Annotated in this window: 63 protein-coding genes and 2 riboswitches (1 of these 65 running past the window's edge); of the genes, 62 read left to right on the forward strand and 1 reads right to left on the reverse strand. The window is 33.9% G+C overall.

The features are described 5' to 3' along the window. Positions 1-69: 69 nt before the first annotated feature. From AC1VAQ_RS06050 to AC1VAQ_RS06305, 52 genes are all read left to right on the forward strand, one after another. Entirely contained in the window at positions 70-234 is a 165-nt protein-coding gene (locus AC1VAQ_RS06050) for a hypothetical protein (protein WP_479903625.1), read from the forward strand. A 235-nt stretch (positions 235-469) separates the two neighbouring features. Beyond that, positions 470-694 (forward strand): hypothetical protein, encoded by a 225-nt coding sequence (locus tag AC1VAQ_RS06055; RefSeq protein ID WP_479903626.1) that lies wholly within the window; start codon positions 470-472, stop codon positions 692-694. A gap of 24 nt (positions 695-718) precedes the next feature. Then, positions 719-1,249: a sce7726 family protein gene (locus tag AC1VAQ_RS06060; protein WP_479903627.1), complete on the forward strand. Its 531-nt coding sequence runs from the start codon at positions 719-721 to the stop codon at positions 1,247-1,249. 31 nt (positions 1,250-1,280) lie between these two features. Beyond that, positions 1,281-1,577, forward strand: a complete 297-nt coding sequence (locus AC1VAQ_RS06065; RefSeq protein WP_479903628.1) for a DUF551 domain-containing protein — start codon at positions 1,281-1,283, stop codon at positions 1,575-1,577. Positions 1,578-1,650: 73 nt separating this feature from the next. After that, on the forward strand, positions 1,651-2,511 hold the full coding sequence (locus AC1VAQ_RS06070; protein WP_479903629.1) for a hypothetical protein: 861 nt from the start codon (positions 1,651-1,653) through the stop codon (positions 2,509-2,511). A 62-nt stretch (positions 2,512-2,573) separates the two neighbouring features. Continuing rightward, positions 2,574-2,798 carry a hypothetical protein gene (locus AC1VAQ_RS06075; RefSeq protein ID WP_479903630.1) on the forward strand — a complete coding sequence of 75 codons (225 nt, stop codon included), beginning with the start codon at positions 2,574-2,576 and terminating at the stop codon, positions 2,796-2,798. Next, positions 2,795-3,001: a hypothetical protein gene (locus AC1VAQ_RS06080; protein WP_479903631.1), complete on the forward strand. Its 207-nt coding sequence runs from the start codon at positions 2,795-2,797 to the stop codon at positions 2,999-3,001. Before AC1VAQ_RS06075 ends, AC1VAQ_RS06080 begins: the two co-directional genes overlap by 4 nt. Positions 3,002-3,037: 36 nt before the next feature. Then, positions 3,038-3,217 carry a hypothetical protein gene (locus AC1VAQ_RS06085; protein WP_479903632.1) on the forward strand — a complete coding sequence of 60 codons (180 nt, stop codon included), beginning with the start codon at positions 3,038-3,040 and terminating at the stop codon, positions 3,215-3,217. 27 nt (positions 3,218-3,244) lie between these two features. Further along, positions 3,245-3,481, forward strand: coding sequence for a hypothetical protein (locus AC1VAQ_RS06090; RefSeq protein WP_302600327.1), 237 nt, complete (start codon positions 3,245-3,247; stop codon positions 3,479-3,481). A 25-nt stretch (positions 3,482-3,506) separates the two neighbouring features. Further along, the gene (locus tag AC1VAQ_RS06095) at positions 3,507-3,674 is read left to right on the forward strand and encodes a hypothetical protein (protein ID WP_302600309.1); all 168 of its coding nucleotides are present in this window, start codon (positions 3,507-3,509) and stop codon (positions 3,672-3,674) included. 24 nt (positions 3,675-3,698) lie between these two features. Next, the gene (locus AC1VAQ_RS06100; protein WP_302599670.1) at positions 3,699-4,130 is read left to right on the forward strand and encodes an HD domain-containing protein; all 432 of its coding nucleotides are present in this window, start codon (positions 3,699-3,701) and stop codon (positions 4,128-4,130) included. A 53-nt stretch (positions 4,131-4,183) separates the two neighbouring features. Further along, entirely contained in the window at positions 4,184-4,459 is a 276-nt protein-coding gene (locus AC1VAQ_RS06105; protein ID WP_302600308.1) for a hypothetical protein, read from the forward strand. A 27-nt stretch (positions 4,460-4,486) separates the two neighbouring features. After that, the gene (locus tag AC1VAQ_RS06110; RefSeq protein WP_302600307.1) at positions 4,487-4,918 is read left to right on the forward strand and encodes a YopX family protein; all 432 of its coding nucleotides are present in this window, start codon (positions 4,487-4,489) and stop codon (positions 4,916-4,918) included. 18 nt (positions 4,919-4,936) lie between these two features. Then, complete coding sequence (locus tag AC1VAQ_RS06115) at positions 4,937-5,092, forward strand: hypothetical protein (RefSeq protein WP_302600306.1); 156 nt, start codon at positions 4,937-4,939, stop codon at positions 5,090-5,092. 30 nt (positions 5,093-5,122) lie between these two features. Next, a complete protein-coding gene (locus AC1VAQ_RS06120; protein ID WP_302600305.1) occupies positions 5,123-5,569 on the forward strand; it encodes a hypothetical protein in 447 nt (148 codons plus the stop codon). A 333-nt stretch (positions 5,570-5,902) separates the two neighbouring features. Then, positions 5,903-6,658 (forward strand): DNA adenine methylase, encoded by a 756-nt coding sequence (locus AC1VAQ_RS06125; protein WP_302600304.1) that lies wholly within the window; start codon positions 5,903-5,905, stop codon positions 6,656-6,658. A gap of 47 nt (positions 6,659-6,705) precedes the next feature. Continuing rightward, positions 6,706-7,281 carry a site-specific integrase gene (locus AC1VAQ_RS06130; protein WP_330697641.1) on the forward strand — a complete coding sequence of 192 codons (576 nt, stop codon included), beginning with the start codon at positions 6,706-6,708 and terminating at the stop codon, positions 7,279-7,281. A 493-nt stretch (positions 7,282-7,774) separates the two neighbouring features. Then, positions 7,775-8,320, forward strand: a complete 546-nt coding sequence (locus AC1VAQ_RS06135; protein WP_479903633.1) for a hypothetical protein — start codon at positions 7,775-7,777, stop codon at positions 8,318-8,320. Next, positions 8,313-10,112, forward strand: coding sequence for a phage terminase large subunit family protein (locus AC1VAQ_RS06140; RefSeq protein ID WP_479903634.1), 1,800 nt, complete (start codon positions 8,313-8,315; stop codon positions 10,110-10,112). Before AC1VAQ_RS06135 ends, AC1VAQ_RS06140 begins: the two co-directional genes overlap by 8 nt. Continuing rightward, a complete protein-coding gene (locus AC1VAQ_RS06145) occupies positions 10,113-10,358 on the forward strand; it encodes a DUF6148 family protein (protein WP_302599720.1) in 246 nt (81 codons plus the stop codon). It begins immediately after the preceding gene. A 2-nt stretch (positions 10,359-10,360) separates the two neighbouring features. Then, the gene (locus tag AC1VAQ_RS06150; RefSeq protein WP_302599721.1) at positions 10,361-10,780 is read left to right on the forward strand and encodes a hypothetical protein; all 420 of its coding nucleotides are present in this window, start codon (positions 10,361-10,363) and stop codon (positions 10,778-10,780) included. A 55-nt stretch (positions 10,781-10,835) separates the two neighbouring features. After that, entirely contained in the window at positions 10,836-12,392 is a 1,557-nt protein-coding gene (locus AC1VAQ_RS06155) for a phage portal protein (RefSeq protein WP_302599722.1), read from the forward strand. After that, the gene (locus AC1VAQ_RS06160) at positions 12,379-13,458 is read left to right on the forward strand and encodes a head maturation protease, ClpP-related (RefSeq protein WP_479903635.1); all 1,080 of its coding nucleotides are present in this window, start codon (positions 12,379-12,381) and stop codon (positions 13,456-13,458) included. The genes AC1VAQ_RS06155 and AC1VAQ_RS06160 overlap by 14 nt, the downstream gene beginning before the upstream one ends. Further along, positions 13,437-13,775: a hypothetical protein gene (locus AC1VAQ_RS06165; RefSeq protein ID WP_479903636.1), complete on the forward strand. Its 339-nt coding sequence runs from the start codon at positions 13,437-13,439 to the stop codon at positions 13,773-13,775. The genes AC1VAQ_RS06160 and AC1VAQ_RS06165 overlap by 22 nt, the downstream gene beginning before the upstream one ends. Positions 13,776-13,786: 11 nt before the next feature. Continuing rightward, the gene (locus AC1VAQ_RS06170; protein WP_302599725.1) at positions 13,787-14,869 is read left to right on the forward strand and encodes a major capsid protein; all 1,083 of its coding nucleotides are present in this window, start codon (positions 13,787-13,789) and stop codon (positions 14,867-14,869) included. Next, entirely contained in the window at positions 14,863-15,474 is a 612-nt protein-coding gene (locus AC1VAQ_RS06175; RefSeq protein ID WP_302599726.1) for a phage head closure protein, read from the forward strand. The genes AC1VAQ_RS06170 and AC1VAQ_RS06175 overlap by 7 nt, the downstream gene beginning before the upstream one ends. 2 nt (positions 15,475-15,476) lie before the next feature. Beyond that, a complete protein-coding gene (locus AC1VAQ_RS06180) occupies positions 15,477-15,854 on the forward strand; it encodes an HK97-gp10 family putative phage morphogenesis protein (RefSeq protein ID WP_302599727.1) in 378 nt (125 codons plus the stop codon). Beyond that, complete coding sequence (locus tag AC1VAQ_RS06185) at positions 15,851-16,213, forward strand: hypothetical protein (RefSeq protein WP_302599729.1); 363 nt, start codon at positions 15,851-15,853, stop codon at positions 16,211-16,213. The genes AC1VAQ_RS06180 and AC1VAQ_RS06185 overlap by 4 nt, the downstream gene beginning before the upstream one ends. Further along, positions 16,203-16,799 carry a major tail protein gene (locus AC1VAQ_RS06190; protein ID WP_302599731.1) on the forward strand — a complete coding sequence of 199 codons (597 nt, stop codon included), beginning with the start codon at positions 16,203-16,205 and terminating at the stop codon, positions 16,797-16,799. Before AC1VAQ_RS06185 ends, AC1VAQ_RS06190 begins: the two co-directional genes overlap by 11 nt. 3 nt (positions 16,800-16,802) lie before the next feature. Continuing rightward, complete coding sequence (gene gpG / locus AC1VAQ_RS06195; protein ID WP_479903637.1) at positions 16,803-17,267, forward strand: phage tail assembly chaperone G; 465 nt, start codon at positions 16,803-16,805, stop codon at positions 17,265-17,267. A 43-nt stretch (positions 17,268-17,310) separates the two neighbouring features. Continuing rightward, positions 17,311-17,460 (forward strand): hypothetical protein, encoded by a 150-nt coding sequence (locus AC1VAQ_RS06200; protein WP_302599733.1) that lies wholly within the window; start codon positions 17,311-17,313, stop codon positions 17,458-17,460. A gap of 76 nt (positions 17,461-17,536) precedes the next feature. Continuing rightward, entirely contained in the window at positions 17,537-20,602 is a 3,066-nt protein-coding gene (locus AC1VAQ_RS06205; protein ID WP_479903638.1) for a phage tail tape measure protein, read from the forward strand. A gap of 14 nt (positions 20,603-20,616) precedes the next feature. Further along, positions 20,617-22,602 carry a hypothetical protein gene (locus AC1VAQ_RS06210; protein ID WP_302599735.1) on the forward strand — a complete coding sequence of 662 codons (1,986 nt, stop codon included), beginning with the start codon at positions 20,617-20,619 and terminating at the stop codon, positions 22,600-22,602. After that, the gene (locus AC1VAQ_RS06215) at positions 22,559-23,629 is read left to right on the forward strand and encodes a hypothetical protein (RefSeq protein ID WP_479903639.1); all 1,071 of its coding nucleotides are present in this window, start codon (positions 22,559-22,561) and stop codon (positions 23,627-23,629) included. Before AC1VAQ_RS06210 ends, AC1VAQ_RS06215 begins: the two co-directional genes overlap by 44 nt. Positions 23,630-23,634: 5 nt before the next feature. Beyond that, positions 23,635-23,853: a hypothetical protein gene (locus AC1VAQ_RS06220; protein ID WP_479903640.1), complete on the forward strand. Its 219-nt coding sequence runs from the start codon at positions 23,635-23,637 to the stop codon at positions 23,851-23,853. Next, on the forward strand, positions 23,850-24,419 hold the full coding sequence (locus AC1VAQ_RS06225; protein ID WP_479903641.1) for a hypothetical protein: 570 nt from the start codon (positions 23,850-23,852) through the stop codon (positions 24,417-24,419). Before AC1VAQ_RS06220 ends, AC1VAQ_RS06225 begins: the two co-directional genes overlap by 4 nt. Before the next feature lie 6 nt (positions 24,420-24,425). Continuing rightward, entirely contained in the window at positions 24,426-24,743 is a 318-nt protein-coding gene (locus AC1VAQ_RS06230) for a hypothetical protein (protein ID WP_479903642.1), read from the forward strand. A 26-nt stretch (positions 24,744-24,769) separates the two neighbouring features. Then, positions 24,770-24,937, forward strand: a complete 168-nt coding sequence (locus AC1VAQ_RS06235) for a CD1375 family protein (RefSeq protein WP_479903643.1) — start codon at positions 24,770-24,772, stop codon at positions 24,935-24,937. Positions 24,938-25,180: 243 nt separating this feature from the next. Beyond that, positions 25,181-25,510, forward strand: a complete 330-nt coding sequence (locus tag AC1VAQ_RS06240) for a hypothetical protein (protein ID WP_479903644.1) — start codon at positions 25,181-25,183, stop codon at positions 25,508-25,510. Positions 25,511-25,513: 3 nt separating this feature from the next. Beyond that, positions 25,514-26,770, forward strand: a complete 1,257-nt coding sequence (locus AC1VAQ_RS06245; RefSeq protein ID WP_479903645.1) for an N-acetylmuramoyl-L-alanine amidase — start codon at positions 25,514-25,516, stop codon at positions 26,768-26,770. Positions 26,771-26,823: 53 nt separating this feature from the next. Then, entirely contained in the window at positions 26,824-27,429 is a 606-nt protein-coding gene (locus tag AC1VAQ_RS06250; protein ID WP_479903646.1) for an antA/AntB antirepressor family protein, read from the forward strand. Positions 27,430-27,612: 183 nt separating this feature from the next. Beyond that, on the forward strand, positions 27,613-28,146 hold the full coding sequence (locus tag AC1VAQ_RS06255; RefSeq protein ID WP_479903647.1) for a hypothetical protein: 534 nt from the start codon (positions 27,613-27,615) through the stop codon (positions 28,144-28,146). Beyond that, entirely contained in the window at positions 28,143-28,835 is a 693-nt protein-coding gene (locus AC1VAQ_RS06260) for a hypothetical protein (RefSeq protein ID WP_479903648.1), read from the forward strand. Before AC1VAQ_RS06255 ends, AC1VAQ_RS06260 begins: the two co-directional genes overlap by 4 nt. Before the next feature lie 9 nt (positions 28,836-28,844). Beyond that, on the forward strand, positions 28,845-29,879 hold the full coding sequence (locus tag AC1VAQ_RS06265) for a hypothetical protein (RefSeq protein ID WP_479903649.1): 1,035 nt from the start codon (positions 28,845-28,847) through the stop codon (positions 29,877-29,879). 919 nt (positions 29,880-30,798) lie between these two features. Continuing rightward, positions 30,799-31,380: a copper amine oxidase N-terminal domain-containing protein gene (locus tag AC1VAQ_RS06270; protein WP_302598576.1), complete on the forward strand. Its 582-nt coding sequence runs from the start codon at positions 30,799-30,801 to the stop codon at positions 31,378-31,380. Between the two features lie 1,060 nt (positions 31,381-32,440). Beyond that, positions 32,441-36,295 carry a pectinesterase family protein gene (locus AC1VAQ_RS06275; RefSeq protein WP_303243807.1) on the forward strand — a complete coding sequence of 1,285 codons (3,855 nt, stop codon included), beginning with the start codon at positions 32,441-32,443 and terminating at the stop codon, positions 36,293-36,295. A 167-nt stretch (positions 36,296-36,462) separates the two neighbouring features. Continuing rightward, positions 36,463-36,564: riboswitch (purine riboswitch) on the forward strand. A 57-nt stretch (positions 36,565-36,621) separates the two neighbouring features. Next, the gene (locus AC1VAQ_RS06280) at positions 36,622-37,983 is read left to right on the forward strand and encodes a uracil-xanthine permease family protein (protein WP_302597491.1); all 1,362 of its coding nucleotides are present in this window, start codon (positions 36,622-36,624) and stop codon (positions 37,981-37,983) included. 89 nt (positions 37,984-38,072) lie between these two features. Continuing rightward, positions 38,073-38,861, forward strand: a complete 789-nt coding sequence (locus tag AC1VAQ_RS06285) for an FAD binding domain-containing protein (RefSeq protein WP_302597490.1) — start codon at positions 38,073-38,075, stop codon at positions 38,859-38,861. 63 nt (positions 38,862-38,924) lie between these two features. Further along, positions 38,925-39,377, forward strand: coding sequence for a (2Fe-2S)-binding protein (locus AC1VAQ_RS06290; RefSeq protein ID WP_302597489.1), 453 nt, complete (start codon positions 38,925-38,927; stop codon positions 39,375-39,377). A 15-nt stretch (positions 39,378-39,392) separates the two neighbouring features. Then, on the forward strand, positions 39,393-41,672 hold the full coding sequence (locus AC1VAQ_RS06295) for a xanthine dehydrogenase family protein molybdopterin-binding subunit (RefSeq protein ID WP_303243811.1): 2,280 nt from the start codon (positions 39,393-39,395) through the stop codon (positions 41,670-41,672). After that, a complete protein-coding gene (locus tag AC1VAQ_RS06300) occupies positions 41,669-42,292 on the forward strand; it encodes a nucleotidyltransferase family protein (RefSeq protein WP_302596598.1) in 624 nt (207 codons plus the stop codon). The genes AC1VAQ_RS06295 and AC1VAQ_RS06300 overlap by 4 nt, the downstream gene beginning before the upstream one ends. A 182-nt stretch (positions 42,293-42,474) precedes the next feature. Next, positions 42,475-42,801 carry a NifB/NifX family molybdenum-iron cluster-binding protein gene (locus tag AC1VAQ_RS06305; protein ID WP_302596597.1) on the forward strand — a complete coding sequence of 109 codons (327 nt, stop codon included), beginning with the start codon at positions 42,475-42,477 and terminating at the stop codon, positions 42,799-42,801. A gap of 202 nt (positions 42,802-43,003) precedes the next feature. Here the strand turns inward: AC1VAQ_RS06305 and AC1VAQ_RS06310 are convergent, their stop codons facing one another. Then, complete coding sequence (locus AC1VAQ_RS06310) at positions 43,004-43,174, reverse strand: hypothetical protein (protein ID WP_479903650.1); 171 nt, start codon at positions 43,172-43,174, stop codon at positions 43,004-43,006. Positions 43,175-43,456: 282 nt separating this feature from the next. Between AC1VAQ_RS06310 and hypB the strand changes: the two genes are divergently transcribed. The 10 genes from hypB to AC1VAQ_RS06360 all read left to right on the forward strand — a co-directional run. After that, positions 43,457-44,125 (forward strand): hydrogenase nickel incorporation protein HypB, encoded by a 669-nt coding sequence (gene hypB, locus AC1VAQ_RS06315; protein ID WP_302596595.1) that lies wholly within the window; start codon positions 43,457-43,459, stop codon positions 44,123-44,125. A gap of 31 nt (positions 44,126-44,156) precedes the next feature. Then, the gene (locus AC1VAQ_RS06320; RefSeq protein WP_479903651.1) at positions 44,157-46,841 is read left to right on the forward strand and encodes an FAD-dependent oxidoreductase; all 2,685 of its coding nucleotides are present in this window, start codon (positions 44,157-44,159) and stop codon (positions 46,839-46,841) included. A gap of 19 nt (positions 46,842-46,860) precedes the next feature. After that, positions 46,861-47,202, forward strand: coding sequence for a hydrogenase maturation nickel metallochaperone HypA/HybF (locus AC1VAQ_RS06325; RefSeq protein WP_302596593.1), 342 nt, complete (start codon positions 46,861-46,863; stop codon positions 47,200-47,202). A 559-nt stretch (positions 47,203-47,761) separates the two neighbouring features. Then, positions 47,762-48,379: a PilZ domain-containing protein gene (locus AC1VAQ_RS06330; RefSeq protein ID WP_479903652.1), complete on the forward strand. Its 618-nt coding sequence runs from the start codon at positions 47,762-47,764 to the stop codon at positions 48,377-48,379. A gap of 90 nt (positions 48,380-48,469) precedes the next feature. Continuing rightward, positions 48,470-48,646, forward strand: a riboswitch (Lysine riboswitch). Between the two features lie 126 nt (positions 48,647-48,772). Next, the gene (locus AC1VAQ_RS06335; protein ID WP_302596590.1) at positions 48,773-50,323 is read left to right on the forward strand and encodes a Na+/H+ antiporter NhaC family protein; all 1,551 of its coding nucleotides are present in this window, start codon (positions 48,773-48,775) and stop codon (positions 50,321-50,323) included. 192 nt (positions 50,324-50,515) lie between these two features. Next, positions 50,516-51,862 (forward strand): amino acid permease, encoded by a 1,347-nt coding sequence (locus AC1VAQ_RS06340; RefSeq protein WP_302596589.1) that lies wholly within the window; start codon positions 50,516-50,518, stop codon positions 51,860-51,862. A gap of 110 nt (positions 51,863-51,972) precedes the next feature. Continuing rightward, positions 51,973-53,271, forward strand: coding sequence for an NCS2 family permease (locus tag AC1VAQ_RS06345; protein ID WP_330697499.1), 1,299 nt, complete (start codon positions 51,973-51,975; stop codon positions 53,269-53,271). Between the two features lie 594 nt (positions 53,272-53,865). Continuing rightward, positions 53,866-54,966 carry a DUF3109 family protein gene (locus AC1VAQ_RS06350; RefSeq protein WP_302596588.1) on the forward strand — a complete coding sequence of 367 codons (1,101 nt, stop codon included), beginning with the start codon at positions 53,866-53,868 and terminating at the stop codon, positions 54,964-54,966. Between the two features lie 467 nt (positions 54,967-55,433). After that, positions 55,434-57,434, forward strand: a complete 2,001-nt coding sequence (locus AC1VAQ_RS06355; protein WP_479903653.1) for an ABC transporter substrate-binding protein — start codon at positions 55,434-55,436, stop codon at positions 57,432-57,434. 106 nt (positions 57,435-57,540) lie between these two features. Beyond that, positions 57,541-57,671, forward strand: partial view of an ABC transporter permease gene (locus tag AC1VAQ_RS06360; protein WP_302596586.1) — the start only. 838 nt of this gene lie beyond the right edge of the window; the window shows 131 of its 969 coding nt (coding positions 1-131); the start codon lies at positions 57,541-57,543; its stop codon lies off the right edge, out of view.

A 57,671-nucleotide genomic window follows, 5' to 3' on the forward strand; every position in this document is an offset into this window, starting at 1 on the left:
CATTAAAGATTAAAAATGTTAGCCAGGTATTAAACAAATAAAAGTGTTTTTTGAAGGTGGTGTAAAAAAGTGAATATAGATAATCAGCAATTAGCAGAAATTATTGGAGGATTATACTACGGAGTTTACGAAGGAGAAGACAACATTGAAAGCTTCATAGAGTGGTTGGAAAATGGATGCCAAGAAGATGAAGAAGAGGAAGAATGTGAAATAGAAGGACAATTAAACTTATAAAATGACTTTTTGAAAATCTGGTCAAGCATAAGCTTCAGAAAGGAGAAAATATGCTAAGGAAACTATTAGATGAACTATTTAGTTTAAGTACAGAAGATATGTATAGTGTGTTGAATGAAGTGGAGGACAGCATTGCTAATGAGTACACAAGATAATATTGAAATGTGTAAGTATTACTTGCTTAAGCCTATTAGAAAAAAGTACAGATATGTACTAAAGAAGATGGAGGTAAGTCATGGAAGAAAGAGAAGAAGATAAAAGATGCTGGAAGTGTGAAAACCTAGATAAAGAATTTGGATGCAATTGTGATTTAACAGGAGATAATGTAATTCTTGATCTATCAGTAGAAGATACTTTTAATTGTGAAGGATTTTCAGAGATTGATGCGTACAATGAGTATATTTCAGAACTTGATAATAAGAAACGTGAAGCAATAGAATCAGGAGAAAGATTAGAATAAAATTTGCTTTTGAGAAGGTGAAGTATGCTAGATAAAGATATCAGAGCACTACTGTTACCAGAGTTAGAATTACACTTTAATAAGGTTATACAGGAAAAACAGATATATGACCATGGTACAGTTGTAGCTGATGTAGTTGGAATATGCGAAGACTACATGGTTGGATTTGAAATAAAATCAGATCATGATACATTCATGAGACTTACAAATCAGATTGAAAAGTACAGTAAAGCTTTTGATTATAACTACTTAGTTACTACAGACAAGCACATGAATGAGGGAATGGAATTTATACCTAATGAATGGGGCCTTATATGGATACACGATAATAGAATAATCGAATATAGGAGAGCTGTAAAAACTCCTAACGATTACTTTACAGTGTATAACATGTTTTGGTCGCAAGAGATTAAGGAAAAATTAAAGAAGGATGATATAAAAGGACGTAGCAAGTGTATGTTTAGACTATTTGATTTAGTTAAAGAAACATATAAGCAAGATGAAATAGAGGTATATCTTAGGACATGCTTGCTAAGTAGAAAAGGATGGAAGTAGTACAAATTAATATTTGAAAAGGAGAATAGAAATGGGAACATGGATTGATGTAAATGAAAAGTTACCAGGTGTTGAGAAAGAGGTTTTGATCATAACAGAAAGAGGAACAATTACAACAGCAATGTATGAAGACGGAACTATTGCAGAAGATGATAGTGAATGGTCATGGAATGATATTGAGTATACATATGCCGAAGAAACTGATACTTATTATATTCCTGAAGGATGGTGGGAGTACAGGCATTTTAATCCTGATGATATTTACAACAATGTTGTAGATGAAAAAGTAATAGCTTGGATGCCATTACCTGAAGAATATAAGAGATAAAATTGACTTTTTATCAACTAAAGAATAGGAGGAAAAGAGTGGGCCCTTAAATCTATAGATCTCCTATACACATATGAAAATATTAAGCTGCGGTGCTGGAATGCAAAGCACAGCATTAGCATTGATGTCATGTGCTAACAAGTTAATAACAGAAGGTAAATCAGTAGGATTCGATTTTACATATGAAGAGCAAGTACCTATATATGATGCAATTTTGTTTTGTGATTTAGGTCTTGAACCTAAATGGGTAGTAGATCAAGTAAATTTTATCAAAGAAGCTTGTGAATGGGCTGGAATACCTTTTTATATAATCGAGAGCAAATTATATGATGACTATCTTAATAACTTTGGAAATTCAAGAGTTGTTTCTATACCTTTTTGGTCTGTAGACGAGAACGGTAAAAAAGGAAAGATGATGAGAAATTGTACATTGGACTACAAGATAAATATAATGATTAAGTTTACAAGAATGAAATTGCTTGGATACAAAAAAGGACAAAGAACTAAACAAGAGGATATGAAAGCACACGAGATGCATCTTGGGTTTTCGATAGAGGAGAAGCACAGGTGCAAAGATAATCCGCACAAGATGTTTGTTAATAAGTTTCCTCTATGTGATATGAACCTAGAGAGAAAGGACAATTACGCATATATAAAAGATATATGGGGTTTAGAAACAAAGGCAAGTGCTTGTTGTTTTTGTCCGTTTCACAGGAATTATTTCTTCCAACACATTAAAGAACATCACAAAGAGGAGTATGATAAGACGGTTGAATTTGACGAGATGTTAGAAAGAGAGCAGCCTAATACAAAGATTAGGAGCAAGCTTTATATATCAAGGAGCAGGAAAAGAATAGCTGATCTTACACCGGAAGATTGTAATGATAAGGAGTGTTTTAAATATAATAATGAACTTGTATGGAATGGGTTTTAAGTTAATCAAAATGAATTTTGAACTGTTTCCATTTTGGAAGCAGTTCATGAAGGAGGTGGATGATGGAAGAAGATGATGTATTAGAGAAATGCTCAAAGCTTCTAAAGGCTTACAGGAAACTGGTTAAAAATAAGCCTAACATTGCTACACCTGAAGTTATGGAAAAGGTCACAGAAGCGTCTGAGACTTACATAGATATTTTAAAAGGCAAAGAGTTTGCTAAGCAAATGATAGGCAATGTTGTTTACCATATCATTGAACTTGAGACAGAAAGGACTTCAACATGAGAAAGCAATCAGGTAACCACAGCAGCAAGTATGCACTTAATCCGGAGCAGTTAGAAAAGGACCTGCAGGAGAAAGAGGATGACAGAAATGCTTTTAAGGATTTAGTAAGACATTTAGTGTTGCTGGATTCTAGCAAGATGGATTTAAGGTTTAAAGATTTGATGGATGTTGCTAGAGATTTGAAGAAAGAGTTTAATCTATAGTTACAAATAAGAATTTGTTTAAGTGGAGGTGAGTGCATGGAAAGAATAGGTGATACAGGAGGCATGGTTAAGCATGAGCAGTACGCATACTGTCCAAACGTACCTAACAGGGTTGTTATAAGAAGATATCACAATGATGAAACAGAAGAATATGATTTTGTAGATTTATCATTAAATGATTTGCATAATCTGATTAACATGATTGAATCTAAATAAAATCCAAATTTGGGAGTGTGTGAGAAGATGGGATATAAGAGAGAATATTGCTGTAGTAATTGTGGGTTGATATGGTTTCAAGATTATCAACCAGGAGGTACTATAGAATGTCCAGAGTGTAATAAGAATAATAGAACAGATGGAGGCATTTATGCTTGCGACACAATGGGATATGCTTATGCAGCTAAAGCAATTGAAATGGACTTGAAAGAAAGTAATAAGGAAATCCATTACGCTAAGGATCATCCTTATTACGACAAATAAAATCAGAGATTTAATAGGAGGTAACATGAACGAATATAAGAAATTAAAAAAGGCTTTAAGAAAGTATATTGATTTAAATGAGGAATTACTTCTAAAAGCACATGAAACAGGAAATTTTGAAGAATATGAAAAAAGAGAAAGAAGATTAAAAGCAGGTCTTAAATGCAGCGTAATTTTAGGAGAAGCAAAATAAAATATAAGTTTGGAGGAGAAAGTCATGAATAAGGAAGAGCAGTTAACAAATGCCATTATATTTGCAACTAATAAGCATAGTGGGCAACATGATAAAGCTGGTATGCCATATATTCTACATCCTTTAGCCGTTATGAATATGGTAAATACAATAGATGAAAAGATTGTAGCAGTGCTCCATGACGTAATTGAGGATACAGATGCTACAAAAGAGGATCTTCTATTAATTGGAATTGATAGAGATTTAATTAATGATGTTTTGATATTAAGTCATGACGGAGTGAATTATCAGAAGTACATTGAAAACATTAAGGCATATGAAAGTCAAGTTGCTATTAATGTAAAGATTGCAGATTTAACACATAACAGTGACTTAAATAGATTGAAGGATATTACACCAAAAGATAAGGCAAGATTAGAGAAATACAAAAAAGCTATTGAGTTTTTAAGACAATAAAATCTGATATTGAACTATCCGGTTGTTCCGGATGGTTCAGAAAGGTGGAAATCATGACACTTGAAGAATTAGAAAGAGCGAACAGTATTAAAGCTGAAATAGATACATTAAAGGCTGAAATAAGTGAACTTACATCAATAAAGAATAAGATAAGCATAAAGAAATTAATTGGGATTCCAGATAACAAAAGCTATAAGAATTTATATTGTTATGACAATATAGATAGCATAAAGAGCATGGTTGTTTTGTGGCCTGATGAAATAGTAGCTGTTATTGAATGTAAGTTTAAAAAGGTACGTAAGTTACAAGAGGAACTTGAATTGATTTAAATAAAATGATGTTTTGGAGGGATTCTAATGGAAGACATTAAATTTAGAGCATGGGATAGAGATATGCATGAAATGGTAAAAGTTGATGCAATCATATTTAAGTCAAATTGCCAGGATGTTAATGAAGAATATATATTAGATGAACATAATGATATTCGTTACTTAAAAGATATTGATATTATGCAGTATACAGGACTTAAAGATAAGAATGGTGTAGAAATATATGAAGGTGACATTGTACATGCAAAGATTACACATTACGATAACTGCAGTAGAAAAAAGATATGGAAAGTAGAAGAAATATATGGAGAAGTATGTTTTGAAGACCAAACATATAGTATAAAGTATGCTGATGAAGAAGGTGAAACATGGTTAAAACCTTTTATGTGGTTTATGGATGAGTGTGAGATAGAAGTATTTGGAAATATATATCATAACCCAGATTTAGTAAAAAATTAAGTTAGAAAGGATAAACTTATGTTAGCAAATGAACTAATTAAAAAATTACAAGAGCTAGTGGATGCTCATGGCAATGTACCTGTTTATTTTAGTAATGGGTATGTTGAAGAAGAAATAGAAATTGTAGAATATCGTACATATGAGATTTTAGAAGATGATATAAGGTTAGGTTAGATGGAGAGATTATAAAAAGGGAGGGTAAAGATGATTTTAGAAAAGAAATTTTATAAGAAAGTTGAACATTATTTATATAAGCATTATGAGGTGGCAGAGCAGCTGGAATTACAACAAGAGGACATTATACATGGTGTAAAGATGTTACATCTTGGTGAAGAAACTGGTGGAAGTATGAGTACTGGTAATGAAAGTAAAGTTGAAAGAGCAGCATTAAGCCTAATCGAATTAGCAGAAACAGAAGAAAGCAAATGGGTAAAAACTGTTGAAGATGTGGTAAGTGAGTTTGTAGATACAGAGTATGAAAGATTAATTGATCTAACATACAACAAACAAATACGTGTGGCTAAGATATTAAGATTGCTCAATATGGAAAAAAGTACATACTATGATAAAAGAAATGATGTTATTATACAGGTTGCATTAAGAGCAGCAGCAAATGGAATTATGTATAATAGGGTGAAAAAAGTAGGATAAAAAAAGTTGTGGAAAATAAGTCGTGGAAAATAAGTCGTGGAAAATAAGTCGTGGAAAAATAGTCGTGGAAAATAAGTAGGGGAATTTTTTAGGAAAAAGTGTGTTATTATTGTATTATACCAAAATAAGAAAAGGTAATTGTTATCTATCAAGAGAGATAGAGAAGTACACAGTGATTACATTACAGTAAAAGGCGATAGTTCAAATTAAAGAGCTATTGCCTTTTTATATGGGTAAAATTTTGGTAAGAGGTGTACAATTTTGTATCAGTGACTAAAGCAGGTGTGTACGTAATGATTTAACCCTAAAACTTGTTTAAGGAGCGAAATACAAATGTTAAAACCACCTATCCCAAGAATGGGAGGAAAATCAAAATTAAGAAAGACTATTATAGAAAGAATACCAGAGCATCAGTGTTATGTAGAACCGTTTTTTGGAGCAGGTTGGGTATTCTTTGGAAAAGAACCAAGTAAAGCAGAAGCGATTAATGATATAGATCAAGAGCTTATCAATATGTTCAAGATGATTAAATATCATGCACCTGAAATTGAAAGGCAGCTAGAATATGAGTTTTCAGGAAGAGATATATTTGAAGAGTATAAGCACTGTACTGTGGAGTACCTAACAGAGATTCAACGTGCAGTGCGTTTTTTATACTTAATTTCACAAAGCTTTGCGAGTAAAGGTTCAACATATGGCTATGGAACCAATAAAGGTCCAGCACCACATATTTTCTATAAGGGTGTATTAAAGGATGTAAAAGAAAGACTTAGAAATACTTATGTTGAAAATAAAAGCTTTGAGGATATTATCAAAAGATATGATAGGCCACATAGCTTTTTCTTTTGTGATCCACCATATTTTGAAACTACAGGTTATGGTAATGAGTTTGGCCAAAAGGAGCATTTATTATTAAGAGATACCTTAGCAAATATTCAAGGTAAGTTTATGGTTACAATAAATGACCATGAGCAAGTTAGAGAATGGTATAAAGATTTTCATATAGAAGAAGTAAATGTTCCTTATTCTGTATCGAGAGAAAAGAAAGCTAGAAAAGAATATGGTGAGTTAATTATTACGAATTATTAAGGGTAGTAGCAATCAAGCTATTACCTTTTGTTATTTAGAAGAAAGGGATGAGTGGTATAAATACAGTAGAGCCGATTAGGGACAAGACAATCATATTAAATATGGCAGATTATTTGAAAGAAAGAAATGAAAGAGATTATATCTTATTTTTGTTTGGCATATATAGTGGCTTACGTATTTCGGATATTCTTCCAATGCAAGTCAGAGATGTACGAGGGAAGGATTATATATATCTGAGAGAAATGAAAACAGATAAAGAAAAACGATTCCCTATAAACGATGAACTGAAGTCAGCACTCAAACCATATATAAAAAATAAACATGATTATGATTACTTGTTCCCACGAGTTAAAGGAACTGGTAAGACACCATATATTTCAAGACAAACAGTATGGAAAATACTAAATGAAGCAGCAGCTTATTTTGGATATACAGATAAAATAGGATGTCATACATTAAGAAAAACTTTTGGATATTGGTTGTACAAAGCAACATATGATGTAGTAGCTATACAAGAAATATTAAATCATAGTGACCCATCTATAACAAAAAGATACATAGGAGTAAATCAGGATTCAAAAGATGCATTAATGAAGGGATTGTCGTTCAAAAAGAGATATTAACATATTGAGAGTGTGTTAAGTAAAGTAGAGAAAAACATGAGTTTCTTCATTTAAGGGAATAAAAAAATATTTGGTTAACAGATTAGTAAGATAAGTCAACTAAAATAAAAGTGGATTAGAAGTGAAGAAAAGTTTTGATAATCAATATTTTAAGGGTAGGGGAGGGTGTACTAATGGTATGAAAGTAATAAAAAGGCATTTGTGCAATTTGTACATAGGAACCCAAAAAAGATGTCATTTCCGCTTTTTCATGTATACACGAGATACAATTTGAAGTCAAAGCTTGAAATGATTAATTAAAAAACTCCAACAAGTGAGTAAAGGAGTGAACGAGTGAAAAAAGTAAAAACGTTGAGTATCAATGGCTTAAGGTACTGTGACAGAGGGGAAGGCCTGCGGGTGCGTACAACCCCACCATTTTTCTAGGTATAGGGTTTTTTAGGGTTCTACTTCCTTCCGAAAAACAATCAAAAAACGGAAATGAGGTGAAATGATGTCTGGAAAGATTATGGATGGTGAAAAGCTAATTGTAAGTACAAAAGTTGTTGCAGATATGTTTGATGTAACGACACGAAGAGTTGGACAATTATGTGAGGAAGGTATTCTTACAAAAATAAAACAAGGTAGTTTTGAATTAGTGCCAACAGTTCGAGATTATATTCGATTCTTAAAGGCAAGAAATGATACTGTTAGTGAAACAACATCTGTGGCAGAAGAGTTTAATAAGGAGCATACATTGCTTGAAAAGGCAAAGCGAGAAAAAGCAGAGCTAGAAGTAGCACTTATGAAAGGTCAATGCCATGCATCAGAGGATGTAGAAAGAGAGATGACAAAAATGTTATCAGCGTTTAGGTCCAGAGTGCTTTCAATTCCTAGCAAAGTAGCACCTAAGGCAAGTGTTACAGATGATATAACAGCTATTGAAGCTATGTTGAGAGATGAAATTTATAACGCACTAAAAGAACTTAGCGAATATGATCCTAAGGTATTTAAGCATGAAACATATATAGATTTAAAGGGAGTGGTTGCTGATGGATAATCAACAAGCACTTTTTTCATTATTTGCTAAAATAGCAAAAGTAGTTGAACCACCCAAGAAGCTTACAGTAAGTGAATGGGCCGATGAATATAGACAACTATCTAAGGAAGCATCTGCCGAACCTGGTAAGTGGGTGACAGATAGAGCACCTTATCAACGTGAAATAATGGATGCCATTAGTGATCCACTGGTTGATACAGTTGTTGTAATGACAAGTGCCCAGATAGGAAAGACGGAATTGCTTTTGAATATAATTGGTTACTATGTACATTACGACCCGTCACCCATATTATTATTGCAACCTACACTTGAAATGGCAGAAGCTTTTTCAAAAGATAGACTAGCACCAATGATTCGAGACACATCTGTATTAAGTGAAAGAATTGGAGATGCAAAAGCTAGAAATAGTGGTAATACATTATTACATAAAACATTTCCAGGTGGTCACATTACAATGGCTGGTGCAAATTCACCATCTTCACTTGCAAGTAGACCTATACGAGCAGTATTAGCAGATGAGGTTGATAGGTATCCTGTTTCAGCAGGAACAGAAGGGGACCCGTTAATGTTAGCAACAAAACGTACAACAACCTTCTGGAACAAGAAAAAAGTATATGTATCTACACCAACAATTAAAGGTGCATCACGTATTGAAATGGAATATGAAGATAGCACGATGGAAGAGTGGCATGTGTACTGTCCATCATGTAAGGAATTACAGCCTTATGAATGGGGACGTATAAACTTTGATTCTATTACAATGACATGTAAACATTGTGGTACTCTTCATCAAGAGTACGAGTGGAAAGCAAGAAAAGGAAAGTGGATTGCACGTTTTCCTGAAAGAAAAAAACGAGGCTTTCACCTTAATGAAATGGCATCACCATGGAAAAGATGGTCTGAAATTATAGAGGACTTTAAAACAGCTAAGAAGTCTACGGAAACACTTAAAGTTTGGGTAAACACGGCGTTAGGCGAATCATGGGAGGAACGTGGGGATGGACAAGATGAAGAAGTACTCTTTGATAGAAGAGAAGAATATGGTTGTGAAGTACCAGAGGGTGTACTTGTTTTAACAGCTGGTATAGATACTCAAGACGACCGATTTGAAATAGAAGTGGTGGGATGGAATGAAGATGAAGAAAGTTGGGGAATTCAGTACAAAGTCATTTATGGTGACTTACATAGACCAGAGATATGGCAAGAACTAGATGAGTACCTAAAAACCGAGTTCCAATTTGAAGACGGTAGAAAGATAAGAATTTCTTGTGCTTGCCAAGATAGTGGTGGTCACTTTACTCAAGAAGTCTATAAGTTTACAAAACCAAGAGAAGTAAGAAGAATTTTTGCGATCAAAGGGAAAGGTGGCGAGAGCGTGCCTTTTGTAAGCACTGTAAGTAGAAATAATAGAGAAAAAGCAGCATTATTTACAATTGGAGTAGATGCAGGTAAGGAAACAATTATTTCTAACCTGAAAATAGAAAATGAAGGACCTGGTTATTGCCATTTTCCAAGTGAGTATGAAAAAGGTTATGGAATAGATTACTTTAAAGGAATTACATCAGAAAGTTTAGTAGTTAAAATGGTTAATGGTGTTGGAAAAGCAACATGGGTTAAAAAAAGTGGTGTAAGAAATGAGCCACTAGATGTAAGAAATTATGCAAGAGCAGCATTAAAAATACTTAATCCTAACTGGAAATCACTTAAAAGTAGGATGGCAGAAGGCACATATGTAGAAAAGCAAAGTGTAAAAAAGAAAAAAAGAAGAATATTAAGCAAAGGAATTGGTTAGATGTCAATATCACTTGAAACAGCAGAAAAACATTTGAATGTATGGCTTGAAGCAGAGCTTACAATAGCCACTGGACAATCTTATACATTGGCAACAACAAATGGAAGTAGAACACTAACAAGAGCAAATTTAACTGAAGTTAGAGATTCCATAGAGTATTGGAATAAAAAAGTATTGGAAGCAAAAGCAGCTTCTAAAAGTAGATCACGTACAAGAATATATAGAGCAGTACCAAGGGATGTGTAAATATGATTATTTGTGATAATTGTAAGTCAGAAGTGAGTACAGAACAATTAAAACATAGATTTGGTGACATAGAAGTAACGTATTTAGAGTGCAAGGGGTGTTGTTCAGAATATGTTATAACTGTAACGGATGAAGAGTTAAGATGTAACATTAAAAAAGCCGTTTGCCAAGAGCAATTCATTAGAAAAATAGCCAGTGAACAAAAGTGTAAAATAGATGCATTAAAAAAAGAATATGGCTTGAAAATTAGAGCAACAAACAAATTAAAAGTAAAAAGAAGATTAGAAAAAGAATTCAAGAAAGAAATACATATATTAGTTGAAGAGTATAAAAAACTATATAAGCTTGAAGTTGCTAAGTATGAGCAGCTTATAGAAGCAAATACAAAAAGAAATGATGAACTTAAAAAAATGTATGAGTAGGGATATATCGTGTAAAAGGGTATATCCCTAAAATTATGCAAGAAAGGAGAAAGTAGTGAATTTACTAGATAAAACCATAGCAGCAATTGCACCAGGTGTTGCATTAAAAAGAGTATGTTCAAGGCGAAAGTTAGAAGTACTTAATGGAACTGGATACGGCTATGGCAATTATGGGGCTAATAGCAGTAGAAAAGCACAAAGGCATTGGTTCTGGCATAGCAAAGGGCCAAAAGAAGACATTGACTTAAATGTAGATGAACTACGTCAAAAATCTAGGGATACATACTGTGGTGCACCAATTGCAACAAGTGCACTAAAAACAACACGAACAAATGTTGTTGGAAGTGGCTTAAAGCCAAGGCCCAATATTGATGCTGAATTCTTAGGCCTTACAGAAGAAGAAGCAGCAACATGGGAATGTAATACACTCAGAGAATTTAAACTTTGGGCAGAATCAACAAATTGTGACGCTGAAAGGATTAACAATTTCTATGAAATGCAACAATTGGTGTTTATGTCGTGGCTTATGAATGGTGATGTATTTGCGTTATTACCATTTTTCAAAAGGCCAAATAGCCCATATGATTTACGTGTGCAATTAATAGAAGCTGATAGAGTTTGTAATCCGATGGATTGTAGCTATCAAAACATTAATTCAGTAGTAGAAGGTGTAGAACGAAATGCAAGAGGAGAAATCGTAGCTTATCACATATGTAATGTACATCCTAAGTCTTTTTCAGAAACTAAAGAATGGCACAGGGTATTGGCATATGGCTCTAAGACAGGAAGAAGAAATGTCTTACATTGCATGATGCAAGAACGTATAGGTCAAAACAGAGGAGTTCCCTTACTTTCTCCTGTTATTGAAGCCATTAAGCAGTTAGGGCGCTATACGGATGCTGAACTTATGGCAGCTGTAATCAGTGGGATGTTTACCGTATTTATTGAAACGCCTTCTCCAGAACAAAAAATAGGCGAAGGTAATGAGCAGTACGAGGATGAAGATTTATCAAGTGAAATGTCACTAGGGAGTGGTGCAATTATTGCACTTAATGAAGGTGAGAAAGCTAACATGGCAAATCCAGGAAGGCCAAACACAGCTTTTGATGGTTTTGTATCAAGTTTATGTAGACAAATAGGTGCAGCTATTGAAATACCACCAGAGCTTCTCTTAAAACAATTCACAAACAGTTATTCAGCATCACGTGGAGCGTTGCTAGAAGCATGGAAGACATTTCGTATGTATAGAACATGGTTATCAAATGATTTCTGTCAGCCAATTTATGATGAATGGCTTGCAGAAGCAGTTGCAAAAGGAAGAATTTATGCACCAGGATTTTTCCAAGACCCATTAGTGCGCAAAGCTTATTCGATGTGTAGTTGGAATGGACCATCACAGGGACAACTTGATCCTGTAAAGGAAGCTAATGGTGCAAAGATACGAATTGAAGAAGGATTAAGTACAAGACAGCAAGAAGCAGTGGAGCTTAATGGAAGTGACTTCTTTGAAAATAATCGTCAACGAATAAGAGAAGAAATCGTAAGACAACAAATTCCAGGGTTAGGAATGAATATGGTACAAGTTGAGGAAGAAGAAAATGAAGAGAATTGATATAAAGGGTGACATTATTAGTAATGATATGGCATGGATTTACGATTGGTTAGAGCTAGAATATACGTCACCAGGTAAAATCAATCAAGCCTTAGAAGATGCACAAGGTGAGGATGTGGAATTTTTCATTAATTCACCAGGTGGTGATGTATGGGCTGGGTATGAGATTTTTAACAGCATTAGATTATATCAAGGGTGCACATTATCACATATTGTTGGACTAGCAGCTAGTTGTGGTTCATTTATACCACTTGCAAGTGACAAAGTAGTAGCTGAACAAATGGCAATGATGATGATACATGGTGCCAGTACATCTACAAGAGGGAATCAGCACAATCATGAACATACTAGAGACTTTTTAGATAAAGTTGATAGGACTATTGTACAAGCCTATACAACGAAAAGTGGAAAATCAGAGCAGGAGCTACTTGATTTAATGGCAAAAGAAACCTGGTTTACATCTTCAGAGATGTTAGAAATGGGCTTGATTGATGAAATTGTAGGAAACAATGGTTCTAAAATCAAGGTTTACAATTCGGCACAAGATGAAGCAAAAAAAGAAATTATAAATAAATTACTAAGCTTAGGTAGTGTTGAAAATGTAAAACAAGCATTATTAGAAAATAAAGGGTTGGGTCAAATTGTAACAAATACAATTAAAGATAAAGAAAAGGAGAATGAAACAATGAATAGTGTAGAAGACTTAAAAGCACAATATCCTGATTTATGTAATGAGCTAGAGCAGAAAGCAGTAGAAAATGAAAGAAAACGTATTCAAACAATTAATGCACTTACAAGACCAGGTGTAGAAGCACAAATTCAAGAAGGTATTGAAAATGGTCTTAATGCAGGGGAGGTTGCGATTAACATTCTTAATGCACAAACAGAAATCAATAAGGTACAAGGTAAAGCAATTCAAGAAGATGCTTTAGAAAGTGGTGTGAATAATATTAATTCTACGCCTGTACCACAAAATACAGATGAACAAGAAAAACAATCAGCCTTAGCAAATATGGCAAATATCATGAATGGGGGAAGAAGACAATGGGTAAATCATCACAAGTAATTGGAACAATGGTGCCTGACAATCTTATTGCGGATAACATTCATCCAATAGATACAGAAGCAGTAACAATTGCAGTAGGAGCAAAAACATTATTAAGAGGAACTTTAATTAATGCCACTGGTGACATGTGCACACTTAGTTCAGATGTACCAGTGGGTATTTTATGTGAGGATGTAGTTCAAGATCAATCAGAAACAACACAGGCATTAATGTATATTACAGGCTCATTTAGTGCTGATGAAATTAAAGTTGGAGAATCTGTTAACGTATCTGACTACAAAGTAGCACTTAAAAATTTAGGTATTTTTGTGAAATAAGGAGAGAAATTATGTTAAATATTTACGAAACACATTTTATGTTACAGGCAATTCAAGGTTATAATGAACCATTTACATTCTTAAGAGACACATTCTTCCCAAATGTAGAAACCTTTATGACAGAAAAGGCACTTGTTGATGTTGTCAAAGGTGGAAAAACAATGGCACCTCTTGTTGCACCATATGTTAATGGTTCCCTCGATAAGAGAAGCGGTTACCAAACAAGAGAGATTACAACGCCAAGAGTAGCGCCATTTAGAACGCTTACAGGTGATGATATTAAAAAACGTACACCAGGAGAAAGTCTTATCAGCGGGAAATCAGCGCAACAAAGAGCGCAAGAAATTCTTGCAAAGGATCTTGTTGATTTAGATAAGAAAATCATATATACAGAGGAGTACATGGCAGCTAAAGTACTTTTAGGTGCAAGTGTAGATATTGATGAAGTAGATGAATCTGGAAATGTAGCAGGTAAATTTAATATTGACTATGGATTTACAAATTTAGTTGAAGTTAAAAAAACTGAAAAGTGGAATTTACGACAACCATCTGTTGAAGATTCAACTAAAGAAGCAAGCACAGTTAATCCAATTAAAGTAATTGAAAAATGGATTGACGAATATGTGATTCAAAATTCATCAAATACACCTGATATTGTTGTTCTTGACCCTGATGCAGCAGAAGCATTTTCTAATAATACTTATGTAGATAAGATTTTACAAAGACGTGCACAAGCAGGTACAGTTCAAGAACCTACATACAAAGGAAAAGGCGCTACATTCATAGGTAGATTTACAAAGTATAACCTTGAAGTATACTCTTACTCAAATCTTGTAGACCAAGGAACAGGAACAGCTACACAATTACTTCCAAGTGGTACAGTAATTATTGGACCAAGTGGTCAAGGAACCATGAACTATGGTGCAGTAACTCAACTTGAGCAAGACAAAGGTTGGTTGACTTATGAAGAAAAACGTGTGCCACTCTACACAGTAAATCAACAGTCACAAGTTGAAATATTAAAACTTACATCAAGACCATTGCCATCGCCAAATGATGTAGATTCTTTTGTGGTTGCAACAGGTGTATGTTAGAATTTGAAAAGCAATTAGAAGCCGATTTGCAGACATTTTGTATGGGAGAATTTGCAGAGCAACATGTTATTAATGGTGAATTAGTAGCATGTTGCCTGATGGCTTCAGAAAAAGATAATGATGTTAACATTCAAAATAAAAAAGGTGTCATAACATCTTATCTAAGTATAGGCATACCAACAGTAGCAATAGAAAAAATATCACCAGGTGGTGTGATGGAAGTAGATGCAACATTATTTTATGTAGTAGAGTACTCATCTAGTTGTGGTATGTCTTATATAGATTTATCACAGCCTATAGGTAAATTTGATAAATCTATAAATATTCAAGAGCTTACAACACAAAAGGTTAACGGTATCAAAAAAGAACAATGGCAAGAGGTGTATAGTTGTGAAGCATACATTCGTCACATTAGCTCAGAAGAAATTGCACAATTCAATACAACACTTAATAGAGAGACTTTATTCATAAAAATGCACTACTTAGATACGCTAACAAGCAAAATGAGAATTATGTATAAAGATAAATCTTATAATATTATTTCTATCAATAACATAGAAGAAAAAAATGTATTTTTAGATGTAATATGCGAAAGGTGTGATTAAATTTGATTGAAATAGAAGGATTGAATGAGGTGATGAACCTTATAGATAAGATGGGGAATAACGCAGAGCAGGTGCAAAACAAGATTGTAAATGCACAAGCTGAAATATTATTAGATACGATGAAAAATACAATCAATGTAGATACAGGGAGAACACGAGATAGCTTAAAAGCATCTGGTGTATTAACTAAAGATGGTGAAAAATATAAGCTTGTAGGCGCTTATAAAAGCAACAGGGCACATGTTGTACGTATTTTAGAACGTGGATGTGCTTCATGGAAAGGGAAGAAATACCCGTTTCTGAGACCATCATTTTACAAATGTAAGCAAGAAATGATTGAGAAAACAAAAGAAATAATAGAGCAGGAGCTTAGAAAGTGAAACAAATAGCAGCGTTAATTGATGTAGCCCTGGAAAGTCTTAAATTAGATGTGACCAGGGCATATAATCCAAATCCAAGTACAGATCCATATATTGTATATAATTGCATTACTAAGAGTCCTAATCTTTTTGGCAGCAATGCTGAAAAGACCAGGACTTTTTATATTGATGTAGATATTTATACCCAAGACGCAACGCTTATAGATGATGTTGCAGAGGAAGTTGAGAAGAAACTTAAAGAACATGGATTTAAATTTTTACCAAGTGGTGATTTGATGATTGAGGATGATATAACACCTACGGTATATCATGTACCACTTGAGTTTTCATACGAAAAGAGGATGTATAATGGCAGATAGTGTTATTACAGGTTTAAGGGATTTAGTGTATTGTGTAATGAAAGATGATGCACAAGAAATTTATAATGCAGAAGTGAAGAAGTTTCCAGATGCAATTTTATGTAAAATTTCACCAAGTGCAAGTAGCGAAAAATTATATGCAAACAACAGGTTGAAAAAAGTATCAAACCGAATGAATGAGTTCAACATTGAGCTAGGATTTGCAAATATGACAGATGAAATTGAAGCAGATTTATTTGGACATGAAAGAGACCTTAATTTTGGTGGTGTTATCAAAAGAGACACGGATGTTCCACCATTTGTTGCGATTGGTGGAGTAGGAACATGTGATGATGGAGAAGAAAAATTCTTTTGGCTTACAAAAATTTCTTTTGTCGAACCAGATGATTCAGCACAAACAGATTCAAATAAAACAAATTATCAGACACCAACTATAAAGGGAAGTGGTTGTGCACGTATGCGAGATGGTGTGTGGAAACATTCGGTTATGACAAGTGATGAAAATTTTACAAAAGAGAAGCAAGAAAAATATTTTGAAAAGCCATATGAATTACAGGAGAATCCAAGTAAATTACAGGAGGTGTAAAAAGTGGAGTTAGTATTAAAAGATAAAAAGGTACTTGAAAAAATTACTTTTCTAGAACATGAAAAAGAAAAAATCTTTGAAAATGCAATACTAGATTGTAGAGAAGTCAACGAACAAGAAGCTACAAGATTATCTGAAATTGATAAAAATGTAGCTTTTTTAAATGCACATATTGAAAAAACTTACGTATGTACACATTTAAATGGATTAATTTACAAAGAGTTCTTTGAGAAGTCAAATAAACTTGTAGGTGAAATTGATAAAGATTCATTAAATGAATTAATTGATTTTGTATGCAAAGTTTATGGTAACAAGTTTTCAATTGATGACTTCTTACAAGGAATTGAGTTAGATAAAGTATTGTCGACAATAGTATCTGTCTTTAATGAAACAGGTGCAATGATTGTGAAAGACAAACAAAACATAGATAACTCATTACAAAAGGGTGGTAAAGCATCCCCTCAATGATGAACCCCTGGAAGATAGCATAAAGAGGATATTTATATCCTTAATGACAAAAGAGCTTTTACCAGGGGCAAAGAAGTTATCACTTAGCGAGATTTATGCTATGGATATACCTTATTATTTGCAGTTGGTAGATTTTTATCACAACAATTATCAAAAGACAAATCAAGTTGTGATAGATCTAGTAGGGATATAGGGGAAGAGAAATATATAAAAAGCATCTATTTTTAACGAATAGGTGCTTTTTTAATTAAATTTAAGGGAGTGAGCAGATGGCAGCTAATGAAGAAGTTGTAGGAATGGTTGTCAAACTTGCATCCGAATCTACAGATTTTCAAAATCAAATGAATACACTTAATAGGCAGATGAGAGTGCTACAGAGTGATTACAAAGCAACAGTATCAGCTTCTAAGGATTTTGATAATACACTAGATGGCAATAAAGCAAAGATAGAGTATCTATCAAAAGCGATTGAAACACAAGCTTCTATTGTAGAAGCACATTCAAGTAGAGTGGAAAAGACGAATGCAAAATTAAGTGATTTAGCACAGGCACAATCCACATTAAAAGAAAAGTTGGATGCAGCAAAATCTAGTTATCAAGATATCGTTGCAAGTCAGGGTGAAGAGTCAGAAGCAGCTCAAAAGCTTAAAGAAGAATTAAAAGACTTACAATCGGAGTATGACAAAGGTAATACAAAGATTAATAACACCGTTAAGACGTTAGATAATCAAACAATTAATGTTAACAAAGCAAAAGAAAAGCTTAATGTATATAACAATGAATTAAGTGATACAAAAGAAAAACTTGAACAATTATCTAACCAAGGTTCTACAAGTAGTAGTGTTTTTGATGCAATGAAAGAAAAAATGAAGGATACAGCGAGTAACACAAAAATACTAGGTGTATCATTGACTGATTTGGTTGGCGGATTTAATGGTGGAGAAGTTGCCAGTGTTGCCTTAGGAACAGCATTAGGAACGTTGGCAAGTGCGGGAATAGATATTGCTATACAAGCTTTTGTAAAACTAATAGCTTCAGTAGGTGAATTTATGGCAAGTGCAGTAGAAGTTGGTGCAACTTTTGAAGCACAAATGTCAAAAGTAAAAGCAATAAGTGGTGCAACAGAAGGTGATATGAGTAAGCTTACAAATGTAGCACGTGAATTTGGTTCATCAACACAATATAGTGCAACAGAAGCAGCACAAGCTTTAGAATATATGAGTTTGGCAGGATGGAATGCACAGCAAAGCAGTGAAGCTTTAGGTGGTGTACTTGACTTAGCAGCAGCATCTGCAATGGAATTATCAAAGGCATCAGATGTTGTTACAGACTACTTAACAGCCTTTAACTTAGAAGCGGATCAAGCAGGGCATTTAGCAGACGTAATGGCCTATGCAATGTCGCATAGTAATACAAGCACAGAGCAACTTGCTGAAGCCTATAAGAATTGTGCAAGTACTGCAGCTACATTTGGAATGTCGCTTGAAGAGACTACTGCATGGCTTGGGAAAATGGCTGATAGTGGATTAAAAGCAGGAGAAGCAGGAACAACTTTAAATGCAATTCTTGCTAGAATTTATGGTCAAAATGATAATGCTGTTGGTGCACTTAAAGAATATAACATTGCTATTTTTGATGCTATGGGCAACGCAAGAGAATTTACAGATATTATGGAAGATATGCAAGTGGCTATGTCTAACATGACAGATGAACAAAAAGATTTATTTATGAAATCAGTAGCTGGTACAAACCAATTATCAGGTTTTGCGATTATGTGCAATACAGCAACTTCAGAGGTAGACAAATTGGCCAATGCAATGGCAAATTCAGCAGGTACAGCATCTAAAATGGCACAAACTATGAATGATAATGTGGCAGGTCTTAAGACTTCTATTGATTCTAAGTTATCAGATATAAAAATTAGTCTATATAATAACATTGAGCCTATTCTAAAAGCTATATTATCCATGGTAAATACAATTTTAAATGGATTAACACAGTTTTTAGAACCAATAACTAGTTTGAGCAATGCTATAGGAGCACCGCTTGCAACAGTAATTAGCTCTATTATGAGGATTATAGAACTTCTGCAAAATACATTAATACCTCTTTTTTCAGGCCCAATATCTCTTATTACATCAGTTATTAGAACGATTGGTACTGGGCTACAAAACATTTATAGCATCATAGATACAATATGTTCAGGCATAGAGAGCTTTGTAGAACCAGTTGTTAATGCATTAAAAAATATTGGACATGGTATTGAAAATGTTTTTTCATCATTAAGTAACTTTGCAGATTTTGTAACAAAAATTATTGAAACGATTAATGTATTTATTGAGCAATTAGTAAGTAAATGGGGGGACTTAGTAGGTGTTATCACAAGTGCAGCACAGTTTGATATGAGTGGACTTGTAACACATTTCAATAGTTTAAAGAATACATTTTCGGATATGTCAGGAGCAATGAAATCTGTTTGGAATGGTAGTGTGAAAGATATTAATTCAATGACAAGTGAATTAGAGAGTAACACAAAACAATCGTTCAGTAATATAGCAGATGCATGTGGATTGGGTGCAAGTCATGTGTTTAGTAGTTTTGAAGAAATGTATAGTAATATTCAAAAACTTGATAATGATACATTTGGCCAACTTAAAGAAAATGCAAATGAGTATTTTAATGAATATGAACTAAAAATGAAAGTTTTAGACCAATATGAATCTGATACATTACAAGAACGTATGAAAAAATGGGAAGAGTCCCACAAGAGCATGGAAGGCTCTATGAACTACTATATTCAAAAAGCAGAATACCAGGCAAAACAAGAAGAAAGGTTGGCAAGAGAAACTTCTAGTAAACGTGAGCAAATCGAAACATCTTATACAAGTAAACTTGAAAAAGAATTACAAACTAGAAGTGATTCATTAAATAATTATGCAAATAAAGCATATCAAATGGATTATACATCATTTGCAGAGAACGAAGAAAAGAAAACAAAAAAGGTACAAGAAGAAGTGGAAAAACGCAATAAACTAGGTAATAGCTCGGGTGTTGGAAGTATTCTGTCTGGTCTTATAAAAAGCTATGCAGTAGGCACACAGTTTCACTCTGGTGGACTGGCCATTGTGGGAGATGATGCCAATGGACATGGTGAGCTAGTTAACATGAGAGCTGGCAGTCAAGTACATAGAAACGAAGAATCAAAAAGCATGTTGAAAGCAGCAAATAAAGACATTGAAGTATTATTAGCAGCAACACTAAATGAAATTAGATCACTTAAGCAACAGCAAACACAAACATATTATAGAGAGATAGCTGAAATGGGTCTTATTTAGAAAGGTGGTGTAAAATGTCAGTAGTTACAAAACAAATACCTTTTAGCGAAATATTACGTTATTCTTATGGATATATTTGTCCGTATAGTAATTATGAAAAATATTGGAGATGGCAAAAAGATAATGCTGAACTAAGGATGGATACTGGATCTAGCGGAAGGTTGATAAAAACAGTTTTTGCTATACCAGAAGAGTACAAATATTTTAAGACAAGACTATATGTCAATATTTCACAAACTATATATGTGGAAACATTAAAAGAACCGCTTACAAATGTTGAAAATAAAGAAAATAATGTAGTATATAATAATGAAGGATGGTTTTTGAGTGTAGGGGACACATTACAAACAAGTAAAAATAGCAATCTTGCAGTCACAGAATTACCATATAACGCAAATGGCTATCAGATAGCATTAAAGTCTTATTATAGTGGGAATACATTCAACATAAATGATAGTTATTTAGAAGTTGATGTAGTAGAACCGAAGGCAATAAACTTTGAAGTGACTGGTACGAGTATTGATGAAATTATTACGTGTACATGGTGTAATGAAGATGTAGCAAATTGGAAAATTGAAGTCATTAAAGATAATCAAGTTGTATGTATAAAAACTGGTACCGATGAGGAAATATCAACTTTTAAACAAGGTGATTTAAAGGTTACTGGAAATGTCGTTTTTAAACTTACTGTATATAATGAAGTGTATAGCAATAGCTATGAAAAAGAAATTGAGTTAACAGGCACACATGTAAAATTATTTGCAATTGAACCCTCTATTACACCACAAAAACTATATGAACCGATTATAATCAAAGTTTCAGGTGAAAATATGAGTGAAGTACTTATTGAGTGCACACAAAATAATGTTGTTAAATATTCAAAAATGATACAAGGAAACAATCTAAAAGATATTACAACAACAGTACTTGCATATACATTCACAAGTGGAAGTGTAGCAATTAAAGTAACAGCAAATTATAAGGGAACTTATTACTCTAATACAACAACACAAACTGTTAAATTTACAGCATATGGACCACCTAACACACCTGTTTTAGAATATCAGCAAGAGTATGCTACACCTTGTCCAGTTATTTCATGGCATTTAGATCCTGAGCAAATTCAATTTGAAGTTGTTTTAAATGGTACAGTTGTACAAAATGCATATTCAAGCAAAATACATCAATATGCATGTATAGATTTACAAAATAATACCTATAACACTATTAAAGTGCGCATAAAAAATGCTTATAATGAATGGTCAGAATATGCAACAGCAACATTTCTTGTCCAGTTTGCAGAACTGAATGAGCCAGTTGTAAGTACATATGTTGATATGCAAAAAGCGTGTATTACAATTATTTTTTCAAGTGAAGAACAAGAATTATTTTTAAAGCATGCCATATATCGTAAAAAGCAAAATGAAACAACATGGCAAAAAATAAAAGATAATTTACCATATGCATCTAAATATAGTGATTATGGTTGCAGTAGTAATGTTGTTTATGAGTATAAAGTGAGAGCTATTTCAACACTTGGAACATTTAAAGATAGCGATATTATACAAGGAAAAGTATTGTTTGAGGGTCGTGTATTAAGTGTTCCAGGAACAGATACACATATTACTTTAACAAACTTTGAAACAATACAAGATTCATTAGCAGAGATTACATTCAATAGCAGTAGTTCATATCTTGCAATTTGTGGCTTATCAGTTCCTAAGCAGGTAAAGACAAGAGACAGGTATAAAACATTTGCATGTAGATGTTGTTGTGAAACACAAGCGGAATATGAACAATTTTTAGCATTAGAAGATGAAGAGATTCTATTGTATAGGGATGGAAAAGGTGAAGCTTTTTATTGTACGATCCAAATAACAAGTACAATAGATTCGATGAATTACTACAAGTACATTAATTTTGTGGTAACAGAGACTTATTATTCGGGGGTGGAATATGATAAGCCAGTCTATTTTGGATATTCTAAGCGAGAGTGGTAGAAAGAATTGGTTTACATTTCAGCTCTTAGATAAAAATGAACATGTAAAAATAGAAAAACTGGAGTGCGTAGAGAGTTTCTCAATTACATACTCCAGTTTTAGTGATATAAGAAGTACAGCAAGTTTTAATATATCTGAAGAACCTAGCATTTGTTATACAGGGGATATGATCAAGGTAACGCTTCATACATATGTAAGAAATACCTATTTATCTATTCCACTTGGTGTATTTGTACTGGAAAAAGGCAGTGGTGAGAAGAATGGTAATACAACAAGTATATTAACAGATACAGCAACGGTTAGTGGTTACTCAAAGTTGAATTTATATAAATATGATAAGTTCCAAGATGACTATGAAATAAATAACGGTACTACTATTTATGATGAAATAATACGTTTGTTAAATACACAAAATGTAAAAATCCCAGCATCATCTAAACAATTAAGAAATAATAAGGTTTTTGAAATGAATACAACAAAACTTGAAGCAATTAATTACTTATTAGATGCGTTAGGATATACTTCATTAGGAGTTGATGGTGATGGCTATTTTACAGCAGCACCTTATGTCTTACCACAAGACAAAGAAATAACTTTTGAATTTACAGATGAAGTGAACCAAATTACATTAGAGCAATTTCAATATACGATTAACACCTCTGAAGTATATAACATATTCACTGGCTATAATTCAGAGCTTGGCTTGAAATATACCTATGTGAACGATCGTGCAGATAGTGCTATTAGTACCACTAACTGGTTTAATCGTTGCGATGAGCCAGAAGAATTTCAAGAAGTAAGCAATGCTATAGAACTGCAATCAAAAGTCAAAGAAAAAGCAGCACGCAGCTCTCAAAAATATTGCACAGTAACCTTTAAATCGTTATTAATTCCACCGCTTAATGATTTAGAAGCAGTACTGTTTAAGAATCAAAAAATAAATATGAAAGCCGAGTGGACAGGCTTCTCAATTAATTCAAATGAACCGTATATGCAACACACAATAAGGCAGGTGATGTATTTGTGATCAGTATGTATGAGAAAATCTTAAAAAAAGTAAAAATAGAGTTAAAGCAATTTTCATCTACCTATGCAACAGTTACACAAATTAAGCCATTAATGGTAGTAATGCCATACTCAAATACACCAATAGCAGCACAAAAATTTCAACATGTGAGTGTCGGCCTAGGTGATACTGTAAGTATAAAAAAAATAAATGGTAATTATATTGTAGAAGGAGTGATTTCATGAATATAGATGGGAGCATCATGTTGCCGGTCAGTTGTATACTTGAAAAAAATCTTCCTGAAAAGATAATAGGAAATCAGTGGTACATAACAGTAAAAAATAAAAATGATACAGTAGGCAAGTTGTGGGTGCCAAATAGTGACGGATTGCCTGTTTGTATGTGTGATTCACCAGTAATAGATTTAATAAAAGATCAAATCAATGTTTTAGAAGATAGTCCTAATTTTACAGGAAGCCCTAAGATACAGGGGCAACAAATAGCCGTCAAAGATACAATAGTTGAAATTTGGAGCGGAAACATTGTAAATGGTACTATAACATTATCTGAAAAAATAACTAACTTTAATAGAATTGACCTACACACACAACCAGCTGGAGGTTATGGTTACACAGCGTATAGTTTTGACAGGGGGCAACATGGATGGAAATTACAAACAAACACAAAGTATGCAATACCTATAGCTACAGGTAAGGGATTAGACATTGTATTTTCTGATGATGGTATGAGTGCTACAGTATCTAATAATACAGGTATTTTAAGACGTATCTTTGCATTTAAAAAGGGGTAATTAATTGTGATAATTTATGCGGAATTAAACGAAAACAAAGTGATTATGAGTTATGCTAGTAACAAAGACTTAATTAGAAAGATAGAGATAGAAACAGACATTGATCTAAACACTATTGATATTGTGGAAAATTATAAACTAGAAGATGGAAAGCTCATAGAACTAACTGACGAAGAAAAAGAAGCTAATAAAATAGATATTTGTCCAGGTAAAACAGTAGAAGAACGTCTATTGGAAGCAGAAATAGAAAATAAAAAATTAAAGCAGCATCAAGAATTTATTGAGGAATGCTTAATGGAAATGGCACAAATTGTTTATAGTTAAAATGCATAAAAGGATGGTAAATACATATGGCAAAGTTGTTCGCACAAAAAATTATCTTAGGGAAAATAACATTTGAGGATGTACCAACAAAACTGAAAGAAGAAGTGGCAAAAATTCTTATAGAAGAATGTGATATGCCTGAGCTTGTTACAAATAAAGAATATCTTCCTAAAGAAGAAGCTGTACAAAAATAATAAAAGAATAATTTGAAACTACATAAGTCATAAGAAAGCACCTTTAAGAACGAAAAAGGTGTTATTTTTATGCCTTTTGTACACAAAAATAACCCAAAAGATTACTAAATACATTATTAATCACCTGTTAGAAGGCATTAATCACTAAAAGGGTGAAAAAGGGTTCTTTTATGTTCACATAGATTATTTTAGATTATTAATATTAATTAGGAGGTTTTATTCATGGAGGTATTTGAAATTATAGTGACGACTTTGGGTGGTGGTACAGCTATCTTGGCATCTGTAAAAGGTGCTATAAAATATGCGACTACTCGAATGGAAATCTACAAAGAACAAGCTCGTCAAGAACGAGAAGAAGATCGTAAAGAGCGAGCTGAACATAACGAGAGATTGTTGGCTCAAATTGATAAGCGAGATGAAACCAATCAAACCTTACTTAAGACTAATATGGAGTTAGCAGAAGGTTATCGCATCTTAGCTAATGAACATAGTGTAAAGATTAATCGTGTTGAAAACACAGTGCTTGTTATGGATGAAAAACTTAACACTTTATTAGAAAGAGAGAAAGAGTAAAATATGGCAACTAAAGATGAAGTACAAAGATGTATAGAACTAGTGAGTGTAGCTGCTCAAAGGAATTATTCAAGTAGTAAGGTTTTACCGAGTATCATTGTGGCACAAGCTTGTCTTGAAAGCGGATACCTCACAAGTGAATTGGCAACTAAGGCAAATAATTGTTTTGGTATTAAATGGGCAGCTTACAAAACACCTAGAAAGCATAGTTACAAAGGTATAGATTGGTCAGTGTTTAATTCCATAGAAGAATGTGTCATACAACATGGGGTTTACTATAATAGTAAGCCTCATTTTTATGCTGAACTAATAGGTGAGACAGATTTAAATAAGGCATTAGATGCTTTAGATAAATCACCATATTGTGCAGATGTAGGATATAAAGAAAAGCTATTAAAAATTATTAATCAATATGATTTAACTAGATTTGATAATACAAAAGGAGAACATAAAAGCATGAAAATACTTATTGATCCAGGGCATAGAAATAACCTAAGTGACTGCGGAGCTGTAGGAAATGGCTTAAAAGAAAGTGAGTTAGCTTTAAGTATATCTAAATTACTTAAAGTAGAGCTTGAAGCGTGTGGCCAAACCTGTTATTTGACTAGAAGCACTGAAAATGAAGCGATTAGCGTAAGTGATAGACCTAAAAAAGCAAAAGAATTAGGAGCAGATTTGCTTATTAGTGTACATATTAATTCAGCTGGACCAGCAGCAGAAGGGATTGAGGTATTATATAAAACTCAAAAGGCTTTAGCTGAGAAAGTATGTAATGGAATGGTAGCTAAAACTGGTGCAAGAAACAGAGGGGCTAAGCAACGTACAGATTTAGGTGTGCTAAATGGCTTTGACAAATCTATTTTATTAGAATGTGGTTTTATCTCTAATGCTAAGGAGGCTAAATTAATGAACACAAAAGAATATCAAAAGAAATTAGTTAAAGGGATTGTGAAGGGGGTAGCTGAAGAGTTTGGCTTTTCTAATTTAGTTAATCATGATCCATTAGTAACTCAAGACTATGCTTTAATTACTGCAGTTAATGAAATTATTGCAAGTGGTGTAAATATTAATGCTGCATCCTGGAATGATGTTAATAAAATTAATTTAAAATATGTACCAGGGCTATTAAATAAGTTAGGTGGATTAAATAAGCTTGTGACAGATGGTGTAATTAGTTCAACTGAAATTTGGGAAAATGGAACATATACTGTAAATCATGTAAGAAGTTTATTGATTAAATATGCAAATAGATTAGGGTAGGCTTGGGCTTACCCTTTAGTTTTATCAAAATAAGAGAATGAGGTAAAAAGAGTATGTACGAGTTATTAAATATTGAAATAAAAGATGGTAAACAGTTAGTAAGTGCTAGGGAGTTACATGCATTCTTAGGTGTAACAGAAAGGTTCCAGCAATGGTTTGATAAAAGGGTGAAGAAATACGAGTTTGTAGAAAACATGGATTTTACAAGTGTGAAGACCTTTACGGTTGTAAATAATGGAGCTAAAAAAGAATTACAAGACTATGCAATAAGCATTGAAATGGCAAAAGAATTATCTATGATACAAGATAATGCAAAAGGTAAAGCAGCAAGGAAGTATTTTATACAGTGTGAAAAACTAGCAACATCTTTAAATGGTTATTATATGGATCATATTAAGGAACTTGCCACAAGACTAGATCGCACAGAAAAACTCATAGGACTTAGATGCAAGCAGAAGTTTGATTATGGCAGATACATAAAAAATAAGATGTGTATTCATAAGGCTAATAGTGCATATGAAAATGTTAAGATGGTATTGTTTGCTGAGCTAGGAGTAAGCAAGTGGGAAGATATTGATTACTCGCTAGATGTGATTATGAAAATTGATGAAGTACTAGAAGTATTAAAATTGGATAGGCAGATGTCGTTATTAGGGTAGGGCGAAAGCTTTACCCTTTTATTTTTTTGTGTAAGAAAAGGCGAATTTGTTTATAGAGAGGTATTGAAATACTGATTTTATAGATGATAAAAGAATTAGATAAGTACTTTTAGGGAATAATATTGAAAAATTCAATGATATTTGTATAATAAAAGTATACCTAGAATGGAAGGGAGGAGGAATATGAGTAAGGTAGTATATATGTATATATATACAGGCAAGCAAGAATTGCCAAATGATGAAAATATATTAACCTCCGATAATAAACAGCTTGTAGGTTTAGAGGCACAAAGATATAAAGGAATTCAGAGGCAAGAGATTGAACAAAAGTATTTATTAAGACCATATGAAGTAGAACAAGGAAGTTTTATACACTTCATAGATTACAGTGAACAATATAACTGTATGATTAGAGATATTGAATTTATGCATCAGCTAACGGATACAGAAATGCAAGACTTAAATAGTTGTATATATTCAAAGAAAAAAAATGAGATATTACAATTTATTGATGAGCAGAGATATGAGTACAGTAATGATGTTAGAAAAATTTCTTTTACTTATTTAGGTGGGCAAAGTAAAGTTTTGAACATTGAAGTTAGTGAAAGTGGTGTTATAAGTTTCAGTAGTGATAATATCAGTGAAGTAAAAAAGATATTCAACTCAAAGCTTATAGAGGCATTCTTCGGCATCAGGACTTGTGAGGTGGATAGATGAATAATATGCAACGAGTAAAATATATCTCAACTCAAATAATTCAATTTATAATATTTTATTATGGTACAAGGATTTTTTTGGCAGAAGAGGCTTGGAGAAATGACAAATTAAAAGAGATGTCTTTCTTTTTAATTATTGGTGTTATATATACAACTATTGGGGTTTGCTTTTATTCATTTGCAGCACCAATAAAAGCAAAAGTTTTTCAGAAAAATAAGCAATATAAAGGAGAAGATACTAATTTTTCAGTTAAAGGTAGGACAAAGACACCTGAACATGAAAGAACAATAGAGTTTAAAATAGAAATTGTAAGACAATATTCAATATGGGGATACTGGGTACTAAAATTACTGAAAAATATCGACTTCTTTATTGAGGTAGAGCCTCTAAGTGATAATATTAACATCCAAGTAATAGATGGGAATAATATTAGATCTATAACGCAAACACCAAAAGGATTTGCTTTTAACGTAGGAGAGTATATACAAGAACTTTTACAAAATACTGACAGTTGTAGTGTGTCTAAGTCAATTTATTATAAGATAGTAGAAAGTAGTACTATATATAGTGTAGATGAACAGATAGTAGTAAAGGCACAACTATCACATCGAGGCTTTATTACAAATATAGTAAAGATATTTACTAAAGTTGAATTAGAGGAACATCATGTCAAATTTATACGGAGCTAGGAGTAGAGTATGGCGAAAGAATATGTAAGAATTAAATTATTTGAGTTAAGTGATATCACTAGAATCGAGGACTTACCTCCTATCTTAGAGTTGAACTATAATAAAGAATTAACATATTTAGAAGGATTTAATTTAAGTCCAAGGGATAAAACATTAATTAATAAATGGAGAAAAGAAGGTAATACGTTTAATGTTTGTAGCTACCAGGAAAATACAGACATACCAGAAATTAAATACATAGTATGTAATGCTTTTATGGAGACAAGTATTTCAAGAGCACAGTCTATTATAGATGGTACGGTCTTACCAAGAGATAATAGGGTGAATGCGGCAGAGTATCCAGCTATATTTTTTGAAAAGGATAGAAAGGTGTACTGTGCAATTAGATGCTCCGCACATTTAGATACAAAGTTGAAATCAGCTCTCATGGGAGGGGGACGAGGACAAGATGAACTAAATGAGCGTTGGGGAAAAGTGAAAATAGATGATATATTTCAATATAAATTTACCAGTGACTTTTATTATTGGATGTTTGCCAATATAAGTAACTCATATAGCTACCATAATAAGCTAATATGTATTAATGATGCTAAGTATATAAATAATATTTCTGATAGAGGTGAGAGTAGTTACTCCAGTAAAGGACCTGCATTACAACAAGATATTATACCAAAGACAGGTTTAGGTACGGCAGCTATTGTAGACTCATTAGGTGTTGCTATAGAGGTAGAGGATGAAGCTAACCTGGAGATACGACTCGAAAATAATGGGGTTTGTTATATAAATAAGAATTTATCATCAGTTATAAAAAATGGTAAGGTTGAAATGGTAGATGATTATTGGACAGAAATTATTTTAAAAGTATATTGTGAAATAATTCCAGGCTTAGCAAGTGGATTTAATGAAGATATAAGGACAGATAAATGGAACATTGGTGTTCAAAATCAATATATGTGTCAATGGGCATTAGAGGTAATTGAAGATTTATGTATTCAAAATAGGATAGATATTGAACAAATTAAAAGTCTAAAGTACTTTAAATAAAAATATCATTTGTAGGTAACATCTATATAGAAACAGATTATAAAATTACATTATGTAAAAATTAGGTTTTCAATGCTAACTTAAGTATATTTTGTGATAGTTTTAATATTTTAGATGTAAAATACCAAACTGTTTCTATATACTAAAATAATAGTTTTAGTAGGACCAGGCATAAAAGCTTGGTCTTATTTTTCTGTTTAAAAATATCGTTTTAGATGGATCAAGTGAAGATGTTAGAATTACAGAGCTAGGGGAATGATCCTCTAGCTTATTTTTTTATAAAAATAGACAAATGTAAAAAAATGTCATATAATATACATTGTAAACTATCAAAGTCCCCCAAAATATATTGATAGTTTATATATTCCAAACAAGCAACGTAGTAAAAGGCTAGAGTATAAACTCTGGTCTTTTTAATTTTGTATACAAAGGAATAAAAAGGACGTTAAATATTGTTGACATCATACACAAAATAGAATATCATTTTGTTGAATCCCATAGGGATTCGTAGTATCTTTTGGGGGATACTCAAAAAAATAGAGTTTTTATATTTTAGAGGAAAAGAAGTTAGGATATAGTGTCCTAGCTTCTTTTTTGGCAAAAAAATAATGACCAGAGCCGAAGCCCTAGCCAATACGACAAATAACAGAACATGGTGGTAACAATTACCACTTGCAAGCCCTTAAAACTTGCTAAAGTTATTATAGCACAATTTGGTAGGTAATAACTACTATTTTTAGTATGACCAGTGAGTTGATTACTGGTCTTTTTTTGTTTTTATCCACGATACGGTTTAAAAATTGGAACAAAGACTTGTATGCTTATAAATTTTATTAAACTAAATGCAAAACCTATGTCTTTTTTATTTAAACAAATTATGATAATATAAAATAGATTTTATATTATAGGAGGAATTAAGATGAAAAAAGGAATTACATTTTTATTGGTTGTAGTGATGCTTTGTAGTAATTTATTTGCTCATAGTGGTAGAACAGATAGTAACGGAGGGCATAAGGATAATAAAAATGTGAGTGGCTTAGGTTCGTATCATTATCACTGTGGAGGGTACCCAGCACATTTACATGATAATGGAGTGTGTCCATACGATGAAGTTACTTATATAAACTCAGCATCAAAAGAAAAAACTACATATACTGAAAAGAAAGTAGGTTTTACGATTAATAATAAAAATAGTACTATTGATGCTATTAATGTTAATGGTACAAATTTAATAGAACTTAGAACACTTTGTGATCAGCTAGGAATAACAATAGTAGAATATGATTCAGAGTTAAAAAGTATTAAATGTATTAAAGGAACTGATGAATTTATATTACAAATTGATAGCAAAAACATGTGGAAAAATGGCGAGCTAATATTAATAGATGTACCACCAGTAGCGTATAAAGGTAGAACTATGGTACCTGTAAGAGTAGTTGCCGAAGCAATTGGAAAGTCAGTTACATATGACTCAAGTACAGGTAATATAGTGATTAAGTAGCCTGTATAAAAATATAATAATTTGTTTTAAACAGAGTGCTAGAATGTTAGCATTCTGTTTCTTATATTTAAATTTAACCACAATATAGTCTAAAAGTGTCCAAATTCATCATGGACAAAAATTGGACACTTTTTAATACTATATTAAAGGATTTTAAGTTAACTTAACTATAGTAAAGCTAACAAAAGCGTTGAGTTTACACATATTTACATTGCACATCTAATCATTATCCATTTACACCACACGTTGAGACTGTCGTTAAGTTAAGTAAATAAGATTTAGTTATATCGAGGCTTAGAGCGTTTTTTCGTTCTAAGCCTCGATGTATTTTTGGGCAAACTAATGTAATGAAATTTTTTTAGGGAAAATTACTTGAAAAGAACATATAGTTAATTGTAAGGACGAACAAACCAAAAGACTAAGCAGAAAGCTTACTCGTAAGCTGTAAACCAACATTGCTAACTTTTGTATGCATGAGGTAGAAGGGGAGAGGATGCAAGGATGTAGAGGCCAGATGGTTTCAAAGGTGCTTATATGGCTAGAAATAAAAAGTATATGATATGGCTTTAAAATCAGATGTGAGCGTTTTGGGTACCAAATCATGAGAAACGCAAAGCATATGGCCTCCCAACCATTTGCATTTTTAGCTGTTTGGAAGTATTTAAAGAATAAGGAAGCTTAAAGTCCTCTAAATAATTGGGAGGCTATTTAGAAGGCATTAAGTGGAGAGAGGATTTAAATAACGAAGATGAGCTAAAGGTTCGGAGGGAAAAAGTCATAGTGTCACAAAATGTCCAAGGCATAGGTCTTGGATGTTTTGTGTAAATTATTATTGAATATAAACAATGAATAAAATTATTTTAGTATTTACAAAATATAGAATAATTAATTCTAAAATATAGTAAAAAAGTAGAAAATGAATCATATAATTTATTGGAAGATATAATTAATATATAAAAATGTAAAAAATGTATAAAAGTGCTAAAATTATATTGAAAAATGTCGACCGATACCATAAAATAAAACTGAATTTTAGTTTAAAAATTTTATGGAGGAATATATGGTATTTGGGAAGATTGAAAAAAGCAAGAAGGTAGCGACACTTTTAGTAGGCTCACTGGTAGTGAGTAGTACAGTGCCTTCTTTTGGAAATGTTGTTGAGGTGAAAGCAAACAAGGAGATCAACCTCATCAAACAGGATGACGTATTACGTTCAATGAACTATACAACAGGTGGGGCTGTGGATATAGTTAAACCAGAGAAGGATAAAACTTATACATATGATTTTAAAGCAACAGCACAAGAAGTTATTGTACCAGCTACGTATGATAAAACTAATCCTATTGAAACATTGGTTTCACCAGATGGATTAATGACAATCAATGGAAATGGTAAAATGTACAATCACAATAGTGCACATGGTCTTGTTGTTTATGATGGGAATAGCTTTGAAGTAAAGGTGGCGGGTAATGCAATCATTACTTTTGACCTTTGTAGTTATTCTAAAGATGGGACCATTACAGGAGATGTAGATGCAGAAGACGGAATGTTATCCAAAGCTTACATTAACTTAAAAGGGGAGAAAGATGGAGAAAAGGTATCCTTTAAATATTCAGGTGAAGCCACAACATTAACATTTACGATTAATGGTAATGGATATTTACATGGACTTACAGTAGAAAACACTTCTGAAACATTAGATATGGTAACTTGGGCACAAAAAGACTTTAAAATTGGTATTGGCGAAGCTAAGTTAGATGTGACAGGGGCGCTTACAGATGCAGATTTAGCAGAAGTGACAGCAGAAGACGGTGATGTTTATTATGCTTTAAGTGAAAAAGCTTATGTAAGTGTAGACTTAAAGGATAAAGCGCTGCGTCCAACATCCTTAACGAATTATAGTCCAGAGGTGGTGGAATCTTTAGCAGTAGATGGCAATGGGGATGTTGTTGTTACATTTAAAGATCAAACAACTTATCCATATACATATACGATTAAAGTGCAAGATAAAAGCAAGTATAAAACACCAGAGGCAGCAGATACTTATACATATGCCTTTACGGGAAGTGTGATTCCAAGTGAATTTACGTCATCTCATCGTATTGAAAAGTCATATACAGTAGATGATGGGATTGTAACAATTGGAAAAGGTGAAGGAGCTAAAGCACCTTATTGGCACGGGAGTGGACATGGTCTGGCATTATATGGCGATAATTATATTGATGTAAAAGTAGCTGGTGATGCAGTGATTAGTTTTGCAAGATGTCAATATAGTAGTCCAGCAACACTTACTGTTTCAAATTTAGCAGAAGGCGCTGAAGGCACATTCGACTATAATGAGATGCAAGGTGCATGTAACAGCACAATGACATACACTTATACAGGTGAAGCCACAACATTAAGATTTACATTAGAGGCAAAAGATACTGTATATTTACATGGTATGACTGTGAAAAATACAGGTGCTGTAATGGACTCAGAAATTGTAAATCCACAGCTGGCAATGCCTTATGTTAAAACAGATAACTTATCAGTAGTCGCAAGAGGACACCGTTTGTTATTTGCACATGAAGAGGCTTCAGCTACAATCACTTCATTAAATAACGTGGGCTACTATTTATTTGAAGCATATGAAGGTGCAGCAACAATTGAAGTAGATATTAAAATTTCTAGTATCGGTTCATCAAGCAGCCAAGGTATACTTGTGGGGATGTTTGAAGATGCTGAAGAAATTATAAGCATTGCAACAGTAGGGATCCGTGGTGGCGGAAAGATTAGAAATATTTATAATAAACAAGGTACACAGTTACCAGCTGCAGGCGGACTTAATGTGAGTTATAACAAAGGGGATACTATTCATATTAAAGTAAGCAAAGAAGAGAAAGGCTGGTACTCGGAGGTAACTGTTCCAGGACTTTCATCAAATGGGACTATTAAATATACAAATACAGCTTTATTAGACGATAGCAGTACAAAGGTAGCTTTTGGACTTGCTTTTGCAAACGCTTCAGGTACAATTTCAAACTTAACATATAAAGATGCAGCAGGAAATGTACTTTATGCCCAAACAGATTGTTATGCAGCTATGGGGACAGCACCGACAGTAGAATGTATTGAGCCACCAGTTATTTCAGAAGACCGTACACAGATTACAGTGAAATGGGAGGGAGATACTTGTAAAGAGGATGCAGCTTATCAAGTAGAACTTTCTAAAGATGGTGGAAAAACTTATACAGTACTTGCTAAGGATGTCACATCAAAGTCTTATACATATGAGATTGATGGGAACGGAGAGTATGTATTTCGTATCTCAGGTTTATGTGGTTTAGTGACAACAGCGCCTATGGTATCAGAAAGTGTATCTGTTATAGCACCACTTGCAACACCAAACTTAGTTGTAACAGGTGGTGATACATGTGTGAACTTAAGCTGGGATGAGATTGCAGAGGCAACAACTTATGAGGTATATCGTAAGGCAGTTGATGAATCAGCTTATACACTTATTCAAGAAGTTTGTGCAACAATGTACACAGATACAGCAGTTGAAAATGAAACACCATATTACTATTATATTGTGGCAAAATCAGTAGATAATACAAGTAATCCTTCCATGACAATCTTAACTGTACCAACAGCAGGACGTGAAGGCTCATATGTTTATGAAGAAGAAGCGGCTAAAATCACAATGACTCAAAAATCAAATGATACAGTGTATACTGATGAGGCTGTTTTAGCAGGTTATATTGATAGAGAGGGTCAGCTTGAATTAGTCGTAAATGATAAAGTGCAAGAAACAGTTTCTGTAGCAGCCAAAGATGCGTTTGCATTTACAGCAAGATTACAAGAAGGTAGAAATGCAGTAGAATTACATTTTACGGATGAATTAGGCAAGGTGACACGCCAAGCTTATAACTTTGTTTATTTAACACAATATGATTTAGTGGTAGATAGCAGCTTTGAGAGCGAAGAAGGTGAAGAAAGTACAGATTTTGTAGGTGCAAAAATGTACCGTACTGTACAAAGTGCTGTCAATAGCGTGCCAAGTAACAATAAAGAACAAATTGTCATTCTTATAAAAGAAGGTAATTATAGAGAGCATTTAGTAGTAACATCACCATATATTACATTAATTGGTGAAGACCGTGAAAAAGTAAATATTAATTTCTATGATGCAGCAGAAGGTCCAGCAGGTGGCGATACAAGTTTACGTCCATCAGTTTATGTAAAAGGAAGTGCGAAAGGATTCGCAGCAGAAAACTTAACTTTTGAAAATACATATGACTACTTAGGCGATGGTTCAATTTCTAATGAATCAGCAGATGCACTACGTGTAGATGCGGACCAAGCTACGTTTGTAAATGTTAAGATTTTAGGTTACCAAGATACATTACAAACAAATACAAATCATCAATACTTCTATAAATGTTATATTGGTGGAAATATTGACTATATCTATGGAACAGGGCAAACTTTATTTGAAGATTGTGATTTAGTATACCGTTATAGTGCAAATAAAAATGCAGGTTATATTACAGCACCAAAAACAGATGCAGATGATGCTTATGGCTATATCTTTAATAACTGTAGAGTTTTAGCTGAATCAGGATGTAATGGATCTAAATACTTATTAGCACGCCCATGGGGACCAGATGGTGCTGCGACATTTATCAATACATATATGGGCGGAATTGTTAATAAAACAGCACCTTATGCAGATATGAGCGGTAACTTATATACAGCCGCACGTTTTAATGAATATTATTCTTATGGTGCAGGTTTTGAAATTAACAACAATCGTTTACAAATTTCTAAAACACAAGCTGAAAAAATGTTAACACCAGCCTTTTTAGGATGGGATCCATATCAAATAATAGATGAGAGAAACGCAAATTATTTAGCTACAAAAAATAAATAACCTAATAAAAAACAAGCTATTTAGTAGAACGGCTAAATAGCTTGTTTTTTTAGAGTAGAAAAGAAAAGGATAAATTAAAAGACATAAAGTGAAATAATGAGACAAATATAGATAAAAATTTACAAATACACATTAATATGTTATTATACTTATTGAGAAAAATAAATAATCTTTCATATATTAAACTTTGTATAAATTTGAAAATAAGGTTCAAATGTTTCTACCTAGTCACCGTAAAAGACTGGACTATAAAGTGAAGGACATGTTTTTGTCTTTTTACAATCTTATACTGTTTAATGATATGAGACCGTTAATATGGAGGAGTAATGAAAGTTTCAAAAGCAAATAACGAACAAGAATCAAAAAAGCTAAGTAGAAAAGAAGGCAGTGTTTATGAATTAGACGGACGTGTTGCATTAAAAACGGCGGTGCCATTGGGTATCCAGCATGTTTTGGCCATGTTTGTAGGGAATGTTTCGCCACTAATCATTGTGTGCGGTATGTTGGCTATTGCCCCAGAGCAAAAAGCAGTACTGATGCAAAATGCAATGTTTATTGCAGGACTTGTGACACTTATTCAGCTCTATCCTATAGGAAGAGTAGGTGCAAATTTACCGGTGGTAATGGGAACAAGTTCAGGATTTTTACCTACAGTTAAGGTTGCAGCAGGTTCGTATGGGTATGGTGCTATTTTAGGTGCGTCCCTCATAGGTGCATTGGTGGAAATTATACTTGGCTTTTTTATTAAGCCGCTTAAAAAATTGTTCCCACCAGTTGTAACAGGGGTTGTCGTACTTTCTATTGGGATTTCTTTAATTCCAACGGGTATTAAGTTCTTAGGTGGTGGCGTAGGTGCTGAAGACTTTGGTTCACCTAGCAATCTATTTTTAGGCTTTTTAGTCATGGCAATTGTCATTATCCTTAAACAATTTACAAAAGGTTTTTTATGTACAGCCCATATTTTAGTGGGTATTATGGTGGGTTACATTGCAGCTATTTTTATGGGTAAAGTAGATTTTAGTGGTGTTGCAAGTGCAAGCTGGATAAGTGTGCCACAGCCTTTTATGTTTCCATTTGAATTTAAGCTGGATGTAATTGTACCAATGTGTATTATGTACATAGCAACTGCAGTAGAAACTGTAGGAGACATTTCAGGGATTACAATGGGTGGTTTAGATCGTGAAGCGACAGATAAAGAACTTTCAGGCGCTGTTATTGCTGATGGTGTAGGAAGCGGGATTGCAGCATGCTTTGGGGTACTTCCAAATACTTCTTTTAGTCAAAATGTAGGGCTGGTAGCTATGACAAAGGTTGTAAACCGTTTCACTATTATGACAGGTGCAATCTTTTTAATGCTTGCTGGATTCTTTCCAAAGTTAGGTGCAGTTGTTGCAGCAATGCCACAATCTGTACTTGGTGGTGCAACAGTGATTATGTTTGCTTCTATTGCAGTAAGTGGGATGCAGCTGATTTTTAAACAAGATATGTCAGGACGAAATGTGATGATTGTAGCCGCATCACTTGGTCTTGGATTAGGACTTGGTAATGTACCTGAAGCACTAATGTACTTACCAAGCTTTGTTCAATTATTATTTGCACAAAGTGGTATTGTTGTGGCCTTTTTAGTCGCATCTTTCTTACATCTGGTCTTACCAAAAGATGCAGAAAGCGTAGAAGCAGAGGCATAAAAAGAAATCTATGTCAGTTATAGTGTAAAAGGTGGTGCTTCTAAAAAGTACCACCTATTTTTTAGGGTAGAATTAGAGGAGAGGTATATATGATTACAATTAAGGAATACTTTGTAGCAGCTAGCTTAGAAGAAGCATATAACAAGCTGACAAGTGGTAAGAAAAATATTATATTAGGTGGTATGATGTGGCTTAAGATGCAAAGCAAAATGGTGCCTGTTGCTATTGATTTATCACAACTTGGTTTAGATAAAATCGAAGAAAAAGACGATGTGATAGAAATAGGGGCCATGACAAGCTTAAGACAACTCGAGAAAAGTGATATTTTAAGACAATACTTTGGTGATGTATTTAAAAACGCGTTATCGCATATTGTAGGGACACAATTTAGAAATACAGCAACTATAGGTGGAAGTGTTTTTTCACGCTTTGGATTTTCTGATCCTTTAACCGTATTGTTAGCACTAGATACACAGGTAGAGCTTTATGGGGCAGGTAGGATGTCCCTTGAAGAGTTTATGTTAGCGAAACCTCAAAAAGACCTTTTAGTCAAACTGATTATAAAGAAAGAACAAACAAAGGTGATTTATAAATGTCAACGTCAAACAGCCACAGATTTTCCGAATCTTACAGTTTGTGTAAGTGAAAGGGAAGAAAAATACAAAATTGTAGTAGGTGCAAGGCCACAAAAAGCAAAACTTGCTTATGAAGGTATGAAACTTCTAAATGAGGGACAGGCCCCTGTAAAAGTGGCAGAAGTGGTAGCAGAAGAACTTAATTTTGGAGACAATATGCGTGCAAGTGGGGCTTATCGTAAACATCTTGCCAAGGTGCTTGTGCGAAGAAGTTTAGAAGAACTTATGACAGAAGGTAAATAACAAATAGGAGTTTGAATTGTAATTAAAAGAACAAATACTAGATATAGTTAAGGATGAGGCACAATGAAGATAAAGGTATGGATTAATAATAAACTTTATGAAGATGAAGTGGCAGCAGATTTAATGCTTATAGATTATGTACGCTCAAAAGGTTATTACAGTGTCAAAAGAGGCTGTGAAACGACTAACTGCGGTTTATGTACAGTTTGGCTAGAAGGGACACCTGTTTTATCATGTAGTGTACTGGCTATGCGTGCAAATGGCAAGAAAGTAACGACTCTAGAAGGGTTAGAAGAGGAAGCACGAGAATTTGGTGAGTTTTTAGCAGGTGAGGGGGCAGAACAATGTGGTTTTTGCAGTCCTGGTTTTATTATGAATGTGTTAGCCATGAAGCGTGAACTTATAAAGCCTACAGAAGAGGAAATTAAAGAATATCTAGCAGGTAACTTATGTCGTTGTACAGGATATATGGGGCAACTTCGTGCCATTCAAGCTTATTTAGAGGAGAGAGTATAAAAGATGAAAGAGACAATGAAGTATGTAAGCAGCAGCATCAAAAAAATAGATGCTGAGGCACTTGTTACTGGAAAACCAGTTTATACAGAAGATATGATGCCAAAAGAATGCTTAGTGGTTAAAGTGTTACGAAGCCCTCATGCTTATGCAAGAATTAAGAATATCAATAAGAATATTGCTTTAAAAGTACCTGGCATAGAAGCTATCTATACTTATGAAGATGTACCACGTATTCGCTTTACAACAGCAGGCCAATCTTATCCAGAACCAAGTCCATATGATCGTTACATATTAGAGGAGTATGTCCGTTATGTAGGTGATGTTGTAGCGATTGTAGCAGGAGAAAATGATGCGGCTGTTGATAAGGCGCTTAAACTGATAAAAGTAGAATATGAGGTTTTAGAACCTGTGCTTGACTTTACAAAGGCGCTAGATCATCCAGTAGTTATTCACCCTGAAGAAGATTATTTTAATAATTTCCCTATAGGTGGGGATCGCAAGCGTAATTTATGCGCTTCAGAAAAGCTTACACAGGGTGACTTAGAAGGCGCTTTTGCTGAAAGTGATGTAATTCTAGAACGTACATATCATACAAAGGCAAATGCTCAGGCTATGATGGAGACATTTAGAAGCTATACATATTTAGACCATAATGGAAGATTAACCGTTGTTTCAAGCACACAAGTACCTTTTCATATTAGAAGACATATTGCTAGAGCCTTAGATATTCCAAAGACAAAAGTGCGCATTATTAAGCCACGTATTGGTGGTGGATTTGGGGCAAAACAAAACATGGTTTCTGATATTTATCCTGCTTTTGTAACACACATGACAGGAAAGCCAGCTGCAATGATTTTCACACGTGAAGAAACATTTAAGGCTTCTACAAGTCGCCATGAAATGCAGATTCGTGTTAAAGTAGGTAGCGATAAAGCAGGAAATATTAAGGCTATTGATTTATATACTTTATCAAATACAGGAGCCTATGGTGAACACGCTTCCACGGTAGTTGGTCTTTCAGGACACAAGACAATTCCACTTTATAATAAAGCAAAAGCTTTTAGATTTGACTATGATGTTGTTTATACGAATACGATGTCGGCAGGGGCCTTCAGAGGATATGGTGCAACACAAGGTTTATTTGCCTTAGAGAGCATTATGAATGAGCTTGCCAGTGAGCTTGGCATAGACCCAGTTGCGCTTCGTTTGAAAAACATTGGTGAAGAAGGCGAAATCATGCCTGCTTACTATGATAACAGGTTGGAAAGTACAGCACTTAAACAATGTTTATTAAAAGGTAAAGAAATGATTGGATGGGATGAAAAATATCCATTTAGACAAGTTGGTAGAAATAAAGTACGTTCGGTGGGAATGGCAATGACAATGCAGGGTTCTGCAATTGCCAACATTGACGTTGCGACAGTTGAAATTAGGCTTGGTGATGATGGCTTCTACACATTAATGATAGGGGCAACAGATATGGGAACAGGTTGTGATACAATCCTTGCACAAATTGCAGCAGAGTGTTTAGAGTGTGAAATGGATAAAATTATTGTAACTGGTGTAGATACAGACACATCACCATATGACACAGGTTCATACGCTTCAAGTACAACTTACTTAACAGGGCAAGCAGTCGTTAAAACATGTGAAGAATTACGTGAAAAGATGATAAAAGCTGCAGCTAAGGTATTAGAAGTTTCAGAGGAGCAAATCATTTTTACGGGCAATCAGTTTGAAACAGCAGATGGCAATCAAGTATTAAGTCTTAGGGATTTAGCGGTAGGCCAAGCATCAGGTAGCGTTGCGGGATACTTCTCGGCTACTAAATCGCATACAAGTCCAACGTCACCACCACCATTTATGACAGGCTTCGTAGAGCTTGAAATTGACACAGAAACGGGTGAAATGGAAATAATTGATTATGTAGGGGTTGTAGATTGTGGGACAGTCATCAATACATCTCTTGCTAGAATTCAAGCTGAAGGTGGCCTTGTACAAGGAATCGGCATGGCGCTGTATGAGGATATTCAGTACAATGCCCAAGGAAAGATGATGAATAATTCTTTCATGCAGTATAAAATTCCATCACGTTTAGATGTTGGAAAGGTACGTGTAGCCTTTGAAAGTAGCTATGAACCAACAGGGCCTTTTGGGGCAAAATCTATAGGAGAAGTCGTAATTAATACACCATCACCAGCTTTAGCACATGCAGTATATAATGGGACAGGTGTTGCGATAAGAGAGCTGCCAATTACACCGGAAAAAATTGTAGCTGGATTAATCAAAGCGTGAGAATAACAGCAATTATTTTGGCTTCTGGTTTTGGAAAGCGCTTTGAAGGCAATAAGTTACTAGCAATTTATAAAGAAAAACCATTGATTATGCATATTGTCGAGAAGGTCATAAGGCAAGAATTTCATGAGGTGATTATTGTTTCCCAGTATGATGAAATTCTTGATTTAGTAAACGCTTCAAAGCATGCCAAATCGAACATTAAGGTGATAAAAAATAATGCACCCCATAAAGGAATAAGTGAATCGATTAAATTGGGGATACAAGAAGGTGATTGCTGTGAAGCCTACATGTTCTTCGTAGGTGATATGCCGCTTATCAAAGCAGAAACAATAGAGAAAATGCTAGTGGCATTTAAAGCGTTTTACCTTAATGAAAAGTCCATACTTTGTTCGAGTTACAAGGGGCAAAGAGGAAATCCGGTCATTTTTTCGGCAGCATACAAGCAGGAACTTTTAAGTCTTGAAGGTGATGTAGGTGGCAGACAGGTGATTAAGAAGCATTTATCTCAGGTAGCTACTTATGAAGTACAGTGTGAAGAAGAATTATTTGATATTGATACACAGTCAGCTTATAACAAATTATTGCAAGGTCAATTTTCTTTCAAAAAATGTGAATAAAATTGGATTAGATGTATATAATGTAATTGATAAAAAGTAGCGCCTTAAAAAAGCATACTTTTTATCAATAAGCAAAGGAACCAGATAAGAAACTCCGTCCAGAATCATCTCGAACAAAGTTCCTTAATAGTCCCTTAAAATAATTAGTTCATTTTGAACTGAAAATTTAGGAGGAGTCTATTATGAAAAGAATAGCAGTAGCATGTAATGAGAAAAAATCAGTAGAGGCGTTCAAAGATTGTAAGGAATTTGAAATTTATGAAACAGAAGATGGACAGGTTGAAAAAGAATGGACAATTAGTAATACTGGCCATAATCCTGACTATCCATCCCTCTATTTGAGTGACATTGGTGTAAAAGCTGTTATTGCTGGTGATATGGATAATAACAGCCTGAACATCTTCAATAAAAAAGGCGTAGAAGCCATTGTAGGCGTTCATGGCGATATTGAAGATAATGTAGAAGCTTTTTTAGATGGTAAGCTTAAAGCAACTCATCAGGCATGTTAAATCAAAAAAATCCTGCGCTAAATAAAAAATCCCTTTCTTGGAAAAAAGATTTAAGTATCTTATCCAAGAAGGGGATTTTTTATTTAGAGATAATGCGCTAATTGTTCACGGAGACGTTCCACAGCTTTCACGGCTTCTTTGATTAATTTTTTGACATCCTTTTCAATATCTTTGTAATGATTAAGATAGGTGTAGATTTCTTTTACAGCAGTGTTACAATCATCAAAATAACTTTTGAAACAGCTTGACTCACCTTGTTTTCATCTTTTTCATTGCCTTCTAGAGTAGATAGTTTTGTTTTGAGTTGTTCTTCGTAGTGTTTGAGGGCATCCGTACTCTTGATAACCATTAGTTTAAAGTCTGGATCTTTCATAGGATCGAGCAGATTTTTAATCGATGAAATACTTTTTTTAACTTCATCCTCACACTTTTTAAAAGTGCTATATTTTCGGTATTAGTCATAGTTTTTTCCTTTCCTTGTATACTATAAAATCCTTCAATGTTTATTATGACAAAGAAAAATTGATTTCATACATGCACCATATTGAAGAATATATTGTTATGTAGACATTTTTCACATATTGTATATTGAATATACATTAATTAGAAAATAGAATATAATATGAAAGTATAAAAGCAAAAAAGGAGAACAACAATGGAAACATTTAAAGTGATGGAAATTAAACAAAGTATTTTTGAAGATAATGATAGACAGGCTCATTTACTAAGAGAAGAATTAAAGGTCAATAAAACATTCTTACTTAACTTAATGTCATCACCTGGTTCAGGAAAGACAACAACTGTATTAAGAACAATAGAAGCGCTAAAAGATAAAATGCGCATCGGTGTCTTAGAAGCAGATATTGATTCAGATGTAGATGCAAGAACTGTATCTGAAGCTGGTGCCAAAGCAATTCAGCTTCATACAGGTGGCATGTGTCATTTAGATGCAGATATGACGAAACAAGGATTATATGGATTAGGCATGGAGGATGTGGATTTTGTAATCCTTGAAAATGTAGGCAATCTAGTTTGTCCAGCAGAGTTTGACACAGGGGCATCTAAAAATGCAATGATTTTAAGTGTGCCAGAGGGAGACGATAAACCTTTGAAGTATCCACTTATGTTTTCCATAGTGGATGTTGTACTGATTAATAAAATAGATGCCAAAGATTATTTTGATTTTGATATAGAAGCTGTAAAGGAACGTATAAGAAGGTTAAATCCTAATGCAAAGGTGATACCAATTTCAGCCAAGACAGGTGAAGGTATTGATGAATGGGCAAGATGGCTTAGTCAAGAAGTTGAAAATTGGAATGAATAATCATCATATAAGTTAAAGTGGAGGGTGCGTAATGGTTAAGAAAAAGGTACTTGAATTAGCAAATAAGATTGGAGCAGGAATTACAGGTGGATTAATTAGAGTAAAGCCAGAAGATCCAGAGTATAGAATTTTAGAACCTGTCGTAACAGATGAAATGGCAGAGATTGCATTATGTCTTGAGGTGCGTAAACCTAAGACAGTAAAAGAAGTGGCAGCGCTATGTAAAAAGCCAGTAAAAGAAGTGGAGAAAATATTATTTCAATTAGCTGTCGATGGTGTTATTAAGGTTGAAAAAGAACACGGGATTGACAAGTATTTCTTAGAGTTATTTGTACCAGGTGTCATGGAGTATATGGTGGCAAATAAAGAAAATGTAAAAAAATATCCTGTTATAGGAGAATGCTTTGAAGAGTACACAAGAAAGCTAGGCCCTGTACTTGCAGGAAACTTACCAATAGGTATGGGCGTTATGCGTGTTATTCCTATTGAAGAAGCTATTGAAGGAGATACAAGAAAAGCATCTTATGAAGAAATTACATATCTTTTAAATAAACATGACATGTTTTCGGTAGCAGATTGTGCCTGTCGTACGTCTATGCGTCTAAAGGGAGAAGGCTGTGGTCATACAGTTGAAGAAATGTGTATTCAGCTAGGGCCAGCAGCAGACTTTTATATTCGCACAGGTAGAGGAAGACAAATTACAAGAGAAGAAGCCATTGCAATCTGTAAAAAAGCTGAAAAAGAAGGATTAGTGCATCAGATTCCTAATTTATCAGGACCAGGAGAAGCGTTAGCGATTTGCAACTGCTGTGGCTGTTCTTGCTTTGGTCTACGTAATACAACCATGTATAAAAATCCAGATTTCTCTAGATCAAATTATGTTGCACAAGTTGATCCTAGCAAATGTGTTGCTTGCGGTGCGTGTGTAGAAAATTGTCAAGCTAATGCAGCTAAATTAGGTCAGAGTTTATGTACCAAGGTGCCACTTCCAGAAAAAGAAGAAAGAGAAACACCTTATGATACGCCTTGGGGTAAAGAAAAGTGGAATCTTAACTATCGTCATCGTCAAATCGTAGAAGAAACGGGTACAAGTCCATGTAAGACAAATTGTCCAGCACATATTGCGGTACAAGGTTATATTAAAATGGCATCTCAAGGTAGGTACAAAGAGGCATTAGCACTTATTAAAAAAGAAAATCCACTGCCTGCAATTTGTGGACGCATTTGTCCAAGAAAATGTGAATCAGCTTGTACAAGAGGAGATATAGATGAGCCACTTGCAGTAGATGAAATTAAGAAATTTATTGCCGAACAAGACTTGAATGAAGTACATCGATTTATACCAGAAAAATTAGAAGCCAAAAATCAAAAGGTTGCAGTAGTTGGGGCAGGTCCAGCAGGACTTTCTTGTGCATACTTCTTAGCTATTTGGGGCTATGAGGTGACAGTATTTGAAAAAGAAAAGCGACTTGGTGGGATGTTAACTTTAGGCATTCCAGCTTTTAGACTTGAGAAAGAAGTGGTAGATGCAGAGATTGATATTTTAAAACAACTTGGTATTACTTTTAAAGAAGGTATTGAGGTAGGTAAAGATGTCACACTTGCAAATCTTAGAGAAGAGGGATATCAAGCATTTTATCTTGCAATTGGTGCAAATAGTGGCAGAAAGCTAGGGCTTGAAGGAGAAAAGGCAGAAGGCGTAATGACAGGTGTGGATTTCCTAAGACAAATCAACTTAGGTGAAGCAGTAGATATGACAGGGCAAGTCGTTGTCATCGGTGGTGGTAATGTCGCTATTGACGTGGCACGTACAGCTACAAGAGTAGGTGCTAAGAAGGTTGAAATGTATTGCTTAGAAAAAAGACAAGAGATGCCTGCCCTTGAGGAGGAAATAGAAGAGGCATTAACTGAAGACATTATGATTCAAAATGCGTGGGGACCAAAGCGCATAGTAGAAGAAAATGGACGCGTTATAGGGGTTGAATTTAAAAAATGTCAAAGCGTATTTGACCATAAAGGGAAGTTTAATCCTCAGTTTGATGAAAATGAAACGAAATTTGTAAACGCTGATTATGTGATTGTTTCAGTGGGTCAAAGTATGAATTGGGGAGGACTGCTTGAACAATCTCAAATGACATTAAATCCAAATCAAACGTTGAAAGCAGACCCATTAACATTCCAAACAGGTGAACAAGATGTATTTGCAGGTGGAGATGCTGTTACAGGTCCTAAGTTTGCAATTGATGCAATTGCTTTAGGTAAACAAGGCGCCATTTCAATTCGCCGTTATCTTCAAGGTGATAATATTGCCATAGGGCGTGAAATCGATTATGAAATGTTTGATAAAGACAATTTAGATTTAAGTAGCTATGACCGTATGCCTAGACAAAAAGTACATCATACAAAAGAAACGCAAAAGAGCTTTAAAGACTTACGCCTTACCTTTACAGAAGAACAGGTGAAAGAAGAAACAAAACGTTGTCTTGGATGTGGTGTAGCGGTGGTTGATGATTATCAATGTGTTGGCTGTGGTGTTTGTACAACAAAATGTCAATTTGAGGCCATTTCACTTGTTCGCAAATATGATAGTGCAGGGATGGAAATTAATGCAATGAAGCCAGTGGTTGTTAAATATGCAGCAAAACGTCAAGCAAGAATTATAGCGAAGAAAATGAAGAAGAGTGTGAAATCAGTATTTAAAAAGAAACATAAGTAGTTTATAAGAGGTGAAGTCGTTGCATGAATTAAGTGTTGTGATAGAAATTATAAAGACCGTTGAGAAGTTTGCTAGAAGTAATAATCTTACAAAAGTTGATACATTAGTATTACAAATTGGTGAATTATCTTCAATGATTCCCCAATATATTGAAGCATGTTATCCGGCAGCCGTAGAGGGGACATTGCTTCAAAATACTAAGCTTAAAATAGAGGTTTTGCCTGGTAATGGTATTTGTTTAGCGTGTCAGAAGGTGTTTAATGTTTTAGCAAGTAAAGGGAAATGTCCAAAGTGTCAGAGTGAAAACTGGGAGCTTTTAGGTGGAAAGGAATTTATGATAAAAGAAATCATTGCTTGTTAGATATTAGAAAAATGTTAAAGTTGTACTAAAAGGGTGTTAGCATTTTTATGGAATGAGACAATCTGTGACATGCATACTTTATACAAAAGATATGAAGTGCAGGTGGTACCATGGCAATCAGATGGTTAGAGCCCAGTAATTATGAAGTAGTACGGGATGAGGGCAGGATTAGTATTTTAATTAATAATGTGCCCAGTATCCACGATGTGACGTTGTACAAAAGAAAAGATCAAAGTATGTTTTTCTTATTTAAGCATGTTAAAGGAATCACATTAATGAATTACTCGTCTAAGGACTATTGTGCATTAGAAGAACGGCTGAATTTAAAGGGCAGAGATATTTTTCAAGAAATTGATGAAAATATAGTACCTGTCACACAGATGTATAGAGATTAAAACTGGTATACATTCTCCTTAATCTGCCACAAGATTAATTTGTGGCAGATTTTTCTTGTAATGAGATGTAAAATAATTGAAAAATAGGCTAAATTAACATATAATAAAAATGTTAAACTATTGTTTAAAAAGGAAATATAAGATAAAAAAATAGGGAGAACAACGTGTCAAAACATACTTTATTACTTAAAACATTAAAAGTCGCACAAAGAGTTGAACTGATAGGAAATAATATGAATGTCCATGAGGTAGAGTACTATAGACCTCATGGGGCAGAAGGTCTATATGTACAAATTAATGATAGCACTTTTACCGCAGAGAAATATTCAAAGGTTGTGTTATCTATTTGTGCCAATACAGGACGCTTTGAAAGCCAGGTCAAAGTTTTTAATGTACCGGGGGTTATTTGCGTTTTATACTTAAAAGATATTCAACTGGAGAAAAAAGAACTTCGTGAAATTAAACGTGTAGAATACGTCAATGAAGTAATGATTACTGCCAATAATAAAGAGCAGGAAGTGATTTTGAAGAATATTTCACTAGGCGGTATCTGTTTTCAAACGGATACACCTCTTGTGACTAAGAATGGGTTTATTCATTTAATAACCTTAAAAAATGAAAAATTAGACTTAGAATTTGAAGTTGTTAGGGAACGTTATAGTCAAGAACGTATTACATTTACCTATCATTGTCAATTTAAGCCATATGCAAGAAGTAGTGAAATGATATTGGAGAGAGAAATTGTGGGCTTGCAGTTACAGCAAATTAGATGCAATAAATAAAGTGAAACTTTAGAAAATATAAACTTTAGTATAAAGCTTTACTTTTTATACTATATAGTATATAGTTTTACTCAGCTAACAATTAAATAAAGAGTAGATAGAGGTTGCGATTTCTAAGAGTATATTTACAGAGGTAAGCACGTTGAAGTAAATAAAAAGGAGAATTCGCCGAAACCTATAGTTTATGCTTTAAGACTATAGCGTTGGGGTTATATAGAATATATATAACACTGTCACAAACTTGGTTTGTGGAGAGCTATCACGAGAGAACGGATAATAAGGTAAGATGAAAATAGTTTTAAGACTATGTTCATATGCTTTTTAGAAAGAAGTCTTGAGTGGTATGCTCAGGACTTTTTTTGTTAGACTAAATGGCAGAATGGAGACATACATATGGACGCAATTAATGTAGGATTTTTATCAATTATTCCACCAGTTATCGCGATTGTACTTGCGCTTGTAACAAAAGAAGTTATTTCAGCGCTAATCGTAGGGATTTTCTCTGGAACACTTATTTATGCTTTTAGCACAGGTGGTGGCATTGTAAAGGCTGTTGATGTAACCTTTGGTTTAATGGCAGAGAAACTTGGTGATAATGCATCGATTATTTTATTTTTAGGATTTTTAGGGGCACTTGTAGCTGTTATTACAATGGCAGGTGGCTCAAGAGCTTATGGTGAATGGGCTGGTAATAAAATTAAATCTAAAAAAGGTGCACAGCTTGGGACGTCTGTTTTAGGGGCACTGATTTTTATAGATGATTATTTTAACTGTTTAACAATTGGGACTGTTATGAGACCAGTAGCAGATAAATACAAAGTATCACGTGCAAAACTAGCATATATTATTGATGCTACTGCAGCACCTATTTGTATTATCGCACCAATCTCATCATGGGCAGCTTCAGTTATTTCTCAAATGGGTGGGTTAGATGTAAATGGGACACCGCTTAATGGAATGGAAACATTCATGGCAACAATTCCATTTAACCTTTATGCGATTTTAACATTGATTATGGTGATTGTACTTTGTGTGACAGATATTGAATTTGGACCAATGGCTAAGTTTGAAGAAGAAGCTAGAAGTAGCAAAGGTTCTTTAAGTATGGGAATGGACCAAGAAGGCGGCGATGAGCTTGCAAATATGAAAGTTTCATCTAAAGGATGTGTATTTGACTTACTAATTCCAATTATTACATTAATCATTTTAGCGATTTTATCAATGCTTTATGTAGGTGGATACTTTGAAGGTGGTATGACGCTTGCGCAAGGATTTGGAAATACTGATGCAGGTCCAGCACTTGCGATGGCAGGCTTTGGGGCGTTACTTGTAGCTTTCGTACTCTTCGTACCACGTAAAGTACTTTCTTTCAAGGATTTCATGGAAGGTATTAGTGTGGGTGTGAAATCAATGGTAGGTGCATTCATTATTTTAACACTTGCTTGGACAATTAGTGGGGTATGCCGTGATCTTTTAAATACAGGCGAATATGTAGGTGGTCTTGTAGCGGCTTCTCATATGCCACCACAACTTATTCCAGCTGGTATTTTCCTAATAGCTGGTGGACTTGCTTTTGCTATGGGAACTTCATGGGGAACATTTGGAATCCTTATTCCTATTGTCACAATGATTTGTAGTGCTGTGGCACCACAACTTGTAACAGTTTCTCTTGCAGCAACACTTGCTGGTGCTGTATTTGGTGATCACTGCTCACCAATTTCAGATACAACAATTCTTTCTTCAACAGGAGCAGGATGCAAACATATTGATCACGTTTCATCTCAAATTCCATATACTTTAGTTGTAGCAGCGTGTTGTGTTGTAGGTTATATTGTTGCAGGCTTTACAGCAAACGTATGGCTTACATTAGGCAGTTCAGTGCTTTTACTTGGAATTATTTTATTTGTACTTTATAGAAGAAGTAAAAAAGCAGTACAGCATTAATAGTTAAGTAAGACTAATTAAAAATGAATAATTAAGGATGAATGATTAAAGAGATGTTTGAGCACGCCAAGAAGGGTGTTCAAGCATCTTTTTTTTAGGAAGAGAAAAAGAGAATAAGGCATAAATAATAGAGGGAAATGACAAAATAAGCATAATTGACAGAGAAAAATTGAAATAAAGGATGACAAAGTTATGGAAAAAAAAGAAAAGATACCCTCTCAAACATTAAAACGTGAACTTGGGCTAGGGGCTGCAACAGCTATTGTTGTGGGAAATATGATGGGCTCGGGGATTTTTACCTCACCTCAGACATTAGCTCAGGTTGCAAATCCGTATACCAATATGTGGGCTTGGGTGATTACAGGTACTGGTTCTGTGATGTTAGCCCTTTCTTTTGCAAATTTAGGAACGCTTTATCCAGAGACAGGCGGTCCTATTGTGTATGTAGACAAGGCTTATGGAAAATTTATGGCTTTTCTCGTTGCATGGACATTTTGGATTGGTTCGTGGATTGGTAATGCAGCAATTATTACAGCAATTATTCGCTATGTGACAGTATTCTTTCCTGGGATTGCAACAAATAATTTAGTTTCATTTTTAATTTCGTCTGGTATTTTATGGCTTTTTACTTTTATTAACTGCTTAGGTGTGAAGCAGGCTGGTTATATAGGCATTATAAGTACTATATTGAAGCTAGCTGTAATTGTTGTATTTGTGATAGTGGCAATTATAGGTTTTGAGCCTACTTATTTAAAGACGTATTCATCGGAATCCGTTAGAGGTCTTAGTAGTTTGCCGGCAGCCATAGCGGTCACATTATGGTCCTTCATAGGACTTGAAAGTGCTTCTATTTCTGGGGGCGAAATTAAAAATCCAGAGGTGAATATTAAAAAGAGTACTTTTTTAGGGACGGCATTTGTAGCAGTAATTTATTTAGTTATTTCAATACTTGCAATGGGGAGTTTACCACAAGGGGAACTTGCAGCTTCTAGTGCACCACTTGCGACAATTATTAATCAAATTACAGGTGCTACATGGGGCGGGGGTTTTATTGCACTAGGTATTATTATTTCTGCCACAGGTGCACTTTCAGGTTGGGTTTTAACAACAGCAAGACTTTCCTTTGCAGCTGGTGAAGATGGCATATTTCCAAACTTCTTTGCAAAGGTACATCCGCGTTATCAAACGCCTTATACGTCGCTTATCATCACGGGAATTTGTACGAATTTGATTTTAATTTTAAACTATGTATCCACTTTGACAGCAGCTTTTGACTTTATGGTGAATCTGGCAACGCTTTCATTTATTCCTGCTTATGCTTTAACGACTGGTGCTGAAATCATACTGACTTTAAAACATAAGCCGGCACATATCGGTGGGTTTATTTGGAAGAATATACGACAGCTTTTAGCTTTTGCATATACTATTTATATTATTTATGGTTCAGGTGCTGAATCGGCCATGTGGGTATTTATTTTAATGTTTGTGGGTATTCCGTTCTATATTTATCAACAGGTATCTACTGAGCATATGGCATAAAACCGAATGATGATATAAAAAACATAAGAAAGGTTCGAAAAAATGGTTGCCATGTCAAAAAATGTATGCTATTATTTTACGTGCTGAAAACAACTAGAAAGAGTGAAAAAATGATTGAAAGATATTTCAAATTAAAAGAAAATAATACAACTATCAAAACAGAGATTGTAGCTGGTCTTACAACTTTTATGACAATGGCATACATTCTTATTGTAAATCCATCTATTTTATCTGCAGCAGGGATGGATCAAGGTGCTGTATTTACTGCGACAGCATTATCAGCTGTAGTAGCAACGTTGTTAATGGGGCTTTATGCTAAATTACCATTTGCACAGGCACCAGGAATGGGACTTAATGCCTATTTTGCTTTTACAGTAGTTTTAGGAATGGGATATACTTTTGAATTTGCATTAACAGCTGTTTTATTAGAAGGTTTAATTTTTATTTTATTAACAGTTTTTAATGTAAGAGAAGCAATAGTGGATGCAATTCCTACAAGTATTAAACAAGCAATTGCTGTAGGGATTGGACTCTTTATTGCACTTATTGGTTTAGAAGGTGCGGGCGTTGTAGTTCATCCAGCAGATGGCGGGACAATTTTAGCCTTAGGGAATATTACATCAGGCCCAGGACTTTTAGCAATTATCGGGATTGTTATTACAGGTATTTTACTTGTTAGAAATGTTAAAGGGGCATTATTTATTGGAATGCTTATTACAGCGGTAATTGGTATTCCTATGGGTGTTGTAGACTTACCAACCAGTATTGTAAGTATGCCACCTTCACTTGCGCCAACTTTATTTAAATTTGAATGGCATAATATATTTACAGTAGATATGGTCATTGTATTATGTACATTACTATTTATGGATATGTTTGATACAATTGGTACTTTAGTAGGTGTTGCAACAAAGGCTAAAATGTTAGATGCAGAAGGAAAAGTACCAAATGTTAAAAAAGCATTATTTGCAGATGCTATTGGTACAACAGTAGGGGCTTGTCTTGGAACAAGTACTGTAAGTACATTCGTAGAAAGTGCTTCGGGTGTCGCAGAAGGAGGAAGAACAGGACTTACAGCAGTAACAACAGCGGTTATGTTCCTTATTTCATTATTCTTTGCGCCAATATTTGGTGTCATTACATCAGCTGTCACAGCGTCAGCTTTAGTATTAGTAGGGCTCTTTATGATTGAACCTATTAAGTCGATAGATCTTGAAGATTTTACAGAAGCTATTCCAGCATTCTTAACATTAATTATGATGCCATTAGCTTATTCAATCTCAGATGGGATTGTATTTGGTGTGATTTCATATATTATCTTAAAGCTTGTAACAGGCAGATATAAAGAAATTAGCATTGCAACATATGTGGTAGGCTTTATCTTTATATTAAAGTTTTTAGTAGTATAATAGGTTCCACATTTATAAAATTTAGTTATCCATAGTTTTTAGTAATGTGAAATCATTGGGAGAAACCAATTTACCTAGATGTATATTTCAGGTTTTTAGTTGGTTTCTCTATATAAGGGGCTTAATTAAATAGTATATAGAAATAAAATAGCCCAATTTAGAAAAGATAAAAGGAGTATTGCGGATTTATATAATGCGTGATACTCCTTTTAAACATAAAAAATGTTAGATTAAGGTTATGCATAGAATAGATTGATTGTGGTTAATACTAAGGTTAAGGTATACCAAAGGAGACTAAGATGAAAAAAAGCAAAGCAAAGAGCTATTTAGATGTTTTAAATGCACGTTTTGTACGTGTATTAGAACAGTTAAAGCATGAAAAAGAACACCACTAAAAGATAAAAAGAACAGTATTTCAGTGATTAGGTGAAATGCTGTTCTTTTATAATGCATAAGGCGCATTGGTGAGGTTTGCATGTGAAATAAAATGATAGCATGAAATGATACAATAATTTCATGTTATAATAGATTGTATGAAAATAAATAAGACTTGTTCTAGAGATACATAAGTATAAGGTAATAAGAGGATTAATGATGAAAAAGAAACGATATGAAGTGACTTGGTATAAGCCAGAAGAGGCTGTTTTGAATGAAGAAATAAAAGATAAGCTTGTAAGCGCTATGGTAGAGGAGGCAAAAGCATTAGCTGTGCGCTTAACATGTAAGAGAATAAACGAAGTAGAAATGGTGTGTGAGTTAGAAGCAGGGGCGTGTCTTAATCTAAACAAAGTGCTTCGTAGTTTGCAGAAAAAGGTTTCTAAAAAGATAGGTTATCCATTAGAAAAAGTATTTGATATGCAAAAAGGCGTGCGCATTATTACATTTCCAAATCATTTGGCTAAAGAGGATGGACGCCTTAATAGATTGATAAAGGATATTGTAGATGTAGGTTATTATGATCTTCATGAATTCTTTGGTGGTGATCTCATGGCATTTAAGTTGTGTTTAGCTGAAAGAAGATTAGGGATAATAGACTTAGGTGAACGAATTTTTTTAGTGGACCAAGAGCTTTTGAAGCATAAAATTAATTTAAATTGCTTTGCTTGCACAAAGAAACATCAATATGGCTGTTGTTGTGGCAGTCCATGCAATATGAGTAGTCGTAATAAAGAGCGCTTTGACAAATATGAAGCAGAAATTGCAGAAGAAGTTAAGACATTAGATCCTGAAGGGTATAAAAAAATTAAGCAAACAGGTGGTTTTGTATTTTTAGATGGGAGCATTAATGCGTGCGAAGGACATTGTGCCTTACTCGTAGCCCATGAAGGCAGTTACAAGTGTATGGCACACAAATATGCATTAGAACATGATATGTCAATTTATGAAATTTGTCCATTATCATGTCTGATGTATCCGTTAGAGATTATGACTTTATTTACGAGTAAACAAAAGCGCATTACATTTTTAACCAGTGTGGTAGAAGAAACATTTGCCACAACATATGGCAGATGGGGAAGTTATGCTTCTTTGGATGTGGAACTTAGATGTATCAATGAAAAGGCCCATGATGAAGTTTTTGTATTAGAAGATTATAAACCTGTTTATGAAGTGAATCAAGGTTTATTAACATATGCATTTGGTAAAGCGGTATATGAAGGTATTGTCTATTTATGTAATGAAAATGCAGGTGAATAAAATTTGTCTTGTAAAGACATATTATCTAAAAAATTAGATTATATGTCTTCCTTGTGAAGGATAAGTTTTATGTTTGCAACTACTTTCATAAAGTTTTATAATAGGATAAAAAATTTGACTTATAAGATAACATAAAAAGGTATGTATGCAATTTGAAATGAATTGTATACATGCCTTTTTGTCATTTGCCTTATTTTTTTTAGAAGCTTATAAAAAACGATTAAATCCAATGATTTAATAAGAAATAAAAAAAATAAATTAAGGAAATTATTGTATTATCAAGTATTTTAAAGGGTAAGAAAGTAGAAAATAACATAAAAAAGTTGAATATAGAATTATTTTATGTTAATATCTATTTAATTAAAAAATGACTTTTTGATTGATTTTACATTCAAAATATAAACTTGAAAGTAATATCTTATGATTATTAATAGTCATGATTAAAAAAATAATAGGAGGAAACTAAAATGAAAAAATTAGTTAAAAAATTAATTGTTGCATTAGCTGTAGCTGGCATCGCAGTAGGTAGTTTAGCTGGTTGTGGCGCAGGAAACGATGCAGCAGTAAGTGGCGCATTAATCTTAGGTGTACAACAATTCAATGAAGTATTTAGTCCATTCTACTATACTTCATCTTATGATAAGGATGTTTGGGAACAAGTGCATGCAAACTTAATTGAATCTGATCGTGAAGGGAGCCCAGTAGGTGCCCTTGCAGATTATGAAATTGAAGAAATCAAAAATGATGCAGGTGAAGTTGTTAACACAGTTTATAGATTCACCTTAAAAGAAGGTGTGAAATTCAGTGATGGATCACCAATTACTGCAGATGATATTATCTTTAATATTAAAGTATATTGTGATCCAACTTATACAGGGATGGCAACACTTTACACAACACCTATTGTAGGTATTAATGAATATCGCTATGATGATCCAAATTATTCAGCTAAAATTGAAGAAATTAAAGTAGCTTCTCAAACTGTTACAGATGATGAAATCAAAGCTTATATTCAAAAATGTGCTGAAAATGATTATGCAGAATATGGTAGTGAAACTGTTAATGAATATACAGGATTTACTAATCCAGATGGTTTAACAGGTGATGCTTTAAAACAAGCAGAAATTAAAGCTTATGCTGACTTTGAAATCGCCAATGTTTTTGAAGACTACCGTCAAGGGGCAATTGATGATAAATACAAAACATTAGAACAAGAATACATACAAGGTAACCTTGCTGAGGGTACAATCCATGTCCCAGATATTGAAGGGGTTAAAAAAATAGATGATCGTACAGTAGAAGTAACAATTGAAGGGATTGATCCAAAGGCAATTTGGAACTTCAGTTTCCCTGTAGCACCACAAAGTTATTACGGTGTAGGGAATGATGGTACAGAGTTTACAAAAGGTAACCTTTCAATGGTAGAAGAGAAAAATGCTGTGCCAGTAGGCGCAGGTCCTTATACATTTGAAAAATATGAGAATAACGTGGCAACACTTCGTGCAAATCCAAACTTCTATTTAGGTGAACCAAAAATTCCAACACTTAAAATTCAAGTAACATCAGAAGCTAATAAAATTGATAGTGTTGTAAGTGGGGCAATGGATATTTCTGACCCAAGTGCTTCTTTAGAGGCTGTAGCAGAAGTAGAAAAAGCAGGTCTTCACTATGAATTGATTGAGAACCTTGGTTATGGTTACATTGGTATTAACGCTGAACGTGTATCAGATATTAATGTACGTAAAGGCTTAATGCACCTTATGAATAGAGAGCCAGCTATTGAAACATATTATGGTGAACTGGCATCAGTTATTGAAAGACCAATGTCAATGGTATCTTGGGCTTATCCAGAAGATGCAGAGCCAGTTTATCCATTTAGTCCAGAGAAAGCACTTGAATACTTCAAAGCTGCTGGTTATGAACAAGTAAATGGTCAACTTGTAAAAGATGGTAAACAACTTAAAATTGAAGTTGGTATCGGCGGTGACGGAACAATGAACCATCCATCAGCACCAATCTTAACTCAAATGAAAGCTGAAATGGAAAAATTAGGAGCAGTTCTTGAAATTAATGACTGTGATACAAATATTCTCTTTGACCGTATGAATTCTGGTAGCTGGGATATGTGGGTAGCTGCTTGGGGAGCAGACATTGATCCAGATATGTACCAAGTATACTCAAGTAATGGCCCAAGTAACCACTATCACATTAAAAATGCAGAACTTGACAAACTTATCATGGATGCACGTTCAACAACAGATATTGAGGAACGTAAAGAATACTATGCAAAAGCACTTGATATTGTTATGGATGAAGCTGTAGAAATGCCAGTTTACCAAAGAAAGAATATGTATATTTATAACCCAGCAGTTGTAAATATCGATACACTTCCAAAAGATATGACACCATACTATGGTTTCCCATGTGAAAAAACAGTTGATGTTGTAAATGTTGAGCTTGTTAAATAATAAGTGACTTAGAAGAAATCCAACCGTTACGGCGGTTGGTATTTCTTTCACTTTTTATAAATATTATGTAAAGTGTATAAAAATTCAAAATAATCAGGAGGCAGCAATGAAAGATTATATTATTAGACGTCTTTTAACTTGTATTGTGGTACTCTTTGGTGTATCCATTATTTTATATGGTGTGATTCGCTTAATGCCAGGAGATTACATAGATAACACAATGGCAAATATGCCAAA

The organism is Cellulosilyticum sp., from assembly GCF_982396655.1.

Bases quoted from the DNA above. Each gene is read 5' to 3' on its own strand.
- AC1VAQ_RS06285 (WP_302597490.1), top strand. From the start codon at position 38,073: ATGATTACAATTAAGGAATACTTTGTAGCAGCTAGCTTAGAAGAAGCA.
- AC1VAQ_RS06170 (WP_302599725.1), top strand. From the start codon at position 13,787: ATGTTAAATATTTACGAAACACATTTTATGTTACAGGCAATTCAAGGT.
- AC1VAQ_RS06130 (WP_330697641.1), top strand. From the start codon at position 6,706: ATGAGTGGTATAAATACAGTAGAGCCGATTAGGGACAAGACAATCATA.
- AC1VAQ_RS06250 (WP_479903646.1), top strand. From the start codon at position 26,824: ATGTACGAGTTATTAAATATTGAAATAAAAGATGGTAAACAGTTAGTA.
- AC1VAQ_RS06055 (WP_479903626.1), top strand. From the start codon at position 470: ATGGAAGAAAGAGAAGAAGATAAAAGATGCTGGAAGTGTGAAAACCTA.
- AC1VAQ_RS06320 (WP_479903651.1), top strand. From the start codon at position 44,157: ATGGTTAAGAAAAAGGTACTTGAATTAGCAAATAAGATTGGAGCAGGA.
- AC1VAQ_RS06095 (WP_302600309.1), top strand. From the start codon at position 3,507: ATGAACGAATATAAGAAATTAAAAAAGGCTTTAAGAAAGTATATTGAT.
- AC1VAQ_RS06120 (WP_302600305.1), top strand. From the start codon at position 5,123: ATGATTTTAGAAAAGAAATTTTATAAGAAAGTTGAACATTATTTATAT.
- AC1VAQ_RS06145 (WP_302599720.1), top strand. From the start codon at position 10,113: ATGTCAATATCACTTGAAACAGCAGAAAAACATTTGAATGTATGGCTT.
- AC1VAQ_RS06335 (WP_302596590.1), top strand. From the start codon at position 48,773: ATGGACGCAATTAATGTAGGATTTTTATCAATTATTCCACCAGTTATC.
- AC1VAQ_RS06340 (WP_302596589.1), top strand. From the start codon at position 50,516: ATGGAAAAAAAAGAAAAGATACCCTCTCAAACATTAAAACGTGAACTT.
- AC1VAQ_RS06260 (WP_479903648.1), top strand. From the start codon at position 28,143: ATGAATAATATGCAACGAGTAAAATATATCTCAACTCAAATAATTCAA.
- AC1VAQ_RS06150 (WP_302599721.1), top strand. From the start codon at position 10,361: ATGATTATTTGTGATAATTGTAAGTCAGAAGTGAGTACAGAACAATTA.
- AC1VAQ_RS06290 (WP_302597489.1), top strand. From the start codon at position 38,925: ATGAAGATAAAGGTATGGATTAATAATAAACTTTATGAAGATGAAGTG.
- AC1VAQ_RS06265 (WP_479903649.1), top strand. From the start codon at position 28,845: ATGGCGAAAGAATATGTAAGAATTAAATTATTTGAGTTAAGTGATATC.
- AC1VAQ_RS06310 (WP_479903650.1), bottom strand. From the start codon at position 43,174: ATGAAAGATCCAGACTTTAAACTAATGGTTATCAAGAGTACGGATGCC.
- AC1VAQ_RS06235 (WP_479903643.1), top strand. From the start codon at position 24,770: ATGGCAAAGTTGTTCGCACAAAAAATTATCTTAGGGAAAATAACATTT.
- AC1VAQ_RS06135 (WP_479903633.1), top strand. From the start codon at position 7,775: ATGTCTGGAAAGATTATGGATGGTGAAAAGCTAATTGTAAGTACAAAA.
- AC1VAQ_RS06140 (WP_479903634.1), top strand. From the start codon at position 8,313: ATGGATAATCAACAAGCACTTTTTTCATTATTTGCTAAAATAGCAAAA.
- AC1VAQ_RS06350 (WP_302596588.1), top strand. From the start codon at position 53,866: ATGAAAAAGAAACGATATGAAGTGACTTGGTATAAGCCAGAAGAGGCT.
- AC1VAQ_RS06060 (WP_479903627.1), top strand. From the start codon at position 719: ATGCTAGATAAAGATATCAGAGCACTACTGTTACCAGAGTTAGAATTA.
- AC1VAQ_RS06110 (WP_302600307.1), top strand. From the start codon at position 4,487: ATGGAAGACATTAAATTTAGAGCATGGGATAGAGATATGCATGAAATG.
- AC1VAQ_RS06295 (WP_303243811.1), top strand. From the start codon at position 39,393: ATGAAGTATGTAAGCAGCAGCATCAAAAAAATAGATGCTGAGGCACTT.
- AC1VAQ_RS06345 (WP_330697499.1), top strand. From the start codon at position 51,973: ATGATTGAAAGATATTTCAAATTAAAAGAAAATAATACAACTATCAAA.
- AC1VAQ_RS06165 (WP_479903636.1), top strand. From the start codon at position 13,437: ATGGGTAAATCATCACAAGTAATTGGAACAATGGTGCCTGACAATCTT.
- AC1VAQ_RS06200 (WP_302599733.1), top strand. From the start codon at position 17,311: ATGACAAAAGAGCTTTTACCAGGGGCAAAGAAGTTATCACTTAGCGAG.
- AC1VAQ_RS06115 (WP_302600306.1), top strand. From the start codon at position 4,937: ATGTTAGCAAATGAACTAATTAAAAAATTACAAGAGCTAGTGGATGCT.
- AC1VAQ_RS06305 (WP_302596597.1), top strand. From the start codon at position 42,475: ATGAAAAGAATAGCAGTAGCATGTAATGAGAAAAAATCAGTAGAGGCG.
- AC1VAQ_RS06190 (WP_302599731.1), top strand. From the start codon at position 16,203: ATGGCAGATAGTGTTATTACAGGTTTAAGGGATTTAGTGTATTGTGTA.
- AC1VAQ_RS06125 (WP_302600304.1), top strand. From the start codon at position 5,903: ATGTTAAAACCACCTATCCCAAGAATGGGAGGAAAATCAAAATTAAGA.
- AC1VAQ_RS06245 (WP_479903645.1), top strand. From the start codon at position 25,514: ATGGCAACTAAAGATGAAGTACAAAGATGTATAGAACTAGTGAGTGTA.
- AC1VAQ_RS06215 (WP_479903639.1), top strand. From the start codon at position 22,559: ATGATAAGCCAGTCTATTTTGGATATTCTAAGCGAGAGTGGTAGAAAG.
- AC1VAQ_RS06355 (WP_479903653.1), top strand. From the start codon at position 55,434: ATGAAAAAATTAGTTAAAAAATTAATTGTTGCATTAGCTGTAGCTGGC.
- AC1VAQ_RS06255 (WP_479903647.1), top strand. From the start codon at position 27,613: ATGAGTAAGGTAGTATATATGTATATATATACAGGCAAGCAAGAATTG.
- AC1VAQ_RS06090 (WP_302600327.1), top strand. From the start codon at position 3,245: ATGGGATATAAGAGAGAATATTGCTGTAGTAATTGTGGGTTGATATGG.
- AC1VAQ_RS06100 (WP_302599670.1), top strand. From the start codon at position 3,699: ATGAATAAGGAAGAGCAGTTAACAAATGCCATTATATTTGCAACTAAT.
- AC1VAQ_RS06075 (WP_479903630.1), top strand. From the start codon at position 2,574: ATGGAAGAAGATGATGTATTAGAGAAATGCTCAAAGCTTCTAAAGGCT.
- AC1VAQ_RS06275 (WP_303243807.1), top strand. From the start codon at position 32,441: ATGGTATTTGGGAAGATTGAAAAAAGCAAGAAGGTAGCGACACTTTTA.
- AC1VAQ_RS06105 (WP_302600308.1), top strand. From the start codon at position 4,184: ATGACACTTGAAGAATTAGAAAGAGCGAACAGTATTAAAGCTGAAATA.
- AC1VAQ_RS06280 (WP_302597491.1), top strand. From the start codon at position 36,622: ATGAAAGTTTCAAAAGCAAATAACGAACAAGAATCAAAAAAGCTAAGT.
- AC1VAQ_RS06270 (WP_302598576.1), top strand. From the start codon at position 30,799: ATGAAAAAAGGAATTACATTTTTATTGGTTGTAGTGATGCTTTGTAGT.
- AC1VAQ_RS06065 (WP_479903628.1), top strand. From the start codon at position 1,281: ATGGGAACATGGATTGATGTAAATGAAAAGTTACCAGGTGTTGAGAAA.
- AC1VAQ_RS06080 (WP_479903631.1), top strand. From the start codon at position 2,795: ATGAGAAAGCAATCAGGTAACCACAGCAGCAAGTATGCACTTAATCCG.
- AC1VAQ_RS06205 (WP_479903638.1), top strand. From the start codon at position 17,537: ATGGCAGCTAATGAAGAAGTTGTAGGAATGGTTGTCAAACTTGCATCC.
- AC1VAQ_RS06225 (WP_479903641.1), top strand. From the start codon at position 23,850: ATGAATATAGATGGGAGCATCATGTTGCCGGTCAGTTGTATACTTGAA.
- AC1VAQ_RS06220 (WP_479903640.1), top strand. From the start codon at position 23,635: ATGTATGAGAAAATCTTAAAAAAAGTAAAAATAGAGTTAAAGCAATTT.
- AC1VAQ_RS06210 (WP_302599735.1), top strand. From the start codon at position 20,617: ATGTCAGTAGTTACAAAACAAATACCTTTTAGCGAAATATTACGTTAT.
- AC1VAQ_RS06070 (WP_479903629.1), top strand. From the start codon at position 1,651: ATGAAAATATTAAGCTGCGGTGCTGGAATGCAAAGCACAGCATTAGCA.
- AC1VAQ_RS06175 (WP_302599726.1), top strand. From the start codon at position 14,863: ATGTTAGAATTTGAAAAGCAATTAGAAGCCGATTTGCAGACATTTTGT.
- hypB (WP_302596595.1), top strand. From the start codon at position 43,457: ATGGAAACATTTAAAGTGATGGAAATTAAACAAAGTATTTTTGAAGAT.
- AC1VAQ_RS06085 (WP_479903632.1), top strand. From the start codon at position 3,038: ATGGAAAGAATAGGTGATACAGGAGGCATGGTTAAGCATGAGCAGTAC.
- AC1VAQ_RS06160 (WP_479903635.1), top strand. From the start codon at position 12,379: ATGAAGAGAATTGATATAAAGGGTGACATTATTAGTAATGATATGGCA.